Below are 55,150 nucleotides of genomic sequence, written 5' to 3' on the forward strand. Positions count from 1 at the left end.
CACCCGGGACATCTCGCGGAAAGTCACGCGGGCCCCCGTCCGGTACGCGCTCAGCAGCGCATCCATGCTCCGGCCCTGGCGGAATTCGCCGCTCCCCAGCCCGGCCACGAGTTGCCTGCTTTCCTCCGAGAGGGCGGGCAGCCGGGTGCCCGGGAGCTGCAGGAAGCGCTCCAGCGCCGCTGCCACGCCGCGGCGCAGCCCCCGCCCGAAGCGGCCTTCGATCGGCCGGGCGTAGGCCGGCACGAGCTGCGGCACGGCGTCGATGATGGCCTCGACAATGCCCGGCATCATCGGCCGGAGCACGTCGCTGACCTCTCGCGGCAGGGCGAGCCACGGAGGGTCGTAGGCGGGGGAGGCGGGGGAGGCCGGCGCCGCCGTCGGGGAAGCGTTCATAAGGCTGTTCCAAAGTTGTTGCGGGGAGATAGTTTCTTTACGTCGATCGTATGCCTTGGGTGAAGAACTATGACCCTATCTGACATAAGATTGATGAATGATCCGGCTCCGTAAGCTGGCGCGCGCCGCATCTCTACTGACCACCCCATTAGCTCCAGAAGACATTCTGGCGCTGTTCAATCCTGTGTTTTCCGCCCGCCAATTGCGCGGCGTGGTAACGAGGGTGGTTCCAGAAACGGCCGATTCCGCCACCATTTTCTTCCGTCCCGGCCGCGGCTGGCAAGCACACCTTGCCGGCCAGTGGGCCCGTATAGGCGTCGAGCTCGACGGTGTCCGCCACTGGCGGTCCTACTCGCTCAGCGCCCCCGCCGGGCAGGACCCGGCCATCACTGTCAGTGATATGGGGGCCGTCTCCGGGACGCTCGTGCGCAACACCAGACCGGGCGACGTGCTCTTCCTGGCGCCGCCGCAGGGCGACTTCGTCCTTCCGGAGCATCCGCGCCCGCTGCTGATGCTCACCGCCGGGAGCGGCATCACCCCGGTCATGTCGATGATCCGCACGCTCGTCCCGCACCGTCCGGACTCCGACGTCGTCCTCATCCACACCGCCCGGACCCCAGAGGACGCCATCTTCCGCGAGGAACTGGCCGAACTCGCGGACCAGTTTCCCAACTTCCGCGTCATCCACTGGTTCACCGGGGAACGCGGGCGGATTGACTTCAGCTCCGTTGCCGGACTGGAAGAGCTGTGCCCGGACTGGCGCCAGCGCGCCGCGTACGCCTGCGGCCCGGAAGGTTTCCTGGACGACGCCGAGGCCCTGTGGGAGACGGAGACCGCAACCGCGGAACCCGCCTCGGAGGCCACCCTCACGATCGAACGCTTCAGCACCAAGCTGGCCGGCGGTGCAGGGCACGACGGCGGTCTGGTCACCTTCGAGTCCTCGGACCGCGAAGTCGAAGCCGACGGCGACACCCCGCTGCTCGACGTCGGCGAGGACGCCGGTATCCTAATGCCCAGCGGCTGCCGCATGGGCATCTGCCACAGCTGTCTTATCCCCCTCCGGGCCGGCCAGGTTCGTGACCTGCGCACGGACGAAGTCCATGGCGAGCCCGGCCAACTAATCCAGACGTGTGTTTCGGCAGCCGCCGGACCCGTTAACCTCGACCTCTGAGGAGTACCAGCATGACGATTGTTTCCGACAAGCCTGACCTTTCCGAGGACGCTCCCCAGCCCAAGGCGCCCGCAGCCGTGAAGACGCGGCCCGGCGCCCTGGCTGAGACGGGCAGCCCGACACTTCGGCCCCCGGCCGCCGCGCATCTCTCCGACGAGCAGATCGCCGAGCTGGGCCGTGAGCTCGACGCCATCAAGGACGACATCCTCGCCAAGCGCGGGGCGTCCGACGCCGCCTACATCCGCCGCATGATCAAGATCCAGCGCGGACTGGAGATTTCCGGCCGCGCCACGCTGCTGGTCAGCAAGCACAAGGCGGCCTGGGTCGCCGGGACCACCCTGCTCAGCTTCGCCAAGATCCTGGAAAACATGGAGCTCGGGCACAACATCCTGCACGGCCAGTGGGACTGGATGCGGGACCCGGACATCCACTCCACCACCTGGGAATGGGACTTCGTCACCCCGGCACGGGCCTGGCAGCATACCCACAACGATCTGCACCACCGCTGGACCAACGTCATCGGCAAGGACAACGACGTCGGATACAACCTGCTGCGGATGGACGCGGACCAGGAGTGGAAGCCGTTCAACCTGGGCAACCCGCTCTACAACGCCCTGCTGGCACCGGTCTTCGAGTGGGGCATCGCGATCTATGACCTCGAGCTCAACGACTACAAAGAGGGCAAGAAGTCCAAGGAAGCCCTCACCAAGGACCTCAAGGCCCTTGGCCGCAAGGCGCTCACGCAGTTCACCAAGGACTACGCTGCCACTCCCGCCGTCGCCATGCTGACCGGCTCCGGCAAGCAGGCGCTCTACGGCACCCTGACCGCGAACGCCGTCCGCAACGTCTGGGCGCACGCGGTGATCTTCTGCGGCCACTTCCCCGACGGCACGGACACCTTCACCGAGGAAATGGTCGAAGGGGAGACCCGCGGGGACTGGTACGTGCGGCAGATGATCGGCTCCGCCAACATCTCCGGTTCCAAGTTCATGCACCTGATGACCGGCAACCTTTCGCACCAGATCGAGCACCACCTCTTCCCGGACATCCCGTCCAACCGCTACGCCGAGGTGGCGCCGAAGGTGCAGGAAATCTGCCGGCGCTACGGACTGCCGTACACCACGGGCCCGATCTGGAAGCAGGTCGGCTCCACCTGGGCCAAGGTCTTCAAGCTGGCACTGCCGCCCAAAAAGGCCTAAGCGCCGGGGCTCAATGGCTTGAATGATTGACGGAAGGGGCGTCTGCCATCGCGGCAGGCGCCCCTTTTGCATGCCCGGGCGGGAACGCGGCCGGTGACCCCAACGCTCCCGCCCAGTTACCTGCCCTGCGACGCCCCCTCGGCCGTGGAAAACCGCGGAAATCCGCGCTGCTGAGTTCCGGCGTGCTGAAGTAACCGGGCGGGAACGTCACGATGGCGGTCGCTCAGGGTTTCCTGGCTAGCCTGTAGGGGTCAGGCCCGTCATTTCGGCGCTGACGTTCCATAGCTTTGCGGCGGTGGCCGCGTCGTAGCTGGCGGCGGAGGAACGGCGGGGAGTGCGTTTGGCGAAGAAGCGGCCGCTTACCTGTGCGAGGTCGGGGGCGGAGGCGATGTGGATCGACGTTGCGGCACCTTGGGCTGTTGTCAGCATGAAGGGGCGCAGTATCGGGACGAGCAGCCGCTGGGCACGGCCCGGGTCTTCGGCGCCAAAACCAGTGCTCACCATCCCTGGATGCAGGGCATTCGCTGTGACGTCGGTGCCGTGAAGCCTTCGGTCCAGTTCGTACGTGAACAACAGGTTCGCGAGTTTGGACTGGTTGTAGGCCCGGGCGCCGGAATAGGCGTGCTCGCCCTGGAGGTCGTTGAAGTTGATGCGGCCCATGGCTTGTGCGTTGGAGGACACGGTGACCACCCTTGCCGGACCGCTCAGCTGCAGCCGCTTCAAGAGCAGGTTGGTGAGCAGGAACGGTGCGAGGTGGTTCAGGGCGAATGTGTGCTCGAGTCCGTCGGCTGTGGTGTGTCGGGTGTTCCAGTATCCTCCGGCGTTGTTGATCAGGACATCAATGCGCGGGAAGGCGGTGAGCAGCTCGTCGGCCAGCGACCGTAATTGGGTTTGGGAGGACAGATCGGCGAAGAAGGCGTCCACCTTGCCGCTTCCTGCTGCGCGGATCTCTTTGGCAGTTTCGTCCGTGCGTTTGGGATCGCGGCCGATGACGATGACATGGGCCCCCATCATGGCCAGGCCGTGGGCGGTTGCCCTGCCGATGCCACCGGTGGCGCCGGTAACGACCACCGTCTTGCCGGTCATCGGCTTGCTGTGCCCGTGCTGCATGATCCTGCTCGTTTCGTGTGGGCTGACCGTGTTGGTGTAACTTGCGAGTGTTGCGGCGGGGTTCGCTGGCTCATGATCTACATCCTTATCCGGCAACGGTGATGGCAATCTTGCCCCGAACGTCTCCCGCTTCGAGACGCCGCATGGCGTCCGGAACCTCTGCAAGGGCGTACTCCCTGTCGACACTTGGCTTCACCTCACCCGCCTCGATGAGAGAAGTGAGCCGTTCGAGGTCGCTGGCGCGTTCCTTGGAAGCGAGCATGGTCAGGCGCTGCCGCGCGAACATGGAAAACAACGGTGCCCGCAGGCTCCGTCCGAAGCCTCCCGTCCAGCTGCCGCCTTCCTCGCCTCCGACGATGACGGCCGTCCCGGTCGGCGTGAGGGCGCGGCGCAGACGTGACAGCGGCGGGTTCCCTCCGATGTCGAGGATCAGGTCGAAGAGACGCGTTCCGTCGGCGAAGTCATCCTGCGTGTAGTCAAGTGCGCGCTCGGCTCCGAGGGAAAGCACCAAATCGGTCTTCCCTGCGCTGCTCACGCCGGTGACTTCCGCACCGAGGGACCTGGCCAGCTGGACGGCGTAGGTGCCGACGCCGCCTGAGGCGCCCAGGATCAGGACCTTCTGCCCGCGTTCCACCCGCCCGGCGTCGAGGGCCTGAAGGGCGGTGCCGGCCGAGATCGGGACCACTGCTGCCTGTTCGAATGACAGGTTTGACAGCTTGTGGGCCAGCTTGTCCTCCAGCACCGCGGCGTACTCGGCGAATGATCCTCGGGACATCCCGTACACCGCGTCCCCGACGGCGAACCGGGACACGGCGGAACCGACGGCGACGACCGTGCCGGCGACATCGATCCCGGGAACCGGGTTCTTCGGCCCCCGGAATCCGAACCCGAGAATGCGCAGGAGGTACGGGCGGCCCGTCATCATGTGCCACGTTCCGCGGTCCAGGCCGGCGGCGTGCACGCGGACCAGTACTTCATTCTCAGCGATCTCCGGACGGGCGGTCCGGTCGTGACGAAGGGCCTCGACTGTGCCGTACTGGTCCTGCACGATGGCCTCCATCGTGTCGACGGTTCCTTGCTTCTGCGCGGCCCCCGCGCTCCTAAGGTTTGTCATGCTGGTTCCTTCCAATCAGCTTGCCTTACTAAGTAAGGTCAATGTATCGTACTTAGTACGAAAGAGCTATAGGCTCAACAAAAATTAGGGAGTCTGGATGCCTGCAGGAGCGAACCCCGGCCGTCCCCGGCTCAGCCGGAGCCTGGTGTTGCGCAGCGCTGTTGCCGTCGCCGACGGCGGCGGCATTGGCGCCTTGACGATGCGCTCACTGGCCGACGCGCTCGAGGTCAAGCCAATGTCGATCTACCACCATGTCGCCAACAAGGATGAGGTCCTTGACGGCATTGTCGACATCGTCTTCAGTGAGATCGAGCTGCCGGCGATCGGCGGCGAGTGGCAGCCCGGGATGCGGCGGCGGGCCGCCTCGGCCCGTGCTGCGATGCGCCGTCATCCCTGGGCGATCGGCCTCGTGCAGACACGCACAAGCCCCGGACCGGCGACACTGAAGCACCACGACGCCGTCATCGGCACCCTGCGCGAAGCAGGATTTTCGGTGGAAATGACGGCCCATGCTTTCGCCCTGATAGATGCCTACGTGTACGGCTTCGCACTTTCCGAAGCCACCCTGCCCATCAACGGCCCCGAGACGGTCATCGAAGTTGCCGGGAAAATGATGGATCAGTCCTCCCCGAAGGACTACCCCTACCTCACCGAGTTCTCCATCGAACATGTCATGAAGCCCGGCTACGACTACGGCCGGGAGTTCGAGTTCGGACTGGATCTGGTCCTTGACGGCCTCGCGAGATTGCATCGTCGCGGCATCGGCCCCCGACACACCTAACCGTCTGCGAAGTTTTTCCGGGAGGGCTGCATGGCTCATTCCGCCGGAACTGTCCGCGGGCTCCCGGGTTACGGCTTTCGCCGCTGTGACGGCTGCCTTTGATGTCCGCTATTGACATATTTCCGCACGAAGCACAGGGTTTGCACAGCGTACAACTCCCCGGAAAGTGCGGCGCGCCATGTCATCAACTCCGACGAATAGCAGCCTCAAACGGGTAACCGGGGGGCTCTTTACGCTCAGCGCCGTCGCCTTCGCCGCGGCGGCGACTACGCTTTCTGCCACTTTTGACTGGCCGGATATCCTACGGGAACCAGCAAGTGTGGTGCTGCCGGCTTTTGCCGCCGGAGGCGCGGGCCTGGTCTGGACCTGGTTCGCGACCGCCTGGACCTACGGGCTCCTTGCCGTACCGGTCCTGCTGCTTCCCGCCGTCCTGGGTCTCCGGCAGGATCCGGTCATGCGGGTTGCCACCTATGCAGGCGCCGCCTCCGTCCTCCTGTCGCTCATCGGGTTCTTGCGGTGGGTGTTCGTCGTCCCACAACTGGCCAGTTCCTACACCGCCGGTGACCCCGCGACTCAAACCGCGGTAGCGGCCGCCTGGACTGCTCAGCATCAGTTCGGCGGGGCGCTGCTGGGAGAACATCTGGGACAGCTGCTCGTCATCGCCTGGTCGGTAAGCCTCAGCGCGATCATCCTGCGCCGCCGGATCCTGCCGCGGTGGCTCGGAGCCACCGGCCTGGTCGCCAGTGCTCTCTATCTGCTCAACCAGGGTGACGTCCTCGCCACTGCCATCCCTGGATTTCCCGTCTGGGATCTAGCAGGCCTCCTCGGCAGCACAAGCTGGGGACTGTGGGTGGCGGCCCTCGGCATCTGCATCCTGGTACTTCCCGATCATGCCAAGAGCCTGCCAGCCGCCAAATCGGCCGAAACCACCTCCGCCACCACACCGACGAAACCCGCTCCGCTCTAGGCCGCGGAACCCGGAAAACCGTCCGTGCCCTAAGCGCCGGGACGCTGAAGCAGATTCTCATGACGCGGCTCCCGCTGGCGCAGTGGGCGCGGCACACGGTCCCGGCTCAACTCGCGTATCGCTTGCCAGAGAGTGAAATCATGACACCCGCGACCGTTTTCCCCTCCCCGCCAATGCGCCGAACCCGGTGGCTCGTACCGGCCGCCCTGATACTCCTCAGCCTCGTCCCGGTAGTCGCCGGGGCAGCGCGTCTGACGGACCTGACAGGAGGTGAGATAACGGAGGATAACGCGCGGTTCTTCGATTCGCCGATCCCCGTACTGATCCACATACCCGCTGTCACCGTGTACCTCCTGCTCGGGGCGTTCCAGTTCTTGCCCTCGCTTCGACGGGGCAAGCGCGGCAAACCCAGTTGGCACCGCATAGCCGGACGCATTCTCGTCCCCACCGGCCTGCTTGCTGCCCTGTCCGGCCTGTGGATGGCGGTCTTCTACGATCTCCCACCCCTGGACGGGCCGCTCCTTCTCGTCCTTCGACTGGTCTTTGGGTCCGCCATGGTGGTGTTCATAGTCCTGGGATTCATCGCCGTACGGCACCGGGAATACGTCCGGCACAGTGAGTGGATGTCCCGGGCGTACGCCATTGGCATTGCTCAAGGAACGATAGTTGTCGTGACCATTCCCTGGATCCTTCTGGTAGGACCCGTCGACGAGCTTACCCGGGCGCTGCTGATCGGGGCATCATGGGTACTCAGCTTGGCGGTGGCCGAATACTTCATCTACCGCCGCGCCCAAGGACCTGCGCGACCTTCGCGGATTTCGGCGCGGGCCGCACACTGACCATGCGAAAGCATTACTTCACAGGTGGGCCAGTACCTCCGAGGTCGATGGGTCCGCAGCTGCAGCCTCCCGCGTACGAGAGAAGCCTGACCCCATGACCTCACCGCTGTGCTCTTGGCCCGTGGCGGTCTAGCTGCGAACTTGGAGCACCAGAGTAAAGTCGGCGTTCTGGGGCTTCAGCCGGTACGGCTCCAGGACCCCGGGTCCGCACGCCGCCGTCCCCACGTCCCCGCGCGTGGTCAATGTAGACGTAGGTGCGGCCGTCCGCAACCAGATCCGTGCGATGGGTCGCGGCGTTCAGGACGTCCAAGCTGTATGGCCTGACCGTCAGGGCGAAAGGGGGCGCCGGCAATTTCCAGCGTCCCGGCGTCGAGCGCTACAGAAGCGGCGCGCACACCGGAACGCGCCCCTGACTCCTGCGGTCGCACGTAGTCAACATCCATGCCCTCCAACGGCAACGTGAACCAGCGAGCCTTGGTACCCTGACCGGTATCGGGGTAGCTCTGGTGCGGCCCAAGGCCGAACCAACTCACGGTTTTGGCCTCGGTCTCCAGCACGAGTTCGAGTCCGATCCGCGCCCACTCGACGACGTAGCCGGCATTGGTCCAGTCCCCGTCTGGATGAACCCTCGTCCGGAGGCCCACCTTGTCTCCGTCGCTGTTCCACGAGTAGTCCACCAGGACGCCATACCGTTTGTCCGCCGCGGCCATGCGGGTCCGGACAGTCAGGACCTCCCCGCCGTCCGGTTCCGGCTCCGCGGGGATGCCGAGCAAGCGCGAATGCAGCCGGTTGAGTCCCGCCGCGCTCCATTGGTTGGCCAGCGGCTGCCGGTGTGGCCCGGTCCATTCGCTGCCCCGGTCAATGTCCGTGGGTACCCGGGGCCCGGTGGTGTTCGACCGAACCTCCGGTTTGCCCATTTCCTTCGGAACCATCCCCGTGAACGACTTTCCGCCTGACGCTGTGGCGGGCGTCAACTCCTCCAACCAAACCGTAGTGGTCGGAAATCCGCAGGGCGGCCAATCCACGCTGAAGTTCGCGACCTTCCAGTCCACGAACATCAACCAGTACATCGCGATACCGGGGATGTTCAAGGATATGCGCCATCATGGGACCGGAGGTCCCGATCGCTCTTTCCCCGTGCGTCAACGCAGCGGGGCTTGCAGCGAACACACGGAAGGAATCACGGGCACTCAGGGTTTGCAGGCCACACCCAGCACGTGGGCCAGCCGCGGGTTGCCGGGCAGTGCCGAAAAGCCGAAGCGCTCCAGAGCCCGCACCGTCAGGCCGGCGCCGGCGATCGAAGCGGCGGTGTTCCGGTTCGGATGACACCCGCCCGCCACCCGGCTCCACAGCGGCGTGACCAGGTCTTCGGCGGCCGCCAGTACGCGGTGTTCCGAACGGACATGCTCATAGAACAGCAGCAGGCCGCCCGGCCGCAGGACCCGCACCACCTCCGCCAGGGCAACAGACTGGTCCGCCACGCTGCACAGCACCAGGCTGGAGACCACGACGTCGACCGAGGCGTCCGCCGCCGGCAGCGACTCCGCCACCCCGTCCACCACGGTGACCGGCACCGGCGCACGGGCCGCGGCGGCCCGGGCCAGCTCCCGGAGTGTGGGGTCCGGTTCGAGCGCCAGCACGCCCGTCACCTCGGCAGGGTAGAACGGGAAGGTGGCCCCGTAACCCGCCCCGATTTCGACGACGGCGCCGTGCGCGGCCTCCACCAGGCGCCGGCGGTGGTCCGAGGCCCCGCGGGCGTCCATCCGCGGACCCGCGCGGGCGAAGGACCGCCCGAAGGACGGACGTCGGGGGTTGGTCTCCGGCATGGGGGCCACCGTCCGGTCAGCCGACCTTGGCCGGATTGAGTTTCAGCCGCCGCAGCAGCTGGGCGTTGAGGGCCACCACAATCGTGGAGGCGGACATCAGCACCGCGCCGGCGGCCGGCGAGAGAACCACTCCGGCGAAGGCCAGGACGCCGGCGGCCAGCGGCACCGCAATGATGTTGTAGCCCGTGGCCCAGACGAGGTTCTGCCACATCTTCCGGTAGCTGGCCCGGGACAGGTCGACCATGGACAGCACCGCCCGGGGGTCGTTCCCGGCCAGCACCACTCCGGCGGACTCCACCGCGACGTCGGTCCCGCCGCCGATCGCGATTCCCACCTCGGCCCGGGCCAGGGCGGGGGAGTCGTTCACGCCGTCGCCCACCATGGCCACCCTGAGGCCGCGGGACTGGAGTTCGGCGACTTTCTTGTCCTTGTCGGCCGGGAGGACCTCGGCGAAGACCTCGTCGATATTCAGCTCGGCGGCCACGGCCTGGGCCACCTGTCGGGCGTCGCCGGTGATCATGGCGACCTTGATTCCGCGGTGCTGCAGGGCTGCGACCGCCTGACGGGATTCCGGACGCACCGCGTCCTCCAGGCTCACGGCGCCCAGGACCGTGCTGCCGTCCACCACGTGGAGCACCGCCGCGCCCCGGTCCCGCCAGGCCGCCGTGGCGGCGGCCAGCGCCGGGGGTTCCTCCGCGCCCACTTCCCGGAGCAGGGCCGGGCCGCCCACCAGGACCGTCCTGCCGTCAATCGTGGCGCGGACGCCGCGGCCGGTCAGGGAGGTGAAACCGCCCGCCTGCGGGAGCGGGAGCCCGCGCTCGCGGGCGGCCGCCACGATCGCGCGGGCCAGGGGGTGCTCGCTGTCGGACTCCGCTGCAGCGGCCAGTGCGAGCACGTCGTCCCGGTCGGTCCCGTCGGCGGCGGCAATGTCCTTGAGCTCCGGTTCGCCCTTGGTCAGGGTCCCTGTTTTGTCGAACAGCACGACGTCGACCGTCCGCATCCGCTCGAGGGCCATCCGGTTCTTGATCAGCACCCCTGCCCGGGCGGCCCGTTCCGTGGAGATCGCGATGACCAGCGGGATGGCGAGGCCCAGGGCATGCGGGCACGCGATCACCAGCACCGTCACGGTGCGTTCCACGGCGTCGGGCATGCTGCCCAGCAGGGTCCAGGCGATAAAGGTGATGACGCCCGCCCCGGCGGCGAAGTAGAACAGGAAGGCGGCGGCGCGGTCGGCGAGGGCCTGGGCCCGCGAGGAGGAGGCCTGGGCCTCGGCCACGAGCCGCTGGATGCCGGCGAGGGCCGTGTCGTCGCCGATGGCTGTCACCCGGACGCGCAGGCTGTTGTCCGTGGCGATGGTTCCCGCGACCACGGGGTCGCCGGGGGAGCGAAGGACGGTCTTGGACTCGCCGGTGATCATCGATTCGTCGAATTCGGCCTGCCCCTCGATCACGGTTCCGTCCGCCGGCATCCGGGCGCCGGAACGAACCAGGATGGCGTCGCCGCTGCGGAGCTCGGACACCCTGACGGTTTCGGTTCCGGTCTCGGTGAGGCGTTCCGCCTCGTCCGGCAGCAGCGCCGCGAGGGCGTCCAGGGCGCCCTGGGCCGAGCCGAGGGCGCGCATTTCGATCCAGTGCCCGAGGAGCATGATGTCCACCAGCAGGGCCAGTTCCCACCAGAAATCGAGGTCGAAGCCCCCGATCCCCAGGGTGGTCACCCACGAAGCCGTGAAGGCGACGGTGATGGCCATGGCGATCAGCAGCATCATCCCCGGTTTGCGGCTTTTGAGCTCATTCAGGCCGCCCTTGAGGAACGGCTGGCCGCCGTAGAAGAAGATGACAGTTCCCAGCACCGGCGGAATCCAGGCGGAGCCGGGAAAGACCGGCGCCTGGTAGCCGAGCAGGTGCCCGAACATGGGGCTGAAAAAGACCACGGGCACAGCCAGGGCCAGGGTCACCCAGAACCTGTTCTTGAACATCGCCACGCTGTGCCCGGCATGCTGGCCGTGGCTGTGGACCATGTGCTCGTCGTCCTGCCGGGGGCCGCGCATACCCATTGCCCCGTGGGGCTGGTGGGCGCTGTGTTCCGCCTGCGGGTGGCTCATTGGCTGGCCGCCGACAGCCTGGCTGCTGTGCCGGTGTTCCATGATGCGCGCTCCTAGGGGACGTTCCTCGCGAATTCGGATTCAGCTACACCATACCCCCGGGGGGTATGCATGACAAGAGGTTTCCCGGCTCAGCGGACTTCGATCACACTCATCATGCCCAGGTCCTCGTGGTCCAGGATGTGGCAGTGGTACACCGAGCGGCCGCTGAAGTCGCGGAACGCGATCCTGACAGTGGCACGGCCGTTCGCGCGCACGTTCACCACGTCCCGCATCACCACGGGACCGGCTGCCCGGCCGTTGTCGTTGATGAGCTGCATCGGCCATACATGCAGATGGAAGGGGTGGTCCATGGGGCTGGTGTTGACCAGCGTCCATTCCTCCACGGTTCCGGCCGCGACGGTCGTGTCTGTGCGGGCGTCGCTGTATTCACGGCCGTTGATGGTGAAGCGCATCATGCCGGCCATCCCGCCGCCCCGCATTCCCTGTCCCGCGCCCATCGACAGAACCACCTGCCGGCGCGCGGCGACGGCGGCAGTCCTCAGGTCCTCCTGGGCAGTCCGGGACGTGACGGCGCCGGGCGGGGTTGCGGAGGCGCCGCTGACCCGGAAGGTCGCCAGGGCGCCCGCCCCGCTGACCGGGAACGGCCCCTGCCCCATCATCATCATCCCCGGCATGGCACCGCGGTCGTAGGGGAGGGCCTGCAACACGGCTTCACCGGCGGTGGCGGTCACCAGCAGGTCCGCCCGGTTGCCCGGCGCCAGCAGGAGTTCGTCGACGGTTTCGGGTTCGGGGGACCGGCCCGAGTCCATGCCGAGCAGCTGCAGCTGCTGGCCGTCGAGCCGGAGCCGGAGATAGCGGGCCACGCAGGTGTTGATGATCCGCCACCGCTCCCGGGCGCCCGGCTGGGCCGTGAGCACCGGGTTGCTCTGCCCGTTGAGCAGGAGCAGCTCACCCTCCCGGCCCGCCATGCGCTCCATCGGAGACACGGCCGCGATGTTGCCAGCGCTGTCCAGGGTGGTGTCCGAGACCAGCAGCACCCGCTCCGTGCTCACCGGGATGGCGTCGGGGTCTTCAACGATGATCGCTCCGAAGAGCCCGGCGAAGATCTGGTCTGCGACCATGCCGTGGTGATGCGGGTGGTACCAGTACACACCCGGCGGGTGATCCGGCGGCAGCCGGTATCGGTAGTCAAAGCCCTGTCCGGGCAGGACCGCCCTGAACACGTTGTCCCCGTCGGTCTGCGGGGACACATGGAGGCCGTGGACGTGCAGGTTCGTCGGTTCATTGAGGCCGTTCTCCAGCCTGACGTTGAGCTCATCACCCGGCCGCAGGCGCAGGGTGGGGCCCGGCACGGTGCCGTTGTAGCAGAGGGCACGGGCCTGGCGGCCGCCGAGTTCCACCCGTCCGGGGGCGGCGCCGAGCGTGAGCTCCAGCCGGCCGTCCGTGCTGCGGAGTTCGGCCGGACCGCGCAGCTCGGCACCCTGCACGGGGGCCGCGCCCCCGACGACGCCGCCAACGCCGGCCGGCTCCCGCGCGGAAGTCAGGGACCACCACAGTCCGGCGGCGCCCGCCACGGTGGCCGCCGTGCCCAGCCCGCCCGCAATCAGGGCGTCGCGGCGGCTGATCGGCCGCATTACGGCTCCTCGCCGAGTACTTTCACATTCTCGCGGTACTGCTCCGCGGTGAGCTCGCCCCGCGCGAAGCGTTCATCGAGGATCAGGCGCGCCTGGCTCTTGCCGCCCGGGAAGCCGGGGCCGCCCGGGCGACCCCCGGGCTGGCCGTAGGGCGGGGCACCGTAGGGTCCGTAGTTTGCCGGACCGCCGCGGCTGGTTCCGCCGGTGAAGAGGCGGACGGCGAGCAGCACCAGCACCGCGATCCCGACCAGCAACAGCAGACCCCAGAGCCACATCCAGCCGAAGCCGTTGCCGTAGTAACCCATCATGGCCTGATCCCTTCGCCCGTGACCGTTCCTGCCCCCAATTTTCCGCCGGGCACCGGGGGCGGGCTAGGGTCCTAAGTCGCCTTTCTGGCAGCCCGGTTCGCGGGACGGATCGCCCGCAGTCGGGCAGAGGCCCGCAGCCGATTGAAACAACGGACCCCGACCCGGACTCAGCGGCAGCATCAGCTGATCAACAGGCTCAGCGCTTCGGTCAGGTGCCCGACTTCCCGGACGGAGAAGCCGGCCGGCACCGGGCCCGGGCCGTTCGGGCTCGCGGGCACGACGGCGTGGGTGAACCCCAGCCGGTGGGCTTCGTGGATCCGCTGGTTGATCCCGGGCACGGGACGGACCTCGCCGGCCAGACCCACTTCGCCAAAGGCGATCAGCCGCTCCGGCAGGGGTTTCCTGGCCTTCGCCGAGGCCACGGCCAGGGCGACGGCGAGGTCCGTGGCGGGCTCGCTGAGCTTCACGCCGCCCACGGTTGCCACGTAGGAATCGTCCTTGTTCAGCAGGCAGCCGGCCCGCTGCTGGAGCACGGCCAGCAGCATCGCCACCCGGGAACTGTCCAGCCCGCTCGTGGCCCGGCGCGGCTGTGAGCTGGAACTTTCGGCCAGCAGGGACTGCACCTCGGCCAGCAGCGGGCGGCGCCCCTCCAGAGTCACTGTGATGCAGGTGCCGGAGACCGGCTCCTTGGTCCGGGAGACAAACAGCCCGCTCGGATCGGCCAGGCCCACAATCCCGTCCTCGTTCAGGTCGAAGCAGCCGACGTCGTCCGTGGGGCCGTAGCGGTTCTTGACCGCCCGCAGCAGCCGCAGCCGGGAGTGGCGCTCGCCTTCGAACTGGCACACCACATCCACCAGGTGCTCAAGCAACCGGGGGCCGGCGATGGAGCCGTCCTTGGTCACGTGCCCCACCAGCAGGGTGGTCATGTTGCGGCGTTTGGCCGCGGCGATCAGGGAAGCGGCGACCTCCCGGACCTGCGAGACGCCGCCTGCGCTGCCTTCGACATCGGCGCTGCTCAGCGTCTGCACGGAGTCCACGATCAGCAGGCGCGGTTCGAGCTTCTCCACCTGGCCCAGGGCCTGGCCGAGGTCCGTTTCAGCGGAGAGGTACAGGGATTCGGCGACGGCGTCGATCCGGTCCGCGCGGAGCTTGACCTGCGCGGCGGATTCCTCGCCCGTGATGTACAGGACGTCCTGCGCGGTGCGGGCAAATTTGGCCGCGACGTCCAGCAGCAGGGTGGACTTGCCGACCCCGGGTTCGCCCGCCAGCAGGATCACGGCGCCCGGGACCAGCCCGCCGCCGAGCACACGGTCCAGTTCGTCCACGCCCGTAGGCAGGAACGCCGCGGTGGTGGCGTCGACCTCCGCGATCCGGCGGGCCGGCTCCAGCACGGTGGTGGCCGCCGTCGTGCGCGCCACGGCGCCGCCGGTTTCCTCCACGCTGCCCCAGGCCTGGCACTCACCGCAGCGGCCCACCCACTTTGCCGTGGTCCAGCCGCACTCGGCGCATTTGTAGCCCGGCGCCTTGGTAGCCCGGGAAGTCTTGGTAGCCATCGCTCCACCCTATCCGCGCACGCGACAAGAACGCTCCCGCCGCGGCAGCTACAGCGGCGGCAGGATGTCCCGGGCTTCCCGGGAGTCGACGCCGGCCGCCTCCAGCAGGTCCACCATCAGCGGGCGGAACAGCATCACTACCGTTTCGCCCTCCAGCCGCTGCACGTCCAGCAGGCGCGGGTGCAGCCGGCCGGCGATTTCGCGCAGCTCCGTCCGGGCCGTCCGCAGGTGCGCGCGGCGGACGCCGTCGTGCACTTCCGCCAGTCCCAGGGAGAGCTCGTCGACGGCGTCGGCCGTGTCCCGCAGGACATCGGCGATGTTCTGGGTGGCCTCGTCGGACAGCGCCGCATGGTTGATCGCGCTGGTCAGGCGGCGGGCAAAGACGCGGCTGTTGCGCAGGGCAAGGTCGATGTAGTCCAGCGACTGCTCCATCCGGTCCAGCTCGTCCCGGTGCCGGCGGTAGGCCGGAGCCAGCGTGGCCACCTCGCCGGAGGCGCGCAGTGACTGGCGCATCGCGTCGATGAGGGGCTGGCAGTTCCGCCCGCGGATCAGCGCGTGCCATGCCTGGGTGGAGTCGCTGTAGCTCAGCGCGGAGGCGCATTCGCGCAGGACCTCGGCGAGTTCGTGCAGGAGCTTCTTGACGTCGTTGCGGGGTTCCCGGCGCGGGTCCTTCGGGATCAGGACCGTCACCAGCAGGGCAAACACGCCGCCCACGATGGCGTCAATACTGCGCGTGAACGGCCCCCCGGCCGGCGCCGGCAGCAGCACCACCAGCAGGGACTGCAGCCCCAGCTGCGTGGTGAAAATGGTGCCGCTGTCCAGGAACCGGGCCAGCAGGATGGAAAACAGCAGCACGACGGCGGCCTGCCACATCCCGGCGCCCAGCCAGTGGAGCAGCAGGTCCCCGACCACAATGCCGATGGTGCAGCCCAGACCGACCTCGATCACGCGGCGCAGCCGCGGGTCCCGGGAAAAGCCCAGGGAGATGAGGGAGGACGTGGCGGCAAAAAGCGGGCCGCTGTGGCCGAGCACGTACTCGGCAAACGCGTAGGCCCCGACGGCGCAGCCGGTCATCTGGATGGCCGGCACCAGGGAATTCCGGCTGCGGACCAGGCCCGTGCGGACCCGGCCGCGCAGGAAGCGGGCGCTTGCGGAAAGTCCAATAGCGGGGGCCATGCGCTCCAGTCTATGGGCCGCCGGGCCGCCGGACCCGTCAGCGGGAAACCCCTACGGCTGTGACGTACCTGACGCAACGGCGCCCGGCCGATGTAAGCCAATGTCCCGGCGTCGTTAACCCTTCGTTCATCTTGGTCAGACATTGTCTTCATCTGGGACACCTAGATTCAATGAAGGTACAAACCGTACGCATCCCTGCCCGGTCTTCTCCGGCCCGGCACGCATTCAGAAAATCCCTGGAAGGGGTACATCTAAGTGAAGGCACTCCGCTTCGGCCGCAACGCGGCTATCGCTGTCATCTCAGCCGGCGCTCTCGCGCTGACCGCCTGTGGCTCGGACAACGCAACCGGGACCGCTCCCGCCACCCCCGCCGCTTCCGGCGCCCAGGTTTCGGGCACGCTGACTGGCATCGGCTCCTCTGCGCAGGGTGCCGCCATGGACGTTTGGAAGACCAACTTCGCCTCCGCGAACCAGGGCGCCACTGTCCAGTACTCCCCGGATGGTTCCGGTGCAGGCCGCAAGGCGCTCCTGGACGGATCCGCCCAGTTCGGCGGCTCTGACGCGTACCTCAAGGACGACGAGTACGCCAGCTCCACCACCCAGTGTGGCCCCGACGGCGCCCTGAACATCCCCGTCTACATCTCCCCGATCGCTGTGGCCTTCAACCTGCCCGAGATCAAGGAACTGAACCTCGACGCCGTCACGGTCGCCAAGATCTTCCGCGGCGAGATCGCCACCTGGAATGACCCCGCGATCGCCGCCCAGAACCCGGACGCCACGCTCCCGGACCTCAAGGTCACTCCGGTGAACCGCTCGGATGACTCCGGCACCACGTCCAACTTCACCGACTACCTGGCCGCCGCAGCCCCGGAGGCATGGACCGACAAGCCTGCCGGCGTCTGGCCGGCAACCCTCCAGGGCGAGAACGCCAAGGGCACCTCCGGTGTGGTCAAGACCGTCACCGACACCCCGGGCGCCGTGACCTACGCGGACGACTCCGCCGTGAGCGGCAAGCTGGGCGTCGCGCTGATCAAGGTGGGCGAGTCCTACACGAAGATCTCCGCCGAGGCAGCCGCCAAGGCGGTCGACGCAGGCAAGCCGGTCGAAGGCCGCAACGCCAACGACCTCTCCATCAAGCTGGACCGTGCGACCACCATCGAAGGCGCCTACCCGATCGTGCTGGTTTCCTTCCACATCGTCTGCAGCACCTACGCTGACCAGAAGACCGTCGACCTCGTGAAGGCCTTCGAGGCCTACGTCGTCTCCGACGCCGGCCAGACCGCAGCCGCCGATGCCGCCAAGTCCGCGCCGCTGTCCAAGGACCTGCAGGACAAGACCCTCAAGTCCATCGAGTCCATCAAGGTCAAGTCCTAGGGATCCCTAGCGCTGGCAGGCATAGTGGAAACACCAGCCTGCAACTGGTTCCCTGTCCCGGTCCGGCTGTCACCGACGGCCACACCGGGGCAGGGAACCAGCGTGTTTGTCCGAAGTACACAAAGATCTGAAGGATCGTGAAGTGACCACCACCTCCCTGACCACGTCCCGGGGCGCAGGCCGCGCCGGAGACAAGGTCTTTTCCGCAGCCACCTTGGCCGCTGGGTGCCTGATCCTGGCCGTGCTCTTCGGAGTAGCGCTCTTTCTCCTCATCCAGGCATTCCCCGCCCTTGTGGCCTCCCCGGACGAGATCCAGGGCGGCAAAGGCTTCTTCTCCTACATCTGGCCGATCGTCATTGGCACCCTGATCGCGGCCGTCATCGCCCTCGTGATCGCGACCCCGGTCGCGATCGGCGTCGCGCTGTTCATCTCGCATTTCGCCCCGCGCAAGCTCGCCTCCGGACTGGGCTACGTGATCGACCTGCTGGCCGCCATCCCCTCCGTGGTCTACGGCGCCTGGGGCGCCGCGTTCCTGGCCAAGGAAATCTCACCGGCCTACAACTGGCTGGCCAACAACATGGGCTGGCTGCCGATCTTCCAGGGCCCTGCCTCGGCCACGGGCAAGACCATCCTGACCGCGGGAATCGTGCTGTCCGTCATGATCCTGCCCATCATCACGTCGCTGAGCCGCGAAATCTTCCTGCAGACCCCCAAGTTGCACGAGGAAGCCGCCCTGGCGCTCGGCGCCACCCGCTGGGAAATGATCCGGATGGCCGTGCTGCCGTTCGGCCGCCCCGGAGTCATCAGCGCCGTGATGCTGGGCCTGGGCCGTGCCCTCGGCGAGACCATGGCCGTCGCGCTCGTGCTCTCCTCCGGCGCGCTGACCGCTAGCCTTATCCAGTCCGGCAACCAGACCATCGCCGCCGAAATCGCGCTGAACTTCCCCGAGGCCAGCGGCCTGAAGGTTAACACGCTGATTGCCGCCGGCCTGGTCCTGTTTGTTATTACCCTCGGCGTGAACATGATCGCGCGCTGGATCATCAGCCGGCACAAAGAATTCTCGGGAGCCAACTAAATGACCGCCACCCTGACCCCCGTCAAGAAGCGCTCGGCCCTCACCAAGGGCCAACTCCCGAAGTGGGCCCCCTACCTGGTTCTCGGCATCGCGCTGGTCCTCGGTGCGGCGATCCTGGCCCTGATCGGCTTCAACGCCCTCGGCTGGGGACTCGTCTCGGCAATCATCTTCGCCATCGGCCTCGTCGGCTGGAGCGGCGCCGTGGAAGGCTCCCGCCGCGCCAAGGACAAACTGGCCACCTGCCTCGTGGTCGGTGCGTTCCTCATTGCGCTGCTGCCCCTGTTCTCCGTGATCTGGACGGTCCTGGTCAACGGCCTCCCGGGGCTCATGGACCCCGGCTTCCTCACCACCTCGATGAACGGCGTCACCGGCGCCTTCGACAACAAGACCGTCGAGGAAGGCGCCCCGGTGGTCGGCGGCATCTTCCACGCCCTGATCGGCACGCTGCTGATCACGGTGCTGGCGACCATCATCTCGGTGCCGGTGGGCCTGCTCACCGCCGTCTACCTCGTGGAATACGGCAATGACCGCCCGCTGGCCCGCGCCATCACCTTCTTCGTGGACGTCATGACCGGCATCCCCTCGATCGTGGCCGGCCTCTTCGCGGCGGCGTTCTTCTTCGCCGTCGTCGGACCGGGCACCAAGACCGGTGCCGTCGCCGCCGTCGCGCTCTCCGTGCTGATGATCCCCGTGGTGGTCCGCTCCAGCGAGGAAATGCTCAAGATCGTCCCGAACGAACTCCGCGAGGCGGCGTACGCCCTGGGCGTCCGCAAATGGCGGACCATCCTCAAGGTGGTCATCCCGACGGCGATCTCCGGCATCGCCTCGGGCGTCACCCTCGCGATCGCCCGGGTGATCGGCGAAACCGCCCCGATCCTGGTCACCGCGGGCTTCGCCACCTCGATCAACTACAACGTCTTCAGCGGCTGGATGGCCTCCCTGCCCACATTCATCTACACGCAGATCCTCAACCCGACCTCGCCGTCGAACCCGGATCCGTCCTCGCAGCGCGCCTGGGGAGCCGCCCTGGTGCTCATCATCCTCGTGATGGTGCTCAACCTCGGCGCCCGCCTCATCGCGCGCATGTTCGCCCCCAAAACCGGCCGCTAGCCCGGCCCGGGGACCCCAAATCTTCAGCCCGCACCTCCAGCAAGTGAAGGAACATCATGTCTAAGCGCATCGACGTCAAAGACCTGAACGTCTACTACGGCAAATTCCTGGCCGTCGAAGACGTCAACATCAACATCGAGGCCAAGTCCGTCACGGCCTTCATCGGGCCCTCCGGCTGCGGCAAGTCCACCTTCCTGCGCACCCTGAACCGGATGCATGAAGTGATCCCCGGCGCCCGGGTCGAGGGTGAGGTGCTGCTCGACGGCGACAACCTGTACGGCCCCGGTGTGGACCCGGTCACCGTCCGCTCGCAGATCGGCATGGTCTTCCAGCGGCCCAACCCGTTCCCCACGATGTCCATCCGCGACAACGTGCTGGCCGGCGTGAAGCTCAACAACCAGAAGATGTCCAAGGGTGAGGCCGACGTGCTGGTGGAACGCTCCCTGCAGGGCGCCAACCTCTGGAACGAGGTCAAGGACCGGCTGGCCAAGCCCGGCTCCGGGCTGTCCGGCGGCCAGCAGCAGCGGCTCTGCATCGCCCGGGCCATCGCCGTGGAACCGCAGGTCATCCTGATGGACGAGCCGTGCTCCGCGCTGGACCCGATCTCCACGCTGGCCATTGAGGACCTCATCAACGAGCTCAAGGACCAGTACACCGTGGTGATCGTGACCCACAACATGCAGCAGGCCGCGCGGGTGTCGAACAAGACGGCGTTCTTCAACATCGCCGGCACCGGCAAGCCGGGCCGGCTGATCGAATACGGTGACACCCACACCATGTTCAGCAACCCGACCCAGAAGGCCACCGAGGACTACGTCTCCGGCCGCTTCGGATAACCCCCATCGACTGCTCCACAGCTGCCGTTTTGAACCCTCAAAGGGGCACCTGTGGAGCAGTCGACGGGTGTTTAGAGCGCCGCGAGTGGTGACAGGGACAGCCCCAGCACAAACGCGACTGCCGCGGTGACCGCCGGCGTGATCAGCCAGAACAGCAGCACCCGGATCACGACCTTGCGGTTCGTGGCGGGAAACCCCTGATTGGCGCCGGCGCCCAGCACGGCTGATGTGACCGTGTGGGTGGTGGAGATGGGCCAGTGCAGGCCGACGGCGCCCACCAGCAGGATGGCGGAGCTGAACAGCTGTGCCACGGAGCCGCGCAGCGGATCCATCCGGATCATCCGGTAGCCGATGGTGTAGGAGATCCGCCAGCCGCCGGCCAGGGTCCCGGCGGTCAGCAGGACCGCGGTGAACAGCGCCACCCAGATGGGCATCTCGCTGCCGTCTGAGAGCCCCGATGCCAGCAGCGCCAGGAGCAGGACGGCGCTGGTGCGCTGGCCGTCCTGCAGGCCGTGGGCCAGCGCCACGGCGCCCACGGCAATGCTCTGGGCCCTCCGGGAACGGGAGTTGACGACGTTCGGCGGCGTATACCGCGCGGCCCAGGTGGCGGGCCAGACCAGCAGGTAGGCGCCCGCGAACGCAATCAAGGGCGAGAGCAGCAGCGGAAGCACCACCTGGAAGAGCAAGGACGTGTCAACGCCACCGACGCCGTTCCCGCCGACAACCACGCTCGCGACGCCGGCGCCGGCCAGCCCGCCAACGAGGGCATGCGTCGAGGACGACGGGATGCCCCGCCACCATGTGTAGATTCCCCACAGCACGGCACTGGCCAGGCCTGCCACCAGGATGGTGAGCCCGTTCTCGCCCGCGGGCAGCTGTACCCAGGCCTGGCTGATGGCAAGGGCCAGGGCGGCGCTGAGCCCGGCGCCGATGAAGTTGAAGAACCCGGCCAGCAGCACTGCGACGGTGGGGGTGAGGGCCCGGGTCCGGACGGCCAGTGCCACCGCCGCGGAGGCGTCCCGGAAGCCGTTGAGGAAGGCGAATGCCCCGGCGAAGACCACCACCAGGGCAAACAGGAAAATGATCACGTCAGGATTCCTTGACGATGATGCTGCCCACCTGTGTCGCGACCTTCCGCAGGTCCCTGGTGACGTCGACCAGCTGCTCGGCGATGTCCCGGGTGCGTGCGTACCGCGTCGACTTCATCTCGTTGAGCATGTCCGCCACCCAGACCCGGTGGGAGCGTTCAGCGCGCTTGGACAGGCGGAGGACTTCGATCCAGTAGTCCTCGAGATCGTCCAGGTTGTCCAGCCGCCGCATGGCGTCCACGGTGAGTTCGGCCTGCCTGCTGATGATTTCCAGCTGGTCCGCGGCGCGTTTGGGCAGCCGGTCCAGTTTGTAAAGCGACACCATGTCCGCGGCGGCGTCGAGTTTTTCCATCGCCTCGTTGAGGTACCGCGAGAGGGCATACATGTCCTCGCGGGGGAGCGGGTTCACAAACGAGGTCCGCATGTGGGTCAGCAGGGCGAAGTGCAGCTCCGCGGACTTGGCCTCATGGTTGTGCATGTCCTCCACCAGCCGGGCATTCTCACTGGCCGGGGCGCCGAGGATCTCCGACAGGGTGCCCGTGGCGAGCACAATCTGGCTTGCCAGCTGGGCGAGGAGATTCAGCCCGGCGGGCTCCTGGGGGAAAAGGCGCAGCTTCACGTGTGATTACCGGTCTTCGGGAGGGAGGTGCACGGGCGGTGGCGGCCGGGCATATGTGCTGAGGGTGACCCGCGCCTGAGGATTACTTTACCGCCAGCGTCACCTCGAACCGGCCCTTTCGGCACTGTGCGGCAGGACGACGTCGTCTGCGGCGCGGGCCGCTGAGGGGAACAGGATGAGGAGGAGGCCAAGGCCCACTGCCGCGCCAACCAGCTGGGCGAGGACGAATCCCGGAACGGAGGCCGGTGCGATGCCCGCGAAGGTGTCGCTGAACATGCGACCGACTGTCACGGCCGGGTTCGCGAACGACGTCGAGGACGTGAACCAGTACGCGGCCCCGATGTAGGCGCCCACCGCCGGTGCGGCGAGGGCACCACGCTTGGTGGCAGCAAGGGCGAAGATCAGCAGGACCAGCCCGGCGGTCGCGATAACTTCGCCCAGCAGGTGCCCCGTGGTTGCCCGCTCCTTGGTGGAGATGGACGTGCCCACCTCAAACATGGCGTTCGCGAGCACGCTGCCACTGACCGCGCCCACGGTCTGGGCGGCCGCATAGGCGCCCAGCTCCGGCAGCGTCAGGCCGGTGCCGCTGCGCCGGCCCAGGATCCAGTCTGCAATGGAGACCACGGGATTGAAATGCGCCCCGCTCACGGGCCCGAGTACCAGAATCAGGACCGTCAGGCCCAGCACGGTGGCGGTGCTGTTCTGCAGCAGCTGCAGGCCAACGTCATTGGGGGAGAGCTGCTGTGCGGCGATCCCGGAACCGACGACGATGGTCACGAGCAGGTTGGTGCCGAGCAGTTCGGCGATGGCGCGGCGCCACAGCGGCGGCTGGTTGGAAGTCATGGCTACAGCTTGACCGAAAGAATTAACTCAGTCAAAATTGAATCAATGAATATTGAGACAGCGCCGGGTTTTCGGGCGCGGGTGGCCAAGCACGCGGCGCTCGCCGATCCTGCGCGGCTGCGAATGGTTGATCTGCTGACACTGGGGGACTTCTCCCCGACGGAGCTGCAGGCGGAGCTGGGGATGCCGTCGAATCTGCTTTCCCACCATCTGCGCTCGCTGGAAGAGGCGGGACTGGTGATCCGGCACCGCTCCGAGGCGGACAGGCGGCGCAGCTATATCCGGCTTGCTGCCGGCGCCCTGGCGGGCCTGGTGCCGGGGGCCGAACACGGGGCCCGGCGGCTCCTGTTCGTTTGTACGCGGAATAGTGCACGGTCCCAGCTGGCCGCCGCGCTCTGGCGGCAGGTCAGCGAAATCCCCTCGACGTCGGCGGGAACGCATCCCGCGGACCGCATCGCCCCAGGTGCCATCGAGGTCGCCCGCCGCCACGGCGTGGACCTCCCAGACCTTCCCCCGCGCAGGCTGGATCGGGTGCCGGGGGAGGGGGACCTGGTGGTGACCGTCTGCGACAACGCGCATGAGGAAATGGGCGGACTGGGCGGCGTGCACTGGTCGGTGCGGGATCCGCTGCGCCTGGGTACCGAGGAAGCCTTTGAGGAGGCCTTCGAAGACATCGCCCACCGGATCCATGACCTCGCGCCCCGCGTGCTCGCTGCCTGACTGATCCCCAATGCCCGCCTTCACCCGTCACCCAACTGTTTCCAGGAGACCCGAATGACCGCCGAAACCGCCAAGAAGCCCTCCGTGCTGTTCGTCTGCGTCCACAACGCCGGCCGCTCCCAGATGGCCGCCGCGTTCCTCACCACCCTGTCCCAGGGCGCCATCGAGGTCCGCTCCGCCGGCTCCCAGCCCGCCGACAAGGTCAACCCGGCCGCCGTCGAGGCCATGGCCGAACTCGGCATCGACATGTCCGCCGAGATCCCCAAGGTCCTCACCACCGAGGCCGTCAAGGAATCCGACGTCGTTATCACCATGGGCTGCGGCGACACCTGCCCGATCTTCCCGGGCAAGCGCTACGAGGACTGGGAACTCGAGGACCCGGCCGGCCAGGGCGTCGAGTCGGTCCGCCCGATCCGCGACGACATCAAGACCCGCATCGAGGACCTGATCGCATCCCTTGGAGAGCTGCGATGACTGAACCACACGAAACCCGCTACGAATCCAGCCGCGGGCTGCAGGAGCCCACCGCACTGCTGCGCCGCATCAGCAACCGGCTGACCGCCAAGTTCGCTGGCATCTTTGCCGCCGAAACCGTCGAACGCTACGTCTTCGAGACGTACACGGCCATGGCCCGGACCGCGAAGGTCACCGCCCACCTTCCGGCCACCACCGAGCACTTTGCCAACGACCGCCTTACCGCGCTGGCGAAATCCAAGGGGGCTGTCGCCTCCGAGGTCCCCGAGGTGCTCTTTGTCTGCGTGCAGAACGCCGGCCGGTCCCAGATGGCAGCAGCCCTGCTCACCGTCGAAGCCAAAGGCAGGATCCGCGTCCGGTCCGCCGGCTCGCTGCCGGCAGCCCAACTGGACCCCGCCGTTGTCGCGGCGATGTCCGAAATGGGCCTGGACCTGACCAGGGATTACCCCAAGCCCCTCACCGACGATGTCGTGCGCGCCTCCGATGTGGTGATCACGATGGGATGCGGCGATTCCTGCCCGATCTACCCGGGCAAACGCTACGAGGACTGGGAGCTGGCAGACCCGGACGGCCTGCCCGTCGCGGCCGTGCGGATCATCCGCGACGAGATCCACGACCGGGTCAAAGCGCTCGCAGCCTCACTGCTCAACAACCCCCACCCGGACAAGGAAGAAGCTAACGCATGACCCAGACCACGAAAACGCCCAGCGTCCTGTTCGTCTGCAGCAAGAATGGCGGAAAATCCCAGCTCGCCGCCGGACTGATGAACCAGCTCGCTCACGGAACTGTCACGGTGCACTCCGCCGGGACCAAGCCCGGCAAGTCGCTGAACCCCCAGTCCGTGGATGCGCTGGCCGAACTCGGCATCGACATCACCGGCGAACACCCGAAACCCGTCACCGACGAAGTGCTGGACGCGGTCGACGTCGTGATCGTGCTGGGCAATGAGGCGAAGGTCCACGCCCCCGAGGGCAAGCGGCTTGAGGTCTGGGATACCGACGAGCCGTCCGAACGGGGCATTGAGGGCATGGAACGCATGCGGCTGGTCCGGGATGACATCGGGGCCCGGGTCCGGACGCTGCATGCGGAGCTCACCCGGAACTGACAGCTGGGCATGAAAATGGTGCCGAACCGGAGACGCCTCTCGGCGGTAGGCCGCTCTAGGCGGCTAGATGTTGAAGCCCGGGGGTTTCGCGGTTCGGCACCGCCTTTAGTTTTCTACGTGACCGGGGACAAGTCAACATTGACAGTCCGCGGGCGGCGTGCCTGCCGGGGTCCGGCGGCGCGCGGGGTCCTCAGTCCAGTTCGCCCAGGCGCCAGGCGTTGGCGGCGTGCTCGAGGTCCTCGGCGGTCTTGACCAGGAGGTGCGAATTGCGCGTGAGCTTGCTCGCGTGGCTCTCGTTGCTGTGCTCGGCGCCGTCGGCGAGGGTGGCCTGGCCCAGCGCCACCACGCGGCAGAACGCGGCGGAACGTTCCAGCGCGACGTCGAACTCGCCGTCGAACGCTCCGGACAGGATGGCGTCGGCCATCGACTTCATCTCGTCCGCCCCGGGCGGCTCGGCGGCGCCGGCCACCACGTGGGATACCTGCGCGGTGTCCTTGCCGGCCTTGAAGTAGACGGAGATCCGCTCCGGGTCCTGGATGGTGGCGGCGCGGATGGCGTACAGGCGCCAGAGGGCCCCCGGGAGCGAGCGTGCCGGGCTTTCGGCCCACATCTCGGCGATGGCTTCCAGGCCCTGTTCATCGGCGAGCTTCACGAGCCGTTTGGTCACGACGGGGTCGTCGCTGTCGCGTCCTCGGCGCACGAGGGCCTGGGCAGCGAGATGGGCGGCCTCGGAGATGCGGGCAGGATCGGCCCCGCCCGCGAAGGGCTCAAAGTCAATCGGGGCGAAGGGCTTCGGCTTGTGGTGCCGGTGCGGTCCTGGGGCGCTGGATCCTGCTTGCTCGCTCATGCCACCACGCTACTCCAGTGCTGTCGGGGAATCGAGCGTACGGACCGGCGGCGCCGGGCCTGTTCGGGGCGCTGGCCCCCCGCACGACGGCGGCGTCCGCGCCCGGTGCGCAAAACTCGCCCCGGTCTGGGGTACAGTATTAACGTCCAGAAATGGACTGGGCTGATCGGTCCTTGAACAGCGGATTTATCCGTTGTTTCGGGGCCTCGGCTGGGGCCTTTAGCTCAGTTGGTAGAGCATCGGACTTTTAATCCGTGGGTCGTGGGTTCGATCCCCACAGGGCCCACCCACGAGGGCCGGAATTCCGCGGAAACGCGGGGTTCCGGCCCTTTTCTGTTTCCCGGCAAGGAGCTCCGTGGAGACATTTTGGAGACATTGCCGGTGGCATTGAGGGCAGTCGTTCTGGCTGTTTCGAGGGCAGCGGAGACTTCGTCCAGCCGGTCCGGCCAAAGGTGTCCGTAGGTGTTGAGCGTCTCCGTGGCGTCCTTGTGTCCCAACATCTGCTGAACGACTTTGACGTCTGCGCCGGCCCCAATAGCGGCGCTTGCTGCAGTATGACGGAGCTTGTGCGGGGTCACGCCTAGGCCGTCGAGGTCGGCGTCTCGGGTGGCGAGGTTGAACACGCGGTTCCGCCAATTGTGGTCGTTCAGAGCTTCTCCGGTGGGCGTCTGGAATAGGTAGGCGTCGTGCGGTTGGCCGGCGGTGAGCTCCTGCAGCTCGGCGACGAGGAAGCGGGCAAGCGGAACGGCTCGTTTTTCGTGCGTTTTCGGCGTTCCCAGTACCTTTTTGCCGGACCTATCCAGCGTCCATGTTGCGTTGACGGCGGCCCTGGCCTTCACGAGATCAAGGGCTGAGACTTTGAGGGCGAGGGCCTCGTTGATGCGGAGCCCGGTGTAGGCGAGGAAACGGACGAGCGTGCCGTCCGTGGGCCGTCCTGTGATCCCCTGCGCGGCGTTGGCGAGGTCCTCTACCTGAGGGTGGCTGAGATAGACGTGTTCGGGGGCTATGACGCGGGGAAGCCGGGCCCGGGCCGCCGCGTTGTTCGGTATGCGGTCAGTGTCCACTGCCCACGCCAGAACGGCTGTGAGGACGGTGTGAACATGGCCGATGCTGGAAGGTTTCAGCGGGCCCCGCATTGATCGGGGCTCGTATTTGGGCGGCTTGCTGGCGCGGATCTTGCCGGCTGCCGGCGCGGTGCCGGCCGCTAGGGTGCTGATCCATGCAGCGACCTCCTGTTTGGTGATAGTGCCGATTCTCCGGGCTCCCCATTGGGGCAGGACATAGGCGTTCAGGCTCCGCTCGTAGTGGAGGTACGTGGCCGGCTTAATGTCCAGCCGGGTGTTGAGCCATTCCGCGGCGACGTCGGCAAGGAGGGTCTCGGCGTGCTCCGGTGGCCGGTAGGTGCCGGCTCTGAGGTCGTTGTCGAGTTTGGCTGCGTACTGCTGGGCGTCGGGTTTCCGCTGGAATCGCTTGGACCGTCGGCGGCGTCCTGTCTGCGTTTCCTCCCACCAGTACACACGCCATCGGCTGCCGATGCCGTTCTTGGCCGTGGGCTGTCGATTGGTGTCGAGCCATTCGTCCTGAATCCACGCGCGGGCCATCGCTATTGCTCACGGTTTTCAGGCGGGGGACAACCTCCGGTGGCGGGGCCTCCTGCGAGCATCTCAAGGACTTCACCCGACGCTAGGCGAAGCTCTGGCGGCGCGTCGCTAATCAGGCCGGCCTCCCGCGCCGCCGCCACCATGCGGGTGGACGTGGCGCGGGAAACGTCGAAATAGTCCTGCACTGCCTCTCTGGGTCCGACGCCTGCAAATCGCGCCAACTGGTAGATAGCAGCCGTGTATAGCGTCCGGACCTTCTTGTCCTGGATGAACTCGCGGTCGATTTCGTAGGGTTTGGCGTTGGGTTTCCAGGTTATGAGGACGCTTGGGGGAATGCAGTAGTAAAGCGTTTCCAGCGCGGGCCGGAGCATCTCCGTAATCGGGACCGCCCGCAGCGCGTCGTAATCGACAGGGTTGTCTCGCTCGCTAATCGTGACCGCTGAGCAGGCGAAACCCGCTGGCGTTGCTTTCGCCGTCAATGCGACGTCGTACCCTCTCCAGCCTTGGACGAAGATTCGGACGGAAGCGGGTGCGTAGACCTCCCCGGCGCGGCACAGCTTGTCAGAGTCCCACTCTGTCCACCATCGGCTCACGGGTTCGTCAGTCCACCAAGCGGGGACCTGTTGTGTGTTCATGCGTCTAATAATTGCAGGCTGAGCACCATATAGACAATAGCGGTCCACCTGTGATTCACTGAGATAGATGAGCCACTAATAGACAAATGAGGCTCAAGACCGAGAGGGCGGGGCATGAACGGGACAGAAGCACCAAGAGCGGCGATGCTGACGCCGCGGGACCTAGCGGACCGCTGGCGGGTTCCACAGCGCACGCTGGGGCAGTGGCGCTATCAAGGCAGCGGGCCGGCATACATCAAGATCGGCGGAGCGGTTCGCTATCGAGCGGCCGACGTCGAAGCCTACGAAAACGAGCACGTGGTCGGGGTCTCGGCATGAGCAACGGCGCAGAAACGAAATCGGCCGGCTTAATGGGCGATTCTGACCAGCACACCACGCCAGCGACCACTGCGCGGCGACTCACGTTCACGCCGATTTCCGGGCACCCTGGCGGGCGCTATGCGCGGCCGGCATCAATTCCCGCCGGGCAGCCCGTCCGGGCCGTGGAGGTGCGGCCTGGTATGTGGCTGCTCGTGACCTCCGTGGACGGTATCGACGACTACGAGACAGAGGTCGGGCCGCAGGATGCGGTGTTCCCGGCCGGCAACTGACCTTAGGCCCAGAGAACGACGAGAGGGGAGGTGAAGCGGTGAGTTTCGGGCTCGTTGATGAGGTCTTCGAGCACGCTCCGGCTGACCTTACGGCTGCGGAGCGGTTGCTGCTGGTCTGTATCGCCAGAGCTGCGCAAGATGAGGACCGCTCGCTGAATGGCCGGCGGGTTCCGGCGCGTACCTGCTTTCCTGGACGCGAAAAGCTCAAGCAGTGGACCGGGCTGAACGATCGCGGGCTAAGCGATGCGCTGCTGCGGTTGAGTAAGCGCGGGCTCGAGGTTCGCATTCCTGTGTCGGTGGACAAGTCGGACCGGCCGGTGTTCGCTGCGCGTGGTCACGCCACGGAGTTCCTGCTTCCTGTCCTGAAAGGTCACGCCACAGCGGGCCCTTCTGAGGCTAAAGGCCTCGCCACAGCGGGCCCTACTGCGTCTAAAGCTCACGCTACAGCGTCAGAAAGCCCACGCCACAGCGTCGGAAAGGTCGCGCCACAGCGGGCCCCTAAAGATAAAGAACCAAAATTAACCCTCCCCCCTTCCCCCCAAAGTCCGGAGCCGCTAGCTCCGGCGTCGGTCGGCACGGCGGCGGGAGGGGACGGGAAATTGTTCGATGAACTGACAAAAGAGCTTTTAGGCCGGTTCGCCGGAACGGCCCCAGACGATGCGCGGGAGATAGTCCGGCGGTGCCTGGAAGATGTGGAGACCAAGTTTCCGGCGTCGAGACTGCGGCTGCCGGCGTACGTCGCCAGTCTCCATTCCGCGGTCAAGGCGGAACGGGCAGCGGCGCGGCGCACGGCCCTCGCGGCCGGGGCCAAATGTGAGGACCACCCGGAGTCGGTCGCCGCTCACTGTCCCGGATGCATGGCAGACGTCAAGTGCGGTCAACGGGACCGGCAGCACATTGGCCGGAAGCAGCCGGAGTGCGTGGAGTGCTATGAGCCCATTGTCGGGCAACCGGATGGCGCGAAGTTCTGCAAACAGCATGCCCTGGAAAATAGGGAAGCCGCGGCGTGAACAACGACGACGCGGACCGGCGGCAGGATCTCGGGTTGTCCCTGCTGCCGGCAGAACCGGAACCGCAGCCGCACGGATGCGCCAATGGGTGGCTGCCAGACCTGGACGGGTGTGCAGTTCCATGCCGCCGCTGTAAGCCGCACCTTCGCCGGGAAGTACAACCGAACGGCCAGACCTCCTGGCGGGCAACCCGCAACACCCATCCGACGGCAATGCCGATTTCTTCTCAACGAAAGGTACAGAAATGAGCAAGCAGACCAACGAACAGACGAACCGCCTTGAGGCCCTGGCAGTTGTGCGGCTTATGGCCGAGAACCGCCGAGACGACGCTTCGCTGATGCTTGCGGAATCGGAGGACCCGGTCGGCATTGCCCGTGCCGCCTGTGGGCTTGCGGTTGCGGCGTTCTATGCCCTCGGGCCGGAACGGGCCAACCGGATGTTTGATCAACTGGCCCAGGCCGCCCTGGCGGAAGGCTAGGCGGGGCCCGACTGCTTGGACTCCCAATCAGTCCAGACTTTCGCCAGGGCGTCCTGGTGCGGCAGCCGGGACAGGTGGGACAGGTCGGCGCGGATGATCGCAAGGTCGTCCAGTGCCGGCCCGTCGGCTTTGGCATGGATTTTCAGGTCGGGGTCCACGCACCAGTAGCCGCCGTCGAAGGCCAGGTGGTGATTTGCGCAAAGCGGGAGCCCGTTGCGGGCATCATCACTGCCACCGTTCTTTTTGGATACTAGGTGGGCGGCCTGGACGAGGCCGTTCACGTTGACGCCGCAAACCGCGCATCCGGTTCCGTACCGTTTGTGGACATCGAAAGCGAAACGGACCTGGTTGGGTCGGTTCTTTCGCCGGCTGTAGGTTCCGGGTGTTTCTTCGTCGGTGAGTTGGAACGCTGCCTCGATTTCTTCTTTCGTCGGTGGCGGCGGCAGTTCTCCATCAGTGAAGGTGACGAGCAGGACCTTCTGCGCGTCGTCCATATCCTCGATGTAGCCCCGGTGAACAATACGGGTGTTTTGGGGCGATCCGGTCGTGATGAAAAATACTGGCAGGCCCAGTCCGAAAGCGGCCTTTGCGGCGTTGACTTCGCCCTCGTCCGTTCGCCCACTGCGGTTGGTTTTCGGGTAGTGGTACACGGCCCCGTCGGCGCTCACTTCGTCGTCGTAGTGCTTGCCCGTATTCAGGAACGAGACGGCAACACCGTCAGGCGTGGCTGGTGTCCTGGTCATTTTTGGGACACAGAATCCTGGCTGCCCCTCGAAAATTCCCAAGGTATTCAGCAACCCGCGCTGAACGTTGGCGGGCCCACCGTTGTCCAATAGTGCCTGCCACATCTGTTCCCGGCGCTCAAGTTCCTCTTGCCGGCTGTATCCGTCCAAGGTCAACGCACGGGCTTCGGCCCGGCCTGCCTCTGTTAGCGTCCACATGCCGAACGTGTCCTGCATGAGCCCCTGCGTGACCATACGATTCCTCACCAGGTTGGCATTCATTTGCCACCTTGGCGCGTTTCCCTCCGTTGGGAAAGGTTCCTGGTCGTAAGAGGTCCAGGTGTACAAGTGGCTAAGCCGCTTTTTCGCCTCGGTCCCGTCAAGGGATCCGGATTCAGTGGAGGCAAGGAGTGTGAGGATGCGTTGCCGTAGGACGGCGGACGGCGTGGATTTCGGGGCCATGACCTAATCATGCCGGCCGGGTGTGACATTCTCGCTCAAACAGGAATTGCCCCGCCCCTACGTGTCGGGTCGGCAACCACGATGCGCCTTCCCGGCAAGCCACTTGTTAATCGGCAGCCACCCACGTTAATCTGGCGTCAGCGCAAGCGACCAGCGCCGGCTGGTCAAGGACGAGGGGTTTAGCGGCTCAAGTCTGAGGGCCTTCCCGGCAGGTGGGTTTGCAGCGTGAGGGATACGGCCAACGGTCAAGTGGAGCAATCCGCGTCAATCCGCCCGTCTATCAGGTCCCGCCGTGGAATAGGTGCCCACCAGCGGCACCGGTGAACGGCCAACGGCACGGCGCGCTGCGTCAGGCCGGAGGAGCCCTTGAGCCGGTCCCGTCCGTAGGAGCCCGCCCGGTAGTCACCTTTACCCACCTTCGTACGCCTTCATTCGGCGTACCTTCCTACCCTGGAGGGGCACCATGACCACCCGACGAATTGAGATGTGGCGCGGCATCGCGTCCGCAGCTGCGCAGGACGCACGCACCATTACCGAGAAAGCGATTAACGCCGGCCGGGACCTCACGGCAGACGAAAAGGACGCCTTCGACAAACTAATGACCAAAGCCCGCGACGGCCTGGACGAGCTCAAGCGCGCAAAATCCGACGTGGACATTCTGGCGCAGGCCCGGGCCCTGGCCGACGAAATCGGCGGGCCCGCCGAAGCGGCCGGCCACGGCGCGGCCGGCGCTCGAAAGTCCGCGCGGGCAAGCTGGGCGAAAGCTGCCGCCGATCGCATGGCGCGGTCCATGACCGCGGAAATTGACGGGCAGAAATCGCTCATCACCGGCAGCATCGGGGTTCCGTCGCCGATCGAAACCGACGTTGTGACAATGTCAGAAGCACCACGCTCACTCCTGGAACTCATCCCGGCCAAGGGGCTCGGCGGCGGGTTCGGCACCGGCAACTCCTTCTCGTTCCTACGGCAGACAACGCGTACCAACAACGCCGCCCCGGTGGCGGACGGGGCGCTCAAACCCACTTCGGTCTATACCCTGGCTGAAATCGAGGACCGGGTCCGGGTCCTTGCCCACCTGTCGGAGCCGGTGCCGGAACGTTACTTCTCGGACCACGGCAACCTGGAGGACTTCCTCCGGAACGAGATGGAATCCGGGCTGTTCCTGGCGCTTGAAAATCAGGTGGTCCACGGCGACGGCACCGGGGAAAACCTCACCGGCCTCCTGAACACTTCGGGCATCATCACCCAGGGGTTCGTCATGGACGCGCTGACCTCCATCCGTAAAGCCATGACAAGCCTTGAGCTCTACGGCATCACGCCGACCGCGCTCGTCCTGAACCCGGTCGACGCCGAGGCGCTGGACCTCCTGCGGGACTCCGGGGCCACCGGGAAGTACCTGCTGGGCGATCCTGCGGGCGACGGCGTGGAGAAGCTGTGGAAGGTCCCGCGGGTCCGTTCCAACGCCGTAGCGGCCGGCACAGCCATTCTGGGCGACTGGCAGCAGGCGCAGGTCATCGTCCGTGAGGACGCGACACTGGCGCTGGACCGTTCGGGAACGAACTTCACTAAGAACCTTGTGACGATGCGCCTGGAGGGCCGCTTCGGCTTTGCAGTCAAACGTCCCAACGCGTTCGCGGAAATCTCGCTGGCGGCCGCGTAACCACAACGACGGCGTCAACCTCACCCGCCGCATTCTTGTCCTTTCCGGCGTGCGGGATGGATGGGAGACGAGCCCCGCGGCAAACGGGGCGGTGAACCTTCCAGCGCCAACATAACGAGGGCCGGGGTCGCTGCGACTCCGGCCCTCATCCTTGCGTGGATGCGGCACGGCTGTCCCAGCATCACCTAGCATCGGGAGCATGACGATCAGGGCAGACGATGACGGCAACCTCTACACAATGAACGATTGCTACAGCTGCGACAACGAGGGGCCGCACTACTCGACCTTCGTCGTAAACGGGAGCCCGGCTTTTCAGTGTGCGCGGTGCATGGGCCCGGTCAGCGACACTTCGCAGCCCCCGGCCACCTGGCTTCCCGGACGTCCGGGATAGGGGCGTCCCAATCCCTGCAGCTGGCACAGGAAACGCGAGTTGCCGGCAGTGATCTGTCTCCCCCCGGCAGAGGGCCCGGGGGTCGCGCGCGCGTACGCGCGCGTGGCTGTGCCGTCTACGTTCTATTTACGGCTTTGGACCTGCCCCCGCATATGGTGTTTTCATGCTGACATCTTCGCATTGGGCCGTAGGGCTTGCGTTCGCCGGGTCGGTCATGATTTTGACCGGCATGGTTCAAGGGTTTTACTCGGTGCGCGCTGAGCTGACCGATGGGCAGCGGCGGCGCGAACTGCGGCAGACGGTGATGGAGGTCTGGAGAAAGGACCCGCGGTCCACGATGGACTTTAGCGGGACGGTTGAAGAGAAGCGGCGCGCGACCGAGTTGTACAACGCGGCCTGGGCTGACTACCGGAGAATCGGCGATGCCGGGGGTGCCAAACTTGCCACTTTTGGGGACGTCTCGAGGGATCCTCTCGGGGAAGAAAGCCAGTTGGCGCAGCTCCGCCAACAAATCAAGGCGCTGAAGAACGACCTGATTTGGATTGGAACCGGGACAATTCTTACCGCCGCGGCGGGACTTGTGACCATGATGTAGCTCCGCCCGTGCGTCGGTGCCCATTGCGGCTGGTGGGCACGGCACGAAATCCCAGGGCGCGGCGACGCAACTGCCCTCCCCGGTGCGGGCATCAGGGAGGGCCCGTCGCTACGTGGCCGCTATTTAGTGTGGATCCACCAGGCCAATACGAGGCCGGCAACGTCGACTGTCGCCTGAACAATCAGGCAGACGTTAGCGATCGTCTGGTTGCGGGCCGGGACAGGCGGGTGGTTCGGTTCGTGCGTGGTCATGGCGACCCCTTCTTTGGGTTGCCGACCACCTGCTGGCATCCAGACTTTTCGATTGTCGGGACGTGTCCTTGACACGCCGCTGGACATTTGAATTGCCACGGATACCCGTAAACGGGTATGTTTTGGGTGTTAGAACATTCCCTTAGATTCCTTTCGGTTCCTTGCATGCGGTGCAGGTGTCGGACTTGGGTTTGACGGACAAATGACCTCGCCGGATTCTGAATTGGCCTTCGGAACCACTACGGCGGGGTCGATTTGTATCGTCAGAAGTCGGCTTGATCCGGCTTCATAAAATCAGCGTAGCCGCAAGAAGTGTGATTCTCCCATCCCCGGGTTACATCCGTGTGGTTCGGCCTAGGCAAAATCCCGGCACGCTAGAGGGAAACCCCCGCAATCCACAGGCTGTGGACAAGAGCCCCGCTCGACAAGATCGTCGCTAAATCGTTCCAGATGGTGACAAGTTGGCGGTTTAGCGGGCCAATGTCGTGTCCGCCTTCCTGGCGAGGGGTCCTCCGTGGGTACATTTTGGAGACATCCGTCCAAGAACTGGCAAGATGTGGCCGGAATTTTGCGGGCGAGTGATGTGCACTTTGAGCCTGAAATCCCGCGGATTATTGGGTATCGAGACGTGGCCGGATCGGGGCAGCTATTGGCGGATTTTATCCGTGGGTCGTGGGTTCGATCCCCACAGGGCCCACCCGCGGAGCAGGCCAGAGGCATTTTGCCTCTGGCCTGCTTCTTTTTTTGCGCCCTTGTGGGCCCCGGCAACCCCTAGCTAACGCTGGTGCTGACGACGAGACCGCCAAGGTGCCGGTATTTGTGCAGCCGTCTGGGCAGCACTTCGGTCGCGGGAGCGGCCTCCGGCGCCAAGGGTGCGCAGAACGGCTGAATCCGGCACGGTGCTGATCGCTGCTATGGTCGCGGCGGTCGCACAGGCTCAGCCTGGGGACGAGGAGGCGGTGTTCGCCGTCTCCGCCGCCGCTGCTGCCGTCCCGGCATACGTCGCCGAGACCCGGCGGTACACGGGCGTCAGGAAGGCCAGCAGCGCGGCCGCGATCATGATGATCCCGGCGATCAGGAACACCAGGGCGATGCCGCGGGAGGTCCCCTCGCCCAGCAGCGGGGCCAGTTGGGCGGCGCCCTCGGCCGACCGCGCGTACGGGATGATCCAGATCTGGGCGATCGGCGCGACGAGGAACGCGGTGATCGGCGCTGCCGCGGACTCGAATGCCATGGCGAACCCGAACACCCGGCCCTGCCGCTGCAGAGGCACCACCAGCTGGATGATCGTCTGCTCGGCGGCCTCCACGAAGGGCACCAGGACCAGGTACAGCCAGATGCCGGCGATGTACAGCCATCCCCACTCCCGCAATGTGAACACGGCGCCGAGGACCCCCATTAGGATCACCGCCAGGAGCATGGTGCGCAGCGGGTTGGACCCGAGTCCGAACTTGCCGATCAGCGCGCCGCCCACGATGAACCCGGTGGCGCCGAGCGCGAAGTAGGTTCCCCACAGCTCCACGGGGAACATCTCCAGGCCGTAGGGGTCCATCAGCGCCATGTATACGCCGCCGATGAAGTTGTTGAACGTGGAGAAGAGGATCAGCGCGAACAGTCCGGAAATGGCCATGACGGCGGCGAGGGAGCCGCGCAGGTCGAAGCCGCCGTGCGCGTCCGTGGCGGCCGCGCGCACCTCCTCGGGCATGCGCAGCGTGAGCAGGTGCGCGAATGCCAGCGCCGTGAGCGCGATGGCGACGGCGATCGTCCAGCCCATGCCCAGCAGCCCGACCGACAGCCCGGAGAGCACCGAGGTGACGATGAACATCAGTCCCTGCACCATGCCCACCAGCCCGTTGGCGTTCGCCCGCCGGTCCGGTTCGATAAGGATGGTGACAGTGGTGGAGAGAGCGATGTTGCGCATGTTTTCCACCACCGCGCCGACCAGGATGATCAGGGTGAAGACCCAGAACCACGGCTGCGTCAGGTCCAGCAGTGCCGCAGGGGGTGTCAGCAGGAACATGACTCCGGACAGCACGAACATCACCAGGGTGAAGCCGGCGGCGAAGCGCATCACCGCCAGCTTGCGGTAGCGGTCCACGAAGGTGCCGAAGCTGATGCTGGAAACGGCGATCAGCAGCATGTACGCGCCCCCGATAACCCCTGTGGCGATCACATTGCGCGTCTGCAGGTACACCCAGAACGTCAGGGCGAACCACAGGTAGCTGGTCGTGATGTTGGCCAGGGCGGTGTTCACCAGGATCCCGGCGAAGGTGCGGAACCGCTGCGCCGGACTCCGCAGGGACGTGTCGATGGAATCGGCCCTGGGCAGGGCCGGGTCCTGCTCGGTCATGCGTCCCAGTTTACTGAGAACTGACCGGAGCGGACATGGGGTCGCGGCATGCAAAGGCCGCAAAACGGATCCGGTTCGCGGGTTTATTCGCCGCCCGACCAGACGGAGAACACACGATGGACTAGTTATCAGTTCAGCTAGGATTGCCGGATGAACGCGCACAGCCCCTCCGGTTCCGGGTACTGGTACGGACCCGACGACAGGCTCGACCCGCCGGGCGCCGTCCTGCAGGCGCTGCGCGAATACCGCAACGCGGAGGTCGCCCGGCGGCGCTCCACGCGGGATTCCATGGGGATGGGCGAGACGGACCTGCTGGCGCTGAGGTACCTGCTCCGCGCCCAGGCCAGCGGCGAGCGGGTGGGGCCGAAGGACCTCAGCCGCATCCTGGGCATCACTAGTGCCTCCACCACCTCCCTGATCGACCGCCTCGTCGGCAGCGGGCACGTCCGGCGCGAGCCCCACCCCACGGACCGGCGCTCGCTGGTGATCGTTCCGACGGCGGCCACGGATGCGGAGGTGCGGGCCACGCTGGGGGACATGCACCGCCGGATGATGGCCGTCGCGGAGGAGCTGAGCGCCGAGGAGGCGCGGACCGTGGTCAGTTTCCTGCGGCGGATGAGTGAAGCCGTCGCGGAGCCCCCCGCACCACACCGTGGGCTAGCGTCTAAAAACTAGCTAGTCTGCCTAGTTATATGTATGCTTACTAACCATGTCTGATATGTGTTTTCCCGGCGGCGCCGTGACTGAACTGGCCCCCGCCTCCGTGCCACCCCTGCAGTCCCTGGCCGCGCCGGTCCACTGCGGGATGCCGATGGAGTGGAAGACGCCTGCGTCGGCCAGTATGTCCGTGTACTCCTTCGCGCCGGCCGATGCGGCGGCCGAGCTGCCGCCGCTCTGGCGCTGCGGCTGCGGCTTCCAGCTGGACGGAATCATCCGCCCGTCCGGGATCCTGTCCGGGCTCAGCCGGTGACCCCGCCCTCCGCGGTGGCCCTCGCGGAACGGCCCGCCGGCACACTATCTTCAGTTCCGGAAGCCGGCCTCGGGGCCAGGGTGTTGATGCTCCCCGGCGCCCCCGCGAGGCGTTTCCTTGTCCAGGAACTGCTGGGCCGGGGCGCCACCGCCACCGTTTTCCGCGCCACGGACCTGTCAGACGGTCGGCCGGTCGCCGTCAAGGTTGCCGAGGGTCCGGAACCGCGGCAGGCGAAACGGATCCATGCCGAGGCGCGCATCCTGGCCTCGCTCGATCATCCCGCGATCGTCACCTTCATTGCCGAGGGCGTCGTCCCGGCGCGCTGTCCGGGCTTGCACACGTCCATGCGCGCGGGCTGGTCCACCGCGACATTAAACCCGCGAATATCCTGCTCAGTGAACTGCGGCGCTCCGCGGTCCGGCTCGCCGACTTCGGCATTTCCACTCCTGCCGGAGCCAGGCTGGACCCGGGCGATTCCTCCGGCAACGTGCACTACATGAGCCCCGAGCAGGCCGCCGGCCGGCATCCCGGGGCGCCCGGCGACGTCTATTCCCTCGGGCTGGTGCTGCTGGAGTGCCTCACCGGGGCCAAGGCGTTCCCGGGCACCCTGACGGAATCCCTGGTGGCGCGCACGCTCCGCACCCCCGGCATTCCCGCGGGCCTCGGTGCGGCCTGGGTGTCGCTGCTGACCGCCATGACCGCTATGGACCCCGCGGCGCGGCCCAAGGCGGCCGCAGCCGGAAAACTCGCCGCGAAGCTGCCCCGCACACACTGAGGGGGCCGGACAGCTTAGCTGGCCGGGGTCCCCGCACCGCTGAACCCGACCACCGCCCGGTTGCGCCGTTCCGCCTTGGCCTCATACAGAGGGCCCAGGCCGGGGCAAGACTCTCAGAACGCCGCCCCGCCGCGCACAGCGGCGTGGCATCGGGCCGCCGCCGGGCTCCCCGCACGGGCGCCCGGGGTGCAAGATGGTGCCATGGATGCCGCAGACGCCCTCAACGAGATTGCCTTCTGGCTCGAACGCGAGCTCGCCCCGACCTTCAAGATCCAGGCGTTCCGCAAGGCCGCCGGAATCATTGCCGGCCTGGGGCCGGAGGAACTGGCGGCCCGGGCCGGGGACGGCCGGCTCAGGAGGACCAAGGGGATCGGCGACCGCACGTATCAGGTCATCAGGGAGGCGCTCGACGGCGGCGTCCCGGAGTACCTTGACGGACTGCGAAACCGGGGAGCCCGGCCGCTGGTGCCGGGAGGGCATGAGCTGCTCGCCTCGCTGCGCGGCGACCTGCACAGCCACAGCGACTGGTCCGATGGCGGATCCCCGATCCAGGCCATGGTCGACGCCGCGAGGCTGCTGGGCCGCGAGTACCTCGCACTGACCGACCACTCGCCCAACCTCAAGATCGCCAACGGGCTGAGCGCCGAACGGCTGGCCGAGCAGCTCGGCGTCGTCGCGGAGATCAATGACCGCACCGACGGGGGGTTCCGCCTCCTGCGGGGCATTGAGGCCGACATCCTTGAGGACGGCAGCCTGGACCAGACCCCCGAGATGCTGGACCGGCTGGATATCGTGGTCGCGAGCGTGCACTCGAAGCTTCGGGCGGACAAACGCACCATGACTCGGCGGATGCTCGGCGCCATCGCGGACCCGCACATGAACGTGCTGGGCCACTGCACAGGCCGGCTCATCCAGGGCGGCCGCGGAACACGTCCGGCGTCGGAGTTCGACGCCCGCGAGGTCTTCGCCGCCTGCGCGGAGCACAACGTCGCCGTCGAAATCAACGCCCGTCCCGAACGCCAGGACCCGCCGGGCGCCCTCATCGAGGTCGCCCTCGACGCCGGCTGCCTGTTCAGCATCGACAGCGACGCCCACGCCCCGGGACAGCTCGATTTCCTGCAGTACGGCGCCGAGCGCGCGGAACGCAACGGCGTGCCGGCGGAGCGGATCATCACCAGCTGGCCCCTGGAGCGCCTGCTGGAGTGGGCGGCGAGGCGCTGACCTACCCGGGGGGACATGCCCTCCGTGTGCGGGGAAGGATGGACATAGTGCCCCTATGTCCACTGTTCGGTGCGGGGACTGGGCATGTCCCGCGGCCCGTCCGGATGCGCGGACCCAGTCCACCCCTGGTCGCGAGCCTTAACCGCAAAAGGCCGGGACGCACCGAGGGTGCGTCCCGGCCTTGGAGGCCGCGATTAGTCGGCGCGGATGATGTGGCTGGTGTGGTCGTAGCGGAAGGTGATCTGCCCGCCGTCGTGCGTGATGTTGACGTTCCCGCCGCCCGGCGCGCCTCCTGCCCCGTAGTTCTCCGTCCACGAGCGGTTGAGGGCCGCCTTGAACCCGTAGCTGCCGGCCGGCAGGGTCGTGGTCAGCTTCCAGACCAGGTCCGTGGGATCCAGCGTCAGCTGCGCCTGGTCACAGTCCGGCATCCAGTCACCCGTGCAGCCGAGTTCCGAGTTCATTTCGCCCGCTGCCGCCACAGCCCCCGGCTGCTGGGAGGCGTAGCCGGCGCTGAGCAGGTGCGTGCTGTTGTCATAGCGGAAGGTGACCGGGCCGCCGGGGTGGTTCAGCGTGATGTTGTTGCCGTTCAGCGCTCCGCCGGCACCGTAGTTCTCGGCCCACGATCCGTTGAGGGCGGCTTTGAACTCGTAGCTGCCGGCGGGCAGGTCCGCGGTCAGCCGCCAGATCCTGTCTGCCGGATCCAGGGTCATGAACGCGCTCTCACAGTCGGGCAGCCAGTCACCCGGGCAGCCCATTTCCGAGTTCAGGCTGCCGGCGACGGTGACCGAAGCCGGCTGCGGAAGCTCCCCGGACACGACCGTGCGGGTCTCGCTGACCACCTCGTCTGCGCCCGGGACGCTCATCAGTGCCCGGTAGCGGAGCTGGGTGCCGTCCGGCACGGCCAGTGCGCCCAGATCGTCGACGACGGTGTAGGCGGGGGAGGTGCTGTCCTCACCGATGTTCGACCATTCGCCGCCGCTGATGCTGCGCTCGAAGCGGACGACGTAGTCTGCCTTTTCCGGGCTGGCGACCGCACTGACCTCCACCTTGCCCTGGACACTGCTGCCCTCCTTGGGGGACACCAGGCTCAGGACCGGGGCGGGGACGGCACCCGTGCGGGGCTGGCTCACGGAAGTGTGTCCGCCGTTGTCGAGCACCACCGCCCGGTACTCCAGGGCGGTTCCGGCGTTCAGTCCGGCGACGTCGTGGAAGACCTGGTACGGGGCGGTGTCATCGGTGCCGATGGGCGCCCAGGCGCCGCCGGCTGTGCGTGCCTGGAATGTCACCTCGTAGAACGAACTGCCGCCGACGTCGGCTCCAATCCGCAGGCGGCCGTTGTCCCCGGCGGCCGGTGCCGGATCCTGGAGGGCGACGGCGGGGGCTGCCTTGGAGCGCGGGATGCGGCCGGAGGATTCGTATACGACGGCGGAGAGCGGCGGCACCGTCACGGTGAGCTTGCCGTCCGCGTCGGTCCTGGATTCCGCTGCGGCATCCCCGTAGATCCGGCTGTACGTCCGCTTGCCGACATAGGTCGGCACGGCGGCTGTCTGGGGCTGTCCGCTGTTGTTGACCGACACCACGTACTCGCGCTGGTCCCGGGCATCGATCCTGGAGAAGGCGTAAATGCCGGACTCCTCGGAGGCATAGCGGTTCTGGTGGGCGCCGTTCCGCAGCGCCGGGTGCTCCGCCGTCAGCGCGGCGAGGGCGCTGATGCCGGCATACAGGGGGTGAGCCGGGTCGAAGTTGTCCGCCGCGTGGGTGGCGTCGGTGCCGAGTAGGTCGTCGTCGAGATAGTCCGCAACCCGGCTCGCGAAGAGCGTCTGGCGCGCATCCTGGTCCCCGCCCGGGCCGGTGAATCCCTGTTCGTCGCCGTAGTAGATGACGGGATTGCCGCGGGAGAAGTACATCAGCTCATGGGCGAGCCGGTCGCGGGCGACGCGTTCGGCGTCGTCCGCCTGGGGGTTGTCCGCGGTGACGAAGCTGCCGATCCGGCCCATGTCGTGGTTCCCGAGGAAGGTGGGCAGCTGGTAGACGTTGGAGTCCGCGTCGGTGTACCAGTCGTCCCCGGCGAAGAAGGTCTCCAGGCCTTCCGCGGCCTGGCCCCGTGAGGCGAAGTTGCGGGCGGCGTCCTGGAACGGGAAATCCAGCACGGCCTGCATCTTGTTGCGGGTCGTGAACTGCGAGGTGAAGCTCTTGGACGTGTCGAAGACCTCGCCGAACATAAAGAACTCGTCCTTGCCGTGGGCCCTGGCGTAGTCAAGGACTTCCGGGCCGAACTTCTGCCAGAACTCGTCGTTGACGTGCTTCATGGTGTCGATCCGGAAGCCGTCCACACCGAAGTCCCGGATCCAGTCCTTGTAGATCTTGCTCATACCGTCGACCACAGTCGGGTGCTCGGTGAACAGGTCATCGAGACCGAAGAAGTCCCCGTAGAAGGAGTTCTCGCCTTCAAAGGTGGTGTCGCCGCGGTTGTGATAGAGCGTCGGGTCGTTGAGCCATTCCGGGACCTTGAGTGTCTCTTCCCCGGGTGCCAGCACCGGCTCGTAAGGGAAGGACGTCGCCGCGTTCAGGGCCGGGAAGTCGTCCGTGCCGGCGTAGTCGCGGTCGTCGAAGGGGGTCCCGGCGGCGGTCAGGTAGGGGGCGGCGTCCTTGGAGACGTAGGCGGCGCGGTCTTTGGCCTCGCCGTCATCCTTGTAGCCGATGACGTCCGCGGTGTGGTTGGTGATGATGTCGAAGTAGACCTTCATGCCGCGGGAGTGGGCCTCGTCGATGAGCGCTTTCAGCTCCCCGTTCGTGCCCAGGTGCGGATCGATCTGGGTGAAGTCGGTGATCCAGTAGCCGTGGTAGCCGGCTGACTTGTCCTCCGGCTGGACCGCCTTGTTCTTGAAACTCGGGGTCAGCCAGATGGACGTGGTTCCGAGGCCCTGGATGTAGTCGATCTTCTCCCGCAGGCCTTTGAGGTCCCCGCCGTTGTAGAAGCCCTTGCTGGTCGGGTCGAAGCCGGAGACCATCGGGTCCGGGCCGAGGCCGCCGTCGTCGTTGGCGGTGCTGCCGTTGTTGAAGCGGTCCGCCATCACGAAATAGAAGCGCTCGTCCGTCACCGGACCGCGGAGCGAGTGGACGCCCGAAGCGCCGTCAGGGTCCGGCGCTGCCTGGGCTGCCGGAATCGGGGCGACGACGGCGGCTGCCGCGGTCACGAGCGCCGCCGTCATGGCGGCCCCGCTGCGGAGGAGGACGGTATGCCACTCCCGGTGGCTGGGCGCAGGCGTTGCGCCCGTGCTGGTACTGCGGATGAACACGATGGAGACCTTCCGGTAAGCGACGTTGCCTCTGCGAAGGGCGATGCGGAGAGAGACTCCTGAGAGCCAAGTCACAACTGTAAACGCTTGCACGGGAGTTATTCCAGCGAATGGTCAGAATATTTTCGGGTCTGAACCCCGGGACATGGCCTCCGCGTGCCGGGAGGAGTGGACAGAGTGCCCTTATGTCCACTGTCCGCTGCGGGGACTGGGCATGTCCCGCGCGGGGACCAGCGCGGTGGGCGACGCCAGGTCCACCCGGCCCACGGCTTCGCCGGGGAGCCCGGTCTCCGTATCCAGCCGGTACGTCACCACATCCCCGGAGCGTTCGTGCGCCACGTGCAGCCAGCCGTTGCGGACCAGATGATGCCGCGGCCAGTCGCCGCCGCTGGGAATGTCGGCCACGGGCCGGACTATGCCGCCGCCCGCGTCCACCGCCAGCACGCCGATCCGGTTGGAGCCGCGCACCCCGACGTAGGCGTGCCTCCCGTCGGCGGCGAGGGCAATCTCGGCGGCGGAGTCACCGGCAAGGGCACCCGCCGCGGTCGCCGGGACCACGCCGGCCAGGCTGAACGTGCCGGACCCGGCGGACCGCTGCACCACGGCAACCTCAACCGAATACTCCGTCACCACGAACACGCTGCCGCCGGGATGCTGGACCAGGTGCCGGGGGCCGCTGTCCCGGGGGAGGGTCACTTCGTGGTCCAGCCGCAGCCCCTGGCCGGGTACGTAGTTCCAGACCCGCAGGAGGTCGTGCCCGAGGTCGGTGGTCATCACCCGGCCGTCGTCGAGCATCAGGCTGGCGTGGGCGCGGCTGGGCCGCCCGGCCGGCGTCGAGGCGGCCGCCGCGAACCGAGCCGAGATGCCGCCGTCGCCATCCAGCTCGAACAGCAGGACCTGGCCGTCGCCCCAGCAGGCCACCACGAGGAAGCGGCCCTGCGGGTCGACGGCGACATGGCAGGCCGCGTCGCCGGCGGGCCAGTGAGGGCCGGCGGGTTCGAGGCCGAAGTCGCCGGACCGGCGGTACGCCGTAACGGTCCGGGCCGCCTCGCCCACGGCATAAACCACGTCAAGGATGGGGTGTACGGCGAGGAACGACGGCGAGTGCGCCGCCGCGGCGACCCCCAGCCAGCGCAGCGTTCCGTCAGCGCCGGCCCACAGCGCCCCGATTCCGGTCCCGCGGCCGCCGCCGTCCGCGGTGTAGCAGCCGGTCCAGAGCAGCTCATGCGCGGGGACGGCGCCCGGCGGGACGTGAAGGGAGGAAGCGTCGGCGGTTAGTGGCGTGGCCATGGTGCCATCCTGCCACTTCGGTAGCATGGGAGTCCGGCACCATCAGCGGACGGGGGGCGCATGAGAGGTTGTCCTGTGCCCATGCCCGCGCCCCGGCCCTCGGTCATCACGCGGCTGCGGGCGGCCGGCTGCGTCTTCGCCGAGGACGAAGCCCGGCTGCTGGGCGCCGCCGCCGCGACACCGGACGAGCTTGATGCCCTCGTGGAGCGGCGGGTTTCCGGACTGCCGCTTGAGCACATCCTGGGCTGGGTGGAGTTCTGCGGGCTTCGGATCGAAGTGGACGCGGGGGTCTTTGTGCCCCGCCGCCGCACCGGGTTCCTGGTCCAGCAGGCCGCGCGGCTCCTGGCCGGCACCGGCCGTCCGCGGCCGGCGCCCGTCGTCGTCGACTTGTGCTGCGGCTCGGGGGCGGTTGGTGCCGCGCTGGCCGCGCTGTCCGGCCCGCTGGAGCTCCACGCCGCGGACATCGATCCCGCCGCGGTGCGCTGCGCGGTCCGCAACATCGTTCCGCTCGCCGGTGCCGTGCACGAAGGGGACCTCTACGAGCCTCTCCCGGCGCGGCTGCGCGGGCGCGTCGACGTCCTGGCGGTCAACGCCCCGTGCGTTCCCTCCGCGGAAATCGGCACTCTGCCGCAGGAAGCCCGCCTGCACGAGCCGCGGGTTTCCCTCGACGGCGGCACAGACGGGCTGCAGGTCCAGCAGCGGGTGGCCGCCGCGGCGCTTGAATGGCTGGCGCCGGGCGGCCACCTGCTGGTCGAGACGAGCCGGCGGCAGGCGTCGCGGACGGTCGAGCTCTTCATCCGCAACGGACTCACTGCACGGGTGTCCAGCTCCGGAGCGCTGGACGCCACGGTGGTGATTGGAACCGCCGTTGTTGGTGCAACCGCCGTGCCCGCGGACCCGGCCTAGTTAGGAGAGCTTGTCGGGATCGACGTTGGTCGCGGCTCCGGCCGGGGTGGCGCCGCCTTCGTCGGACCAGTCCTGCCCGTGCTGGTCGTTCAGCGCCGGGTCGGACTCGACGTCGGCGGCCGCTGAAGCGGCAGAAGGGGCGGACGCGGACGAGGTCCCCAGGTTCACGGTCTCCGGATGCGTGCTGTGCGCGGGGAAGCCGCCGACTGCGGCGTCGCCGTCCGGCTTCCCGCCGCCCGGTGTCCCCGTGGGGGTCTGGTCACGGCGGACGGCTGAACCGATGACTGTCCCGGCGCGCCGGGCAGCCTCGCCGAGCTGTTCAGAGACCTCGGGGGCTTTTTCCTTCACTGCTGCAGTCGCCGCGGTCACCTTTTCCTGGACCGGCTCGCTTTCCCAAAGGGCCGCCGCGCGGGCCTTGAGCTTTTCGTAGGCTTCCCGCCCGGACCGTGATCCAAGAATGTAGCCTGCGGCGATTCCGGCTCCAAAAAGAACTTTGCCTTTCATGCTGTACTCCTGCTCCTCGGTGCTGCTCAAAAAATCTGGTGGTCTATTAAATCGTGGTGAGGCCGTGTGCCAAAAAACCGGCCCCGGGAAAAATCCCGGGACCGGCTTCGGTCGCGTCAGCTTTAGCGGGCTGAGCGCTTGGTGATCATGCCGTAAACGAGCAGGACAATGATCGCACCGCCGATGGCCAGGAGCCAGGTCGACAGCGAGAAGAACTCGTTGATGCCAGTGCCGAACAGCAGTCCGCCAATCCAGCCGCCCAGGATGGCGCCGACGACGCCGAGGAGCAAGGTGATGAAAATGCCACCGCCCTGCTTGCCCGGGAGGATAGCCTTAGCGATTGCTCCGGCGATAAGGCCCAGAATCAGAAATGCAAAAAAACCCATTTTTGTTGTTCCTTCTTCTTTCATTGAGGAGACACCCGGGTTGCCGAGTGCGCTTCATCCTTCTGCCCTAATACTAATCATGCTTAGCATAAAAGAGCCACTCGGGGACCGGATACTTTGGGCGGTCCGACTCATAGTGGGCCTCCCGGACGAGTCGGGGCAGGTGGAATGCGCGCCCGGCGGACAATCACCACGCGTAATCCTCCGGTGCGGTCCGGTACCCCGGGAAGATGCCGTCCAGCCGCTGGAGCGCTCCAGCGTCGAGGACCAGGTCCAGGGCGCGGAGGGCCGACTCCAGCTGTTCCCGGGTGCGGGGGCCCACAATCGGTGCGGTCACGGCGGCCTGGTGCAGCAGCCAGGCAAGCGCGATATCCCCCGGTTCACGGGCCAGCTCGCCGGCGAAATCCTCGAACTCGCGGATCTGTTCGCGGTGTTTCTCGAGGGTCGCGAGGGACCGGCCCTCGGTGCGGCGCGCGCCGTCGTGCCCTTTCTTCAGCACCCCACCCAGCAGTCCACCCTGCAGGGGTGACCAGGGGATCAGCCCCAGCCCGTAGTGCTGGGCGGCCGGAATGACCTCCAGTTCCGCGTTGCGGGTCAGCAGGTTGTAGATGGACTGCTCGCTGACAAGTCCGTAGCTGTGCCGGCGTGCGGCAGCCTCCTGCGCCTGGGCGATATGCCAGCCGGCGAAGTTGCTGCTGCCCGAGTACAGGATCTTGCCCTGCTGGACCGCGACGTCGATCGCCTGCCAGATTTCATCCCACGGAGTCAGCCGGTCCACGTGGTGGAACTGGTAGAGGTCAATGTAGTCCGTCTGCAGCCTTTTCAGGCTCGCGTCCAGGGCACGGCGGATGCTCAGTGCCGAGAGCCTGGACTCGTTGGGCCGGTCCGTCATGGTGCCGTAGAGCTTGGTGGCCAGCACTGTCCGCTCCCGGCGCTCGCCGCCCGTGGCGAACCAGCGGCCCAGGATTTCCTCGGTGCGGCCCCGGTGGCCGGCGCCACCGTAGACGTTCGCGGTGTCGAAGAAATTGATGCCCGACTCCAGCGCCGAGTCCATGATGGAGCGGGCATCGGCTTCCTCGGTCTGCGGTCCGAAGTTCATGGTTCCAAGGCAGAGCCGGGAGACTTTCAGACCGGAGCGGCCGAGCTGCGTGTACTGCACGCGGTGGTCCTTTGCGGCTTAGCGCTCCAGCCGGAACCCGAGCTTGATGGTGACCTGCCAGTCGGCGATCGCGCCGTTTTCGAGGTGTCCGCGGATTTCCTTGACTTCAAACCAGTCGAGGTTGCGCAGGGTCTTGGCCGCCTCGGCGATGCCGTTGCGGACGGCGGCGTCAACGCCTTCGTTCGACGTTCCGACAATTTCAGAAATGCTGTAAGTGTGATTAGACAACTTCGCTCCTCGTGATCGCCATCGATACCCGGCGGTGGGCCGTTCCTGCAGATTAGCCGACAGATCGCAGCGGGACTAGGGGCCGGAGGCCATGCCTCAGGATCCGGACACCGGCCCCGGCTCGGGACGCTTGGGCGCCATCGGCGGGCCGTCGGCGCGCTTCCGGACCCGCTTGACCATCCAGGGAAGCAGGTAGTTGGTGAACCAGACGAGGTCTCCGGCCTTGCTTTCGCGCCAGCTTCCGGCCGGCATGGGCTTGGGCTCCAGCGGGCTCAGGCTGTGCGGGACGCTCAGGGATTCCAGCACCATCGCCGCAATGGTGTGGTGCCCCATCGGCGAGAAGTGCAGGCGGTCCGGGTCCCACATCCGCGGGTCCGAGAGCTGCCGCAGGGCCCAGAGATCAGCGATCACCCCGTGATGGCGCATGGCGATGGTCCGGATGTTCTCGTTGTAGACGGCGACCCTCCCGCGGTTGTGTCCCAGCAGCGGCGTGTCGCGCCAGTCGGGGCCGGTGAACAGCACGATGGTGGCGCCGGTCGCACTGAGCCTGCCCACCGCGGCGTCGAGGGTGGCAGCGAGCCGGTCGGGATCGCTGCGGCGGAAGACAATGTCGTTGCCGCCGGCGGACAGCGTGACCAGGTCCGGCTGCAGCGCAATCGCGGGCCCGAGCTGCCGGTCCAGGATCTCGCGCAGGAGCAGTCCGCTGACGGCGAGGTTCGCGTACCGAAAATCCGGCCTTCCCTCGCTGAGTTCCTCGGCGATCCGGTCCGCCCAGCCCCTCATGCCGCCAGGGCTCAGGGGTTCCGGGTCCCCGATGCCCGAGGTGAAGGAATCTCCCATCGCGACATAGCGGCTCCACAGCCCCGCATTCCAGGACCCGGTGGAAGGGCCCACGTTCCGGTCCGGGCCCCGTCGCGGGGCGGGGCCCCCGGCGCCGGCCTGGCCGGCGCCGGAATCCAGGAAACCGGCGGCGTTCACACTCCCAGAAATACGCCGAAATTGCAGGCTTCACTAGGTACTTAGGTCCCTAGCAGAGCGAGGGAGATCATACCCTGCGGGGCATCCCTGATACGCAGGGGGGTATATCATGGAATGTAGCCCCGTTGATCCTGGAGGAACAGATGGAACTCGATCCCACCGACATGAAGCCCGTCATCAACCGACTTCGCCGTGCCCAGGGGCAGCTTGCCGCCGTCACGCGGATGATCGAGGAAGGCCGTGACTGCAAGAGCGTGGTCACCCAGCTGGCCGCGGTTTCCAGCGCGCTGGACAAGGCCGGATTCTCGATCATTGCCACCGGCCTGCAGCAGTGCATGCAGCAGGAGGACCCCAGCCTGGACCGGGCCGAACTCGAGAAGCTCTTCCTCTCGCTCGCCTGAGCCCCGCCTGCGCCGCGGCTACGCCTTCTGCCTGCCGCCTCGCGGGCCGGACTGAGTATCGGGCCGGACTCCGGCCGGTAGGTCAGGCCGGGCGCTCCGCCAGGACGTACGTCTGGAGGTCGTCCAGCGTCTGCTGCATGTGCGCGTCCATGGCGTCCCGGGCCTGGCGCGGATCCCGCGTGGCCAGCGCATCCGCGATCTTCTGGTGGTGGCCGATCGCGTGCGCCTGGATCTCGCGCACCTTGGAAGTCTCGGTCCGCCGCTTTTCCAGCACCCGGTGCAGCGGCGTGAACAGGACGGCCACAAAAACATTCTCCGAGGCGCGCAGGATGAGGTCGTGGAAGGCAAGGTCCGCCGTCACGAACGCGGCGACATCGTGCTTCTCGTGCGCCTCGCGCATCGATTCGAGCTCCCCGTAGAGGGTCTTGAGGTCTGCGTCGCTGATCCGGCCCGCGGCGAGCTCGCAGGCGCCCGACTCCAGCATCCGGCGCAGCTCGATCAGCTGGACGGCAGCCGCCGCGTCGTTCTTCCCCTCTGAGGCTGCCCGGAGGACGGCCTCCAGCGAAGCCCAGCGGCTCAACGGGTTCACGAACGTTCCGCGGCCGCGCTCGACGCTGAGGATCTGCTGGGCTTGCAGGGTCTTCATCGCCTCGCGGACCGTCATGCGGCTCACCTCGTGGCGGGCGCTCAGCTCCAGCTCGCCGGGGACGGATGCCCCGGGCGGGAATTCGCCGGCGATGATCCGGTCCAGCAGTTCGTCCGCCACGACGCCGACCAGCGATTTCCTAGCCAATTTTCCCCATTCGCTGTCTCCGACCTGCCTGATGGACCAGTCTACTTGCGCGTCTTTGTGCTGTGTGCCACACTAGCATTCAAATGCTAGATGTCAGACATCTTACAAATCCTTTCCCGCAGCAGAGTTCACCACAATGGAGTGCACGTGCCTTTTGAATCAGAGCTTTTCGAAGCCGAAGTGCTGGCCGCCTTCCCGGCGGAGGTCCGGATCCCCGCCCGGACCGTCGCCGACGCCCTCGCAGCCTCGTCCGTGCCGTCCCCCCGCATCCTGGTGGTGCTCGACGACGACCCGACGGGCACACAATCCGTCGCGGACCTGCCGGTCCTCACCCGGTGGGAAGTCGCCGACTTCACCTGGGCCTTCAACCACCGCATCAACGGCCGCCGCCAGGACGCCGTCTATGTCCTGACCAACACGCGGAGCCTGGACCCCGCCGAGGCTGCCGCCCGCAACGAAGAGGTGGTCCGGAACGCCCTCGCGGCCGCCGCCCTCGAAACCGACGGTGCGGGTGGTGCCGGTTCCGGCGGGGCCAGTTCGAAGCTGCGCCTGGGGTTCGTGAGCCGCAGCGACTCCACCCTCCGCGGCCACTACCCGCTGGAGCCGGACACGATTGCGGCAACCATCGCCGCTGTCAGCGGCGAGCCGACGGACGGCGTCGTCATCGTCCCGGCGTTTCCCGACGCGGGCCGCGTGACGATCGGAGGCGTGCACTACATGCGCGGCACCGGCGACGACGCCGGCAAGCTCACCCCGGTGGCCGACACCGAATTCGCCCGGGACGCCAGCTTCGGCTTCGAGAACTCGGAACTGGCCAAGTACGTCGAAGAGAAGTCCAAGGGCCGCTTCCGGGCAGACTCGGTGATCGTGCTGACCCTGGACGTGATCCGCGCCGCGGGCCGGGACGGCGACCCCCAGATCTCCGCGAGGGCCATCGCGGACGCCATCGACTCCGCCACGGACTCCACCCCGATCGTGGCCGACATCGTGACCGAAAACGATTTCCGGGCACTCGCCCTGGGCCTCGAGGAAGCCGAACGCCGCGGCAAGAAACTGCTCTACCGCGTGGGCCCGCCGTTCGTCCGGGGCCGCATCGGCCAGGAAATCCGTGCCGAACTCAGCGGCGAGGAGGCCTACGCGGGCAACACCCCCTCCGACGCCGGCGGCCTCATCGTGGTGGGCTCGCACGTCGGTGTCACGACCCGCCAGCTCAAGGCCCTCGTCGAACAGCACAGCGCCGCGCGTATCGTGGAAATCGACGTCGAAAAGCTGCTCGGCGGAGACTCCGAGGGCTACCTGGGCGACATCGTCCGGGACGTCGTGGAGTCCCTGCACAGCGCCGACGTCATCCTCCACACCAGCCGTCTGCTCATCAAGGCCGACGACGCCGCCGAGAGCCTCCGGATTGCCCGCGCCGTGTCCGCCGCCGTCGTCGCGGTGGTAAACCGGACCCTGAAGACGTTCCCGCCGCGTTTTGTCATCGCCAAGGGAGGCATCACCTCCTCGGACGTGGCCGCCCACGGCCTGGAAATCCGCCACGCGATCGTCCGCGGCCCCATGCTGCCGGGCATCGTCAGCCTGTGGGAGCCGGTGGATGGGCCCGCGAAGGGCATCCCGTACATCGTTTTCGCCGGCAACGTGGGCGATGACGAGTCCCTGGCCCAGGTCACCCGCAAGCTCAGCAACACCTTCTGACCCTCCCAACCACATTTCAATGGAGAAAACCATGAACTACAAAGTCACCGTCCTCGGCCTGGGCGCCATGGGACTGCCCATGGCCACCCGGCTGGCAACCCAGCTGACCGTCCACGGCTTCGACATCGCCGAGCCCCGCCTGGCGCTCGCCGAGGCCGCGGGCGTGCGCACGTTCGCCTCCGCCCGTGAAGCGGCCGAGGGCGCCGACGCGCTGCTGCTGGCCGTGCGCAACGGCGAGCAGCTGGACGACGTCCTCTTCGGCGAGAACGGCGTCGCCTCCGTGCTGAAGCCGGGCGCCGTCGTGATCCTCGGCAGCACCGTGGGCACCGAAGCCATTCCCGCCACCGTTGCCCGGCTCGCGGAAATCGGCGTCGCCCTCGTGGACGCACCGCTCTCCGGCGGACCGAAGCGCGCCGGCGAGGGAGACCTGCTGATCGTCGTCGGCGCCGAACCGCAGGCGCTGGAGGCGGCCCGCCCGGTCCTGGAACTGCTGGCCTCCACCCTGACCGTCGTGGGGGACAAGCCCGGCGACGGACAGGCCCTCAAGACCGTCAACCAGCTGCTCTGCGGGATCCACATCGCCGCGGCAGCCGAGGCCATGGCCCTGGCGGACGCCCTCGGCCTGGACCAGGCCAAGACCCTCGCCGCCCTGGAAGCCGGCGCCGCCGGGTCCTTCATGCTGTCCAACCGCGGCCCCCGCATCCTCGAGGCCTACACGGAAAACGGCGCGGAAGTCCTCAGCCGCCTGGACATCTTCGTCAAGGACATGGGCATCGTCGGCAAGGCCACCCGCGCCGCCGGCCTCGCCGCGCCGGTGGCCGCCGCCGCCGAGCAGCTCTACCTCCTCGGCCAGGCCCAGGGCCTCGGCGCCGCCGACGATTCGGCCGTCATCAAGGTCGTCGCGCCCACCAAGCGCACGGCCTAACAGACCACCGCATCCACAGATTCGCCAAGCCCGACGACGGCGGATCCCCCCTTTCCGCCGTCGTCGTACCAACCGTCCGGCCCTTCCAAGGACCGGTCCGTTAAAGGAGACACCCGATGAGCGCTCTCGCTCTCCTGGCCATAGCCGCAGCAGGCGTCGCCCTGCTGCTCGTGGCCGTCATCAAATTCAAGATCCCGGCCTTCCTGGCACTGCTGGTTGTCAGCGTCGCCGTGGCCCTGGTCGCGGGCATCCCGCTGCCGGACATCGTTAAGACCGTCACCGAAGGCATGGGCGGCACGCTGGGCTCCGTCGCCATCCTCGTCGGCCTCGGCGCCATGCTCGGAAAGATGATTGAAGTTTCCGGCGGCGCCCAGTCGCTGGCCGGCAAGTTCACCGAGCTGCTCGGACCACGGCGCGTCATCGCCGCCCTGACGTCCGCGGCCTTCCTGCTGGCCATCCCCGTCTTCTTCGACGTCGGATTCATCATCCTGATCCCCATCATCTACGGCTTCTCCAAGGCCGCCGGGGTCAATCCGGTCAAGATCGGACTGCCGGTCGGCGCGATCATGCTGGCCATCCACGTGGTTGTTCCGCCGCACCCCGGCGTTGTTGGCGGTGCCGGCATCCTCAATGCGGACATCGGCTGGACCACCATCATCGGGCTCCTGATCTGCATCCCTGTCGGTGTGCTCGGCTACTTCGTTGCCAAGCGGCTCAACCGCCGCGACTACGCCATGCTCCCCGGCACCGCGGAGCAATTCCGCCTCTTCGGCACCGGCAAATCAGAGGTCGAGCAGGACGCGCCCCCGTCCGGCGGCGTAGCCGTCAAGACCGCCGTCAAGACCGCCCCCAGCCCTGCCATGATCATCACCCTGATTGTCCTGCCGATCCTGATGATCATGGTCGGAACCGTCGGCGCCGTCCTGCTGCCCAAGGGCAGCCCGGCCGCCGACATCGCAGCCTTCGTCGGTTCACCCCTCATGGCCCTCCTGACCGCTCTCGGCATGGCCTACTACTTCCTCGGGATCCGCCGCGGCTGGTCCTCGCAGCACACCGGTGAGGTCATGGATTCCGCCCTCGCACCCACCGCCATCGTGATCCTGGTGACCGGCGCCGGCGGCGTCTTCGGAAAAGTCCTCACCGTCTCGGGCATCGGCAAGGCACTCGCCGAGGGGCTGCAGAGCGTGGGGCTCCCGCTGATCCTGATGGCGTTCGTGCTGGCCGCAGTGCTCCGGGCCTCCCAGGGTTCGGCCACCGTGGCCATCATCACCACCGCGGGCCTGCTGGCGACCTCCGTTGCCGACGGCGGATACTCGCCGGTGCAGACGGCCCTGATCCTGGTGGCCACCGGCTTTGGCGCGTTCGGCCTCAGCCACATCAACGACTCCGGCTTCTGGATCGTCACCCGGTACCTGGGACTGTCGGTTGCCGACGGGCTGCGCACCTGGACGGTCCTCACAACCATCCTGGGTGTGGCCGGCTTCGCCCTGACCTTCGTGGCCTGGATCCTGGTGGGAGGCCTGAGCGCCTGATGCGTGTCCGTCTCGACGACTTAGTGGTTTCAGCCCTCCAGCAGGGATCGGCCGTCCCGGCCTTCACCTGCTATGACTTCACCACGGCGCTCGCCGTGGTGGGGGCGGCGGAGGAGGCAGGCCGCGGCGCTATCCTGCTCGTCTCGCCCAGCACGGCGGCCACTGCTAACGGCCTCCGGCTGATCGCGGCGCTGCGCGGCCTGGCCGACGGGGCCGGGGTTCCGGTCGCCGTGCAGCTCGACCACGCCTCGGACCTCCGGGTGATTGCCGACGCCGTGGCCGCCGGGGCGGACTCCGTCCTGGTGGACGGATCGTCGCTGGACTACGAGGACAACATTGCCCTGGTCCGGTCGGCACGCGCCGCCCTGGACGTACTGGCGTCTGATGGCGCGGGCACCGGCCCGGAGATCGTGATCGAGGCCGAACTCGGCGGCCTGGCCGGCGACGAGGACCGGGCGTTCGGATCCGACGCCGCAGGCAACGCCCCGGCGGCCGGCACGGCCGGGCTCACCGACTCCGCCCAGGTGGAGGACTTCGTGGCACGGACCGGCGCCCAGCTGCTGGCCGTGGCCGTCGGCAACGTCCACGGCAAGTACAAGGGCGAGCCGGAGCTGCGCTGGGACGTGCTGCAGGACATCGCAGTGCGGACCCGCGTTCCCCTGGTGCTGCACGGGGCCTCCGGAATCCCCTCCGCCGAGCTCGTGAAGGCGGCGGCCATGAATGTGGGCAAGGTCAATTTCAACACCGAGTTGCGTACCGGCGTCCTTGAGACCCTGGAGTCACGCACCGCGGCGCACCGGACCGACGGCGAGAACCTCCAGGGGCTGCTGGCCGACTGGGACGCCGCGGCCGGGACGTTTGCGGCCACGGCGCTGGCGACGCTCTCGCGCTGACCGCCGTCGGGCCGGCAGCCGGACGTCGGTCCCGGCATCAGCGTCCGGGACCGACGGCACTGGCCGTCGGCCCGGACAAGGCCGACAATGGGGGCAAACACAGCGGCGTCGACGCTCAAACAGCCAGACGGGCGCGTCGGCAGGTCCCGAGGGGGCTCCATGGTTCGAGGGCAGCATGCAGCGC

The 55,150-nt window shown here is 67.2% G+C and carries 55 protein-coding genes, 1 tRNA gene and 2 pseudogenes (2 of these 58 cut by a window edge); 31 read left to right on the top strand and 27 right to left on the bottom strand.

All coding sequences use genetic code 11. The features are described 5' to 3' along the window. Window positions 1-393, bottom strand: the 5' end (the start) of a protein-coding gene (locus tag J2W14_RS02435; RefSeq protein ID WP_307457855.1) for a PucR family transcriptional regulator. The gene continues 819 nt to the left of window position 1, outside the view; 393 of the gene's 1,212 nt are visible here — the first part of the coding sequence; it begins with the start codon at window positions 391-393; its stop codon lies off the left edge, out of view. A gap of 97 nt (window positions 394-490) precedes the next feature. Between J2W14_RS02435 and J2W14_RS02440 the strand changes: the two genes are divergently transcribed. Beyond that, complete coding sequence (locus tag J2W14_RS02440; RefSeq protein ID WP_307457858.1) at window positions 491-1,564, top strand: ferredoxin reductase; 1,074 nt, start codon at window positions 491-493, stop codon at window positions 1,562-1,564. A gap of 11 nt (window positions 1,565-1,575) precedes the next feature. Continuing rightward, on the top strand, window positions 1,576-2,763 hold the full coding sequence (locus J2W14_RS02445; RefSeq protein ID WP_307457860.1) for a fatty acid desaturase family protein: 1,188 nt from the start codon (window positions 1,576-1,578) through the stop codon (window positions 2,761-2,763). Between the two features lie 237 nt (window positions 2,764-3,000). Here the strand turns inward: J2W14_RS02445 and J2W14_RS02450 are convergent, their stop codons facing one another. Continuing rightward, window positions 3,001-3,873: an SDR family oxidoreductase gene (locus J2W14_RS02450; protein ID WP_307457863.1), complete on the bottom strand. Its 873-nt coding sequence runs from the start codon at window positions 3,871-3,873 to the stop codon at window positions 3,001-3,003. A gap of 85 nt (window positions 3,874-3,958) precedes the next feature. Beyond that, entirely contained in the window at window positions 3,959-4,987 is a 1,029-nt protein-coding gene (locus J2W14_RS02455) for an NAD(P)-dependent alcohol dehydrogenase (RefSeq protein WP_307457866.1), read from the bottom strand. A gap of 97 nt (window positions 4,988-5,084) precedes the next feature. On the opposite strand from J2W14_RS02455, the gene J2W14_RS02460 reads away from it, so the two are divergent. The 3 genes from J2W14_RS02460 to J2W14_RS02470 all read left to right on the top strand — a co-directional run bounded on the left by J2W14_RS02460 (window position 5,085) and on the right by J2W14_RS02470 (window position 7,574). Next, window positions 5,085-5,768 carry a TetR/AcrR family transcriptional regulator gene (locus J2W14_RS02460; RefSeq protein ID WP_307457869.1) on the top strand — a complete coding sequence of 228 codons (684 nt, stop codon included), beginning with the start codon at window positions 5,085-5,087 and terminating at the stop codon, window positions 5,766-5,768. Window positions 5,769-5,946: 178 nt separating this feature from the next. Continuing rightward, window positions 5,947-6,735 carry a DUF4386 domain-containing protein gene (locus J2W14_RS02465; protein WP_307457871.1) on the top strand — a complete coding sequence of 263 codons (789 nt, stop codon included), beginning with the start codon at window positions 5,947-5,949 and terminating at the stop codon, window positions 6,733-6,735. Between the two features lie 140 nt (window positions 6,736-6,875). Next, window positions 6,876-7,574, top strand: a complete 699-nt coding sequence (locus tag J2W14_RS02470; protein ID WP_307457873.1) for a DUF2306 domain-containing protein — start codon at window positions 6,876-6,878, stop codon at window positions 7,572-7,574. Between the two features lie 239 nt (window positions 7,575-7,813). Here the strand turns inward: J2W14_RS02470 and J2W14_RS02475 are convergent, their stop codons facing one another. The 7 genes from J2W14_RS02475 to J2W14_RS02505 all read right to left on the bottom strand — a co-directional run bounded on the left by J2W14_RS02475 (window position 7,814) and on the right by J2W14_RS02505 (window position 16,175). Then, the gene (locus J2W14_RS02475) at window positions 7,814-8,665 is read right to left on the bottom strand and encodes a hypothetical protein (RefSeq protein WP_307457874.1); all 852 of its coding nucleotides are present in this window, start codon (window positions 8,663-8,665) and stop codon (window positions 7,814-7,816) included. A gap of 99 nt (window positions 8,666-8,764) precedes the next feature. After that, entirely contained in the window at window positions 8,765-9,400 is a 636-nt protein-coding gene (locus tag J2W14_RS02480) for a class I SAM-dependent methyltransferase (protein ID WP_307457876.1), read from the bottom strand. Window positions 9,401-9,416: 16 nt separating this feature from the next. Continuing rightward, window positions 9,417-11,543: a heavy metal translocating P-type ATPase gene (locus J2W14_RS02485; protein WP_307457878.1), complete on the bottom strand. Its 2,127-nt coding sequence runs from the start codon at window positions 11,541-11,543 to the stop codon at window positions 9,417-9,419. 89 nt (window positions 11,544-11,632) lie between these two features. Then, window positions 11,633-13,138 carry a multicopper oxidase family protein gene (locus tag J2W14_RS02490; protein WP_307457880.1) on the bottom strand — a complete coding sequence of 502 codons (1,506 nt, stop codon included), beginning with the start codon at window positions 13,136-13,138 and terminating at the stop codon, window positions 11,633-11,635. Beyond that, complete coding sequence (locus tag J2W14_RS02495; RefSeq protein WP_307457882.1) at window positions 13,138-13,446, bottom strand: SHOCT domain-containing protein; 309 nt, start codon at window positions 13,444-13,446, stop codon at window positions 13,138-13,140. The genes J2W14_RS02490 and J2W14_RS02495 overlap by 1 nt, the downstream gene beginning before the upstream one ends. Window positions 13,447-13,625: 179 nt before the next feature. Next, window positions 13,626-14,999, bottom strand: coding sequence for a DNA repair protein RadA (gene radA / locus J2W14_RS02500; protein ID WP_307457884.1), 1,374 nt, complete (start codon window positions 14,997-14,999; stop codon window positions 13,626-13,628). A 48-nt stretch (window positions 15,000-15,047) separates the two neighbouring features. Further along, window positions 15,048-16,175: an FUSC family protein gene (locus J2W14_RS02505; protein WP_307457885.1), complete on the bottom strand. Its 1,128-nt coding sequence runs from the start codon at window positions 16,173-16,175 to the stop codon at window positions 15,048-15,050. A gap of 255 nt (window positions 16,176-16,430) precedes the next feature. Between J2W14_RS02505 and pstS the strand changes: the two genes are divergently transcribed. The 4 genes from pstS (at window position 16,431) to pstB (ending at window position 20,570) form a co-directional block, all read left to right on the top strand. Beyond that, complete coding sequence (gene pstS, locus J2W14_RS02510; protein ID WP_307457886.1) at window positions 16,431-17,549, top strand: phosphate ABC transporter substrate-binding protein PstS; 1,119 nt, start codon at window positions 16,431-16,433, stop codon at window positions 17,547-17,549. A 142-nt stretch (window positions 17,550-17,691) separates the two neighbouring features. Continuing rightward, a complete protein-coding gene (pstC, locus tag J2W14_RS02515) occupies window positions 17,692-18,624 on the top strand; it encodes a phosphate ABC transporter permease subunit PstC (protein WP_307457888.1) in 933 nt (310 codons plus the stop codon). Next, entirely contained in the window at window positions 18,625-19,734 is a 1,110-nt protein-coding gene (pstA, locus tag J2W14_RS02520; RefSeq protein ID WP_307457890.1) for a phosphate ABC transporter permease PstA, read from the top strand. A 56-nt stretch (window positions 19,735-19,790) separates the two neighbouring features. Next, entirely contained in the window at window positions 19,791-20,570 is a 780-nt protein-coding gene (gene pstB / locus J2W14_RS02525; protein WP_307457891.1) for a phosphate ABC transporter ATP-binding protein PstB, read from the top strand. A gap of 71 nt (window positions 20,571-20,641) precedes the next feature. Here pstB and J2W14_RS02530 read toward each other — a convergent pair whose 3' ends face one another. The 3 genes from J2W14_RS02530 to J2W14_RS02540 form a co-directional block, all read right to left on the bottom strand. Continuing rightward, window positions 20,642-21,658: an inorganic phosphate transporter gene (locus J2W14_RS02530; protein ID WP_307457893.1), complete on the bottom strand. Its 1,017-nt coding sequence runs from the start codon at window positions 21,656-21,658 to the stop codon at window positions 20,642-20,644. Window position 21,659: 1 nt separating this feature from the next. Continuing rightward, window positions 21,660-22,277 carry a DUF47 domain-containing protein gene (locus J2W14_RS02535; RefSeq protein ID WP_307457895.1) on the bottom strand — a complete coding sequence of 206 codons (618 nt, stop codon included), beginning with the start codon at window positions 22,275-22,277 and terminating at the stop codon, window positions 21,660-21,662. A 99-nt stretch (window positions 22,278-22,376) separates the two neighbouring features. Continuing rightward, on the bottom strand, window positions 22,377-23,120 hold the full coding sequence (locus tag J2W14_RS02540) for an aquaporin (protein ID WP_307457899.1): 744 nt from the start codon (window positions 23,118-23,120) through the stop codon (window positions 22,377-22,379). A gap of 45 nt (window positions 23,121-23,165) precedes the next feature. On the opposite strand from J2W14_RS02540, the gene J2W14_RS02545 reads away from it, so the two are divergent. Genes J2W14_RS02545 through J2W14_RS02560 form a run of 4 tightly spaced genes read left to right on the top strand, consistent with a single transcriptional unit; the run spans window position 23,166 to window position 25,419 of the window. Continuing rightward, window positions 23,166-23,840, top strand: a complete 675-nt coding sequence (locus J2W14_RS02545) for an arsenate reductase/protein-tyrosine-phosphatase family protein (protein WP_307457901.1) — start codon at window positions 23,166-23,168, stop codon at window positions 23,838-23,840. A gap of 54 nt (window positions 23,841-23,894) precedes the next feature. Next, window positions 23,895-24,314, top strand: a complete 420-nt coding sequence (locus J2W14_RS02550) for an arsenate reductase ArsC (protein ID WP_307457905.1) — start codon at window positions 23,895-23,897, stop codon at window positions 24,312-24,314. Continuing rightward, window positions 24,311-25,000 carry an arsenate reductase ArsC gene (locus J2W14_RS02555; protein ID WP_307457909.1) on the top strand — a complete coding sequence of 230 codons (690 nt, stop codon included), beginning with the start codon at window positions 24,311-24,313 and terminating at the stop codon, window positions 24,998-25,000. Before J2W14_RS02550 ends, J2W14_RS02555 begins: the two co-directional genes overlap by 4 nt. After that, a complete protein-coding gene (locus J2W14_RS02560) occupies window positions 24,997-25,419 on the top strand; it encodes an arsenate-mycothiol transferase ArsC (protein ID WP_307457913.1) in 423 nt (140 codons plus the stop codon). Before J2W14_RS02555 ends, J2W14_RS02560 begins: the two co-directional genes overlap by 4 nt. Before the next feature lie 190 nt (window positions 25,420-25,609). Here the strand turns inward: J2W14_RS02560 and J2W14_RS02565 are convergent, their stop codons facing one another. Continuing rightward, window positions 25,610-26,266, bottom strand: coding sequence for a hypothetical protein (locus tag J2W14_RS02565; protein WP_307457915.1), 657 nt, complete (start codon window positions 26,264-26,266; stop codon window positions 25,610-25,612). Between the two features lie 213 nt (window positions 26,267-26,479). Here J2W14_RS02565 and J2W14_RS02570 point away from each other — a divergent pair. After that, a tRNA-Lys gene (locus J2W14_RS02570) sits at window positions 26,480-26,552 on the top strand. Between the two features lie 175 nt (window positions 26,553-26,727). Here the strand turns inward: J2W14_RS02570 and J2W14_RS21190 are convergent. Further along, window positions 26,728-27,867: pseudogene (locus J2W14_RS21190) on the bottom strand (tyrosine-type recombinase/integrase); the annotation flags it as partial. Window positions 27,868-27,869: 2 nt separating this feature from the next. Further along, window positions 27,870-28,502, bottom strand: a complete 633-nt coding sequence (locus J2W14_RS02575; protein ID WP_307457918.1) for a hypothetical protein — start codon at window positions 28,500-28,502, stop codon at window positions 27,870-27,872. A gap of 144 nt (window positions 28,503-28,646) precedes the next feature. Here J2W14_RS02575 and J2W14_RS02580 point away from each other — a divergent pair, with 144 nt between their 5' ends. From J2W14_RS02580 to J2W14_RS02590, 3 genes are all read left to right on the top strand, one after another. After that, window positions 28,647-28,820, top strand: a complete 174-nt coding sequence (locus tag J2W14_RS02580; protein WP_307458281.1) for a helix-turn-helix domain-containing protein — start codon at window positions 28,647-28,649, stop codon at window positions 28,818-28,820. Beyond that, window positions 28,817-29,092, top strand: coding sequence for a hypothetical protein (locus tag J2W14_RS02585; protein ID WP_307457921.1), 276 nt, complete (start codon window positions 28,817-28,819; stop codon window positions 29,090-29,092). Before J2W14_RS02580 ends, J2W14_RS02585 begins: the two co-directional genes overlap by 4 nt. 1,254 nt (window positions 29,093-30,346) lie before the next feature. Beyond that, the gene (locus J2W14_RS02590) at window positions 30,347-30,580 is read left to right on the top strand and encodes a hypothetical protein (protein ID WP_307457923.1); all 234 of its coding nucleotides are present in this window, start codon (window positions 30,347-30,349) and stop codon (window positions 30,578-30,580) included. Here J2W14_RS02590 and J2W14_RS02595 read toward each other — a convergent pair. Then, window positions 30,577-31,584, bottom strand: a complete 1,008-nt coding sequence (locus J2W14_RS02595) for an HNH endonuclease (protein WP_307457926.1) — start codon at window positions 31,582-31,584, stop codon at window positions 30,577-30,579. The genes J2W14_RS02590 and J2W14_RS02595 overlap by 4 nt on opposite strands. Window positions 31,585-32,227: 643 nt before the next feature. On the opposite strand from J2W14_RS02595, the gene J2W14_RS02600 reads away from it, so the two are divergent. After that, window positions 32,228-33,424: a phage major capsid protein gene (locus J2W14_RS02600; RefSeq protein ID WP_307457928.1), complete on the top strand. Its 1,197-nt coding sequence runs from the start codon at window positions 32,228-32,230 to the stop codon at window positions 33,422-33,424. 554 nt (window positions 33,425-33,978) lie between these two features. Then, complete coding sequence (locus J2W14_RS02605) at window positions 33,979-34,410, top strand: hypothetical protein (RefSeq protein ID WP_307457930.1); 432 nt, start codon at window positions 33,979-33,981, stop codon at window positions 34,408-34,410. A gap of 119 nt (window positions 34,411-34,529) precedes the next feature. On the opposite strand, the gene J2W14_RS02610 is transcribed toward J2W14_RS02605, so the two are convergent. Together J2W14_RS02610 and J2W14_RS02615 are read right to left on the bottom strand one after the other, a co-directional pair. Further along, window positions 34,530-34,661 (bottom strand): hypothetical protein, encoded by a 132-nt coding sequence (locus J2W14_RS02610; RefSeq protein WP_307457933.1) that lies wholly within the window; start codon window positions 34,659-34,661, stop codon window positions 34,530-34,532. A 937-nt stretch (window positions 34,662-35,598) separates the two neighbouring features. Further along, window positions 35,599-37,011, bottom strand: coding sequence for an MFS transporter (locus J2W14_RS02615; protein ID WP_307457936.1), 1,413 nt, complete (start codon window positions 37,009-37,011; stop codon window positions 35,599-35,601). Between the two features lie 150 nt (window positions 37,012-37,161). Between J2W14_RS02615 and J2W14_RS02620 the strand changes: the two genes are divergently transcribed. The 5 genes and pseudogenes from J2W14_RS02620 to J2W14_RS02640 all read left to right on the top strand — a co-directional run bounded on the left by J2W14_RS02620 (window position 37,162) and on the right by J2W14_RS02640 (window position 39,977). After that, on the top strand, window positions 37,162-37,686 hold the full coding sequence (locus tag J2W14_RS02620; RefSeq protein ID WP_307457940.1) for a MarR family winged helix-turn-helix transcriptional regulator: 525 nt from the start codon (window positions 37,162-37,164) through the stop codon (window positions 37,684-37,686). Window positions 37,687-37,729: 43 nt separating this feature from the next. Next, the gene (locus J2W14_RS02625; protein WP_307457943.1) at window positions 37,730-37,981 is read left to right on the top strand and encodes a hypothetical protein; all 252 of its coding nucleotides are present in this window, start codon (window positions 37,730-37,732) and stop codon (window positions 37,979-37,981) included. Window positions 37,982-38,067: 86 nt separating this feature from the next. After that, window positions 38,068-38,223: pseudogene (locus J2W14_RS02630) on the top strand (serine/threonine-protein kinase); the annotation flags it as partial. Between the two features lie 128 nt (window positions 38,224-38,351). Then, window positions 38,352-38,756, top strand: a complete 405-nt coding sequence (locus J2W14_RS02635; protein WP_307458284.1) for a protein kinase domain-containing protein — start codon at window positions 38,352-38,354, stop codon at window positions 38,754-38,756. A 201-nt stretch (window positions 38,757-38,957) separates the two neighbouring features. Next, window positions 38,958-39,977 (top strand): PHP domain-containing protein, encoded by a 1,020-nt coding sequence (locus J2W14_RS02640; protein WP_307457946.1) that lies wholly within the window; start codon window positions 38,958-38,960, stop codon window positions 39,975-39,977. Between the two features lie 194 nt (window positions 39,978-40,171). Here J2W14_RS02640 and J2W14_RS02645 read toward each other — a convergent pair whose 3' ends face one another. After that, window positions 40,172-43,189, bottom strand: a complete 3,018-nt coding sequence (locus tag J2W14_RS02645) for an alpha-amylase family glycosyl hydrolase (RefSeq protein ID WP_307458286.1) — start codon at window positions 43,187-43,189, stop codon at window positions 40,172-40,174. Between the two features lie 270 nt (window positions 43,190-43,459). Next, window positions 43,460-44,566, bottom strand: a complete 1,107-nt coding sequence (locus J2W14_RS02650) for a lactonase family protein (RefSeq protein ID WP_307457949.1) — start codon at window positions 44,564-44,566, stop codon at window positions 43,460-43,462. A gap of 81 nt (window positions 44,567-44,647) precedes the next feature. On the opposite strand from J2W14_RS02650, the gene J2W14_RS02655 reads away from it, so the two are divergent. Then, window positions 44,648-45,472, top strand: coding sequence for a putative protein N(5)-glutamine methyltransferase (locus J2W14_RS02655; RefSeq protein ID WP_307457951.1), 825 nt, complete (start codon window positions 44,648-44,650; stop codon window positions 45,470-45,472). On the opposite strand, the gene J2W14_RS02660 is transcribed toward J2W14_RS02655, so the two are convergent. The 5 genes from J2W14_RS02660 to J2W14_RS02680 form a co-directional block, all read right to left on the bottom strand. Further along, window positions 45,473-45,976, bottom strand: coding sequence for a YtxH domain-containing protein (locus tag J2W14_RS02660; RefSeq protein ID WP_307457953.1), 504 nt, complete (start codon window positions 45,974-45,976; stop codon window positions 45,473-45,475). Window positions 45,977-46,098: 122 nt separating this feature from the next. Continuing rightward, the gene (locus tag J2W14_RS02665) at window positions 46,099-46,362 is read right to left on the bottom strand and encodes a GlsB/YeaQ/YmgE family stress response membrane protein (RefSeq protein WP_307457956.1); all 264 of its coding nucleotides are present in this window, start codon (window positions 46,360-46,362) and stop codon (window positions 46,099-46,101) included. A 187-nt stretch (window positions 46,363-46,549) separates the two neighbouring features. Next, window positions 46,550-47,521: an aldo/keto reductase gene (locus J2W14_RS02670; RefSeq protein ID WP_307457959.1), complete on the bottom strand. Its 972-nt coding sequence runs from the start codon at window positions 47,519-47,521 to the stop codon at window positions 46,550-46,552. 18 nt (window positions 47,522-47,539) lie between these two features. Then, window positions 47,540-47,749, bottom strand: a complete 210-nt coding sequence (locus J2W14_RS02675; protein WP_144672133.1) for a dodecin — start codon at window positions 47,747-47,749, stop codon at window positions 47,540-47,542. A 96-nt stretch (window positions 47,750-47,845) separates the two neighbouring features. After that, window positions 47,846-48,589, bottom strand: coding sequence for an SGNH/GDSL hydrolase family protein (locus J2W14_RS02680; protein WP_307458290.1), 744 nt, complete (start codon window positions 48,587-48,589; stop codon window positions 47,846-47,848). A gap of 281 nt (window positions 48,590-48,870) precedes the next feature. Here J2W14_RS02680 and J2W14_RS02685 point away from each other — a divergent pair, with 281 nt between their 5' ends. Beyond that, on the top strand, window positions 48,871-49,128 hold the full coding sequence (locus tag J2W14_RS02685; protein ID WP_018774886.1) for a metal-sensitive transcriptional regulator: 258 nt from the start codon (window positions 48,871-48,873) through the stop codon (window positions 49,126-49,128). An 82-nt stretch (window positions 49,129-49,210) separates the two neighbouring features. Here the strand turns inward: J2W14_RS02685 and J2W14_RS02690 are convergent, their stop codons facing one another. Beyond that, complete coding sequence (locus J2W14_RS02690; RefSeq protein ID WP_307457964.1) at window positions 49,211-49,921, bottom strand: FadR/GntR family transcriptional regulator; 711 nt, start codon at window positions 49,919-49,921, stop codon at window positions 49,211-49,213. Window positions 49,922-50,068: 147 nt separating this feature from the next. Between J2W14_RS02690 and J2W14_RS02695 the strand changes: the two genes are divergently transcribed. The 5 genes from J2W14_RS02695 to J2W14_RS02715 form a co-directional block, all read left to right on the top strand. Next, the gene (locus J2W14_RS02695) at window positions 50,069-51,616 is read left to right on the top strand and encodes a four-carbon acid sugar kinase family protein (protein WP_307457968.1); all 1,548 of its coding nucleotides are present in this window, start codon (window positions 50,069-50,071) and stop codon (window positions 51,614-51,616) included. Between the two features lie 19 nt (window positions 51,617-51,635). Then, a complete protein-coding gene (locus J2W14_RS02700) occupies window positions 51,636-52,541 on the top strand; it encodes an NAD(P)-dependent oxidoreductase (RefSeq protein ID WP_370871168.1) in 906 nt (301 codons plus the stop codon). A gap of 116 nt (window positions 52,542-52,657) precedes the next feature. After that, window positions 52,658-54,073 (top strand): GntP family transporter, encoded by a 1,416-nt coding sequence (locus tag J2W14_RS02705; RefSeq protein WP_307457974.1) that lies wholly within the window; start codon window positions 52,658-52,660, stop codon window positions 54,071-54,073. After that, on the top strand, window positions 54,073-54,966 hold the full coding sequence (locus tag J2W14_RS02710) for a class II fructose-bisphosphate aldolase (protein ID WP_307457977.1): 894 nt from the start codon (window positions 54,073-54,075) through the stop codon (window positions 54,964-54,966). The genes J2W14_RS02705 and J2W14_RS02710 overlap by 1 nt, the downstream gene beginning before the upstream one ends. Window positions 54,967-55,125: 159 nt before the next feature. Continuing rightward, on the top strand, window positions 55,126-55,150 hold the beginning of the coding sequence (locus J2W14_RS02715) for an acyltransferase family protein (RefSeq protein WP_307457980.1). It continues 1,313 nt past the right edge of the window; only the first 25 of its 1,338 coding nucleotides appear in the window; it begins with the start codon at window positions 55,126-55,128; its stop codon lies off the right edge, out of view.

The organism is Pseudarthrobacter oxydans (assembly GCF_030812335.1).
Lineage (GTDB): Bacteria > Actinomycetota > Actinomycetes > Actinomycetales > Micrococcaceae > Arthrobacter > Arthrobacter oxydans_B.

Excerpts from the sequence above, each read along its gene's own strand:
- J2W14_RS02505 (WP_307457885.1), bottom strand. The coding sequence starts at position 16,175 with ATGGCCCCCGCTATTGGACTTTCCGCAAGCGCCCGCTTCCTGCGCGGC.
- J2W14_RS02620 (WP_307457940.1), top strand. The coding sequence starts at position 37,162 with ATGAACGCGCACAGCCCCTCCGGTTCCGGGTACTGGTACGGACCCGAC.
- J2W14_RS02605 (WP_307457930.1), top strand. The coding sequence starts at position 33,979 with ATGCTGACATCTTCGCATTGGGCCGTAGGGCTTGCGTTCGCCGGGTCG.
- J2W14_RS02710 (WP_307457977.1), top strand. The coding sequence starts at position 54,073 with ATGCGTGTCCGTCTCGACGACTTAGTGGTTTCAGCCCTCCAGCAGGGA.
- J2W14_RS02705 (WP_307457974.1), top strand. The coding sequence starts at position 52,658 with ATGAGCGCTCTCGCTCTCCTGGCCATAGCCGCAGCAGGCGTCGCCCTG.
- pstA (WP_307457890.1), top strand. The coding sequence starts at position 18,625 with ATGACCGCCACCCTGACCCCCGTCAAGAAGCGCTCGGCCCTCACCAAG.
- J2W14_RS02685 (WP_018774886.1), top strand. The coding sequence starts at position 48,871 with ATGGAACTCGATCCCACCGACATGAAGCCCGTCATCAACCGACTTCGC.
- J2W14_RS02700 (WP_370871168.1), top strand. The coding sequence starts at position 51,636 with ATGGAGAAAACCATGAACTACAAAGTCACCGTCCTCGGCCTGGGCGCC.
- J2W14_RS02640 (WP_307457946.1), top strand. The coding sequence starts at position 38,958 with ATGGATGCCGCAGACGCCCTCAACGAGATTGCCTTCTGGCTCGAACGC.
- J2W14_RS02580 (WP_307458281.1), top strand. The coding sequence starts at position 28,647 with ATGCTGACGCCGCGGGACCTAGCGGACCGCTGGCGGGTTCCACAGCGC.
- radA (WP_307457884.1), bottom strand. The coding sequence starts at position 14,999 with ATGGCTACCAAGACTTCCCGGGCTACCAAGGCGCCGGGCTACAAATGC.
- J2W14_RS02490 (WP_307457880.1), bottom strand. The coding sequence starts at position 13,138 with ATGCGGCCGATCAGCCGCCGCGACGCCCTGATTGCGGGCGGGCTGGGC.
- J2W14_RS02550 (WP_307457905.1), top strand. The coding sequence starts at position 23,895 with ATGACCGCCGAAACCGCCAAGAAGCCCTCCGTGCTGTTCGTCTGCGTC.
- J2W14_RS02610 (WP_307457933.1), bottom strand. The coding sequence starts at position 34,661 with ATGACCACGCACGAACCGAACCACCCGCCTGTCCCGGCCCGCAACCAG.
- J2W14_RS02665 (WP_307457956.1), bottom strand. The coding sequence starts at position 46,362 with ATGGGTTTTTTTGCATTTCTGATTCTGGGCCTTATCGCCGGAGCAATC.
- J2W14_RS02555 (WP_307457909.1), top strand. The coding sequence starts at position 24,311 with ATGACTGAACCACACGAAACCCGCTACGAATCCAGCCGCGGGCTGCAG.
- J2W14_RS02460 (WP_307457869.1), top strand. The coding sequence starts at position 5,085 with ATGCCTGCAGGAGCGAACCCCGGCCGTCCCCGGCTCAGCCGGAGCCTG.
- J2W14_RS02455 (WP_307457866.1), bottom strand. The coding sequence starts at position 4,987 with ATGACAAACCTTAGGAGCGCGGGGGCCGCGCAGAAGCAAGGAACCGTC.
- J2W14_RS02600 (WP_307457928.1), top strand. The coding sequence starts at position 32,228 with ATGACCACCCGACGAATTGAGATGTGGCGCGGCATCGCGTCCGCAGCT.
- J2W14_RS02575 (WP_307457918.1), bottom strand. The coding sequence starts at position 28,502 with ATGAACACACAACAGGTCCCCGCTTGGTGGACTGACGAACCCGTGAGC.
- J2W14_RS02585 (WP_307457921.1), top strand. The coding sequence starts at position 28,817 with ATGAGCAACGGCGCAGAAACGAAATCGGCCGGCTTAATGGGCGATTCT.
- J2W14_RS02545 (WP_307457901.1), top strand. The coding sequence starts at position 23,166 with ATGAATATTGAGACAGCGCCGGGTTTTCGGGCGCGGGTGGCCAAGCAC.
- J2W14_RS02450 (WP_307457863.1), bottom strand. The coding sequence starts at position 3,873 with ATGCAGCACGGGCACAGCAAGCCGATGACCGGCAAGACGGTGGTCGTT.
- J2W14_RS02680 (WP_307458290.1), bottom strand. The coding sequence starts at position 48,589 with ATGGGAGATTCCTTCACCTCGGGCATCGGGGACCCGGAACCCCTGAGC.
- J2W14_RS02465 (WP_307457871.1), top strand. The coding sequence starts at position 5,947 with ATGTCATCAACTCCGACGAATAGCAGCCTCAAACGGGTAACCGGGGGG.
- J2W14_RS02445 (WP_307457860.1), top strand. The coding sequence starts at position 1,576 with ATGACGATTGTTTCCGACAAGCCTGACCTTTCCGAGGACGCTCCCCAG.
- J2W14_RS02650 (WP_307457949.1), bottom strand. The coding sequence starts at position 44,566 with ATGGCCACGCCACTAACCGCCGACGCTTCCTCCCTTCACGTCCCGCCG.
- pstB (WP_307457891.1), top strand. The coding sequence starts at position 19,791 with ATGTCTAAGCGCATCGACGTCAAAGACCTGAACGTCTACTACGGCAAA.
- J2W14_RS02615 (WP_307457936.1), bottom strand. The coding sequence starts at position 37,011 with ATGACCGAGCAGGACCCGGCCCTGCCCAGGGCCGATTCCATCGACACG.
- J2W14_RS02655 (WP_307457951.1), top strand. The coding sequence starts at position 44,648 with ATGCCCGCGCCCCGGCCCTCGGTCATCACGCGGCTGCGGGCGGCCGGC.
- J2W14_RS02495 (WP_307457882.1), bottom strand. The coding sequence starts at position 13,446 with ATGATGGGTTACTACGGCAACGGCTTCGGCTGGATGTGGCTCTGGGGT.
- J2W14_RS02485 (WP_307457878.1), bottom strand. The coding sequence starts at position 11,543 with ATGGAACACCGGCACAGCAGCCAGGCTGTCGGCGGCCAGCCAATGAGC.
- J2W14_RS02480 (WP_307457876.1), bottom strand. The coding sequence starts at position 9,400 with ATGCCGGAGACCAACCCCCGACGTCCGTCCTTCGGGCGGTCCTTCGCC.
- J2W14_RS02645 (WP_307458286.1), bottom strand. The coding sequence starts at position 43,189 with ATGACGGCGGCGCTCGTGACCGCGGCAGCCGCCGTCGTCGCCCCGATT.
- J2W14_RS02565 (WP_307457915.1), bottom strand. The coding sequence starts at position 26,266 with ATGAGCGAGCAAGCAGGATCCAGCGCCCCAGGACCGCACCGGCACCAC.
- J2W14_RS02440 (WP_307457858.1), top strand. The coding sequence starts at position 491 with ATGATCCGGCTCCGTAAGCTGGCGCGCGCCGCATCTCTACTGACCACC.
- J2W14_RS02660 (WP_307457953.1), bottom strand. The coding sequence starts at position 45,976 with ATGAAAGGCAAAGTTCTTTTTGGAGCCGGAATCGCCGCAGGCTACATT.
- J2W14_RS02470 (WP_307457873.1), top strand. The coding sequence starts at position 6,876 with ATGACACCCGCGACCGTTTTCCCCTCCCCGCCAATGCGCCGAACCCGG.
- J2W14_RS02625 (WP_307457943.1), top strand. The coding sequence starts at position 37,730 with ATGTGTTTTCCCGGCGGCGCCGTGACTGAACTGGCCCCCGCCTCCGTG.
- J2W14_RS02540 (WP_307457899.1), bottom strand. The coding sequence starts at position 23,120 with ATGACTTCCAACCAGCCGCCGCTGTGGCGCCGCGCCATCGCCGAACTG.
- J2W14_RS02560 (WP_307457913.1), top strand. The coding sequence starts at position 24,997 with ATGACCCAGACCACGAAAACGCCCAGCGTCCTGTTCGTCTGCAGCAAG.
- J2W14_RS02590 (WP_307457923.1), top strand. The coding sequence starts at position 30,347 with ATGAGCAAGCAGACCAACGAACAGACGAACCGCCTTGAGGCCCTGGCA.
- J2W14_RS02595 (WP_307457926.1), bottom strand. The coding sequence starts at position 31,584 with ATGAATGCCAACCTGGTGAGGAATCGTATGGTCACGCAGGGGCTCATG.